Source organism: Halomonas garicola (assembly GCF_055382465.1).
In genome coordinates this window covers 2,592,972-2,649,299 of the sequence record NZ_AP043931.1, presented here as the reverse complement: position 1 = coordinate 2,649,299, position 56,328 = coordinate 2,592,972, and the positions used below count along the sequence as shown (strand labels likewise).

Annotated in this window: 52 protein-coding genes and 3 pseudogenes (2 of these 55 running past the window's edge); 28 read left to right on the top strand and 27 right to left on the bottom strand. The window is 58.4% G+C overall.

All coding sequences use genetic code 11. The features are described 5' to 3' along the window. The 3 genes from tmpA to ACZ46Y_RS12740 all read left to right on the top strand — a co-directional run. Window positions 1-388, top strand: partial view of a 2-trimethylaminoethylphosphonate dioxygenase gene (tmpA, locus tag ACZ46Y_RS12750; RefSeq protein ID WP_311957404.1) — the final stretch only. 764 nt of this gene lie to the left of the window's left edge; 388 of the gene's 1,152 nt are visible here — the last part of the coding sequence; the start codon falls outside the window, past its left edge; the stop codon is at window positions 386-388. Window positions 389-393: 5 nt separating this feature from the next. After that, entirely contained in the window at window positions 394-975 is a 582-nt protein-coding gene (locus ACZ46Y_RS12745; RefSeq protein WP_311957406.1) for an HD domain-containing protein, read from the top strand. A 92-nt stretch (window positions 976-1,067) separates the two neighbouring features. Beyond that, window positions 1,068-1,916, top strand: a complete 849-nt coding sequence (locus ACZ46Y_RS12740; RefSeq protein ID WP_311957408.1) for an EamA family transporter — start codon at window positions 1,068-1,070, stop codon at window positions 1,914-1,916. Window positions 1,917-2,108: 192 nt separating this feature from the next. Here the strand turns inward: ACZ46Y_RS12740 and paaX are convergent, their stop codons facing one another. Further along, entirely contained in the window at window positions 2,109-3,032 is a 924-nt protein-coding gene (gene paaX, locus ACZ46Y_RS12735; RefSeq protein WP_311957411.1) for a phenylacetic acid degradation operon negative regulatory protein PaaX, read from the bottom strand. A 243-nt stretch (window positions 3,033-3,275) separates the two neighbouring features. Here paaX and ACZ46Y_RS12730 point away from each other — a divergent pair. Next, window positions 3,276-4,843 (top strand): IS3 family transposase gene (locus tag ACZ46Y_RS12730; RefSeq protein WP_464380045.1). Its coding sequence is split into 2 segments (ribosomal slippage): window positions 3,276-3,741 and window positions 3,741-4,843, totalling 1,569 coding nucleotides; the frame shifts between segments, so codons are not numbered across the junction. Between the two features lie 183 nt (window positions 4,844-5,026). Here ACZ46Y_RS12730 and paaZ read toward each other — a convergent pair. From paaZ to paaF, 12 genes are all read right to left on the bottom strand, one after another. Continuing rightward, window positions 5,027-7,072, bottom strand: a complete 2,046-nt coding sequence (paaZ, locus tag ACZ46Y_RS12725) for a phenylacetic acid degradation bifunctional protein PaaZ (protein WP_311956740.1) — start codon at window positions 7,070-7,072, stop codon at window positions 5,027-5,029. Window positions 7,073-7,087: 15 nt separating this feature from the next. Continuing rightward, complete coding sequence (paaE, locus tag ACZ46Y_RS12720; RefSeq protein ID WP_311956737.1) at window positions 7,088-8,167, bottom strand: 1,2-phenylacetyl-CoA epoxidase subunit PaaE; 1,080 nt, start codon at window positions 8,165-8,167, stop codon at window positions 7,088-7,090. Window positions 8,168-8,180: 13 nt separating this feature from the next. Then, window positions 8,181-8,738 (bottom strand): 1,2-phenylacetyl-CoA epoxidase subunit PaaD, encoded by a 558-nt coding sequence (paaD, locus tag ACZ46Y_RS12715; RefSeq protein ID WP_311956735.1) that lies wholly within the window; start codon window positions 8,736-8,738, stop codon window positions 8,181-8,183. Between the two features lie 46 nt (window positions 8,739-8,784). Continuing rightward, window positions 8,785-9,549, bottom strand: coding sequence for a 1,2-phenylacetyl-CoA epoxidase subunit PaaC (gene paaC / locus ACZ46Y_RS12710; RefSeq protein ID WP_311956725.1), 765 nt, complete (start codon window positions 9,547-9,549; stop codon window positions 8,785-8,787). 11 nt (window positions 9,550-9,560) lie between these two features. Next, entirely contained in the window at window positions 9,561-9,842 is a 282-nt protein-coding gene (gene paaB / locus ACZ46Y_RS12705) for a 1,2-phenylacetyl-CoA epoxidase subunit PaaB (RefSeq protein ID WP_311946515.1), read from the bottom strand. Window positions 9,843-9,857: 15 nt separating this feature from the next. After that, on the bottom strand, window positions 9,858-10,847 hold the full coding sequence (paaA, locus tag ACZ46Y_RS12700; RefSeq protein WP_311956713.1) for a 1,2-phenylacetyl-CoA epoxidase subunit PaaA: 990 nt from the start codon (window positions 10,845-10,847) through the stop codon (window positions 9,858-9,860). A 261-nt stretch (window positions 10,848-11,108) separates the two neighbouring features. After that, a complete protein-coding gene (paaK, locus tag ACZ46Y_RS12695) occupies window positions 11,109-12,422 on the bottom strand; it encodes a phenylacetate--CoA ligase PaaK (RefSeq protein ID WP_311956700.1) in 1,314 nt (437 codons plus the stop codon). A 93-nt stretch (window positions 12,423-12,515) separates the two neighbouring features. Then, window positions 12,516-13,745, bottom strand: coding sequence for a 3-oxoadipyl-CoA thiolase (pcaF, locus tag ACZ46Y_RS12690; RefSeq protein ID WP_311956745.1), 1,230 nt, complete (start codon window positions 13,743-13,745; stop codon window positions 12,516-12,518). Window positions 13,746-13,759: 14 nt separating this feature from the next. Beyond that, a complete protein-coding gene (paaI, locus tag ACZ46Y_RS12685) occupies window positions 13,760-14,212 on the bottom strand; it encodes a hydroxyphenylacetyl-CoA thioesterase PaaI (protein ID WP_311956697.1) in 453 nt (150 codons plus the stop codon). Continuing rightward, window positions 14,209-15,729 carry a 3-hydroxyacyl-CoA dehydrogenase PaaH gene (paaH, locus tag ACZ46Y_RS12680; RefSeq protein ID WP_311956695.1) on the bottom strand — a complete coding sequence of 507 codons (1,521 nt, stop codon included), beginning with the start codon at window positions 15,727-15,729 and terminating at the stop codon, window positions 14,209-14,211. The genes paaI and paaH overlap by 4 nt, the downstream gene beginning before the upstream one ends. A gap of 2 nt (window positions 15,730-15,731) precedes the next feature. Next, complete coding sequence (gene paaG, locus ACZ46Y_RS12675; RefSeq protein WP_311956693.1) at window positions 15,732-16,523, bottom strand: 2-(1,2-epoxy-1,2-dihydrophenyl)acetyl-CoA isomerase PaaG; 792 nt, start codon at window positions 16,521-16,523, stop codon at window positions 15,732-15,734. Between the two features lie 63 nt (window positions 16,524-16,586). Continuing rightward, entirely contained in the window at window positions 16,587-17,360 is a 774-nt protein-coding gene (gene paaF, locus ACZ46Y_RS12670) for a 2,3-dehydroadipyl-CoA hydratase PaaF (RefSeq protein WP_311956744.1), read from the bottom strand. A gap of 363 nt (window positions 17,361-17,723) precedes the next feature. Between paaF and ACZ46Y_RS12665 the strand changes: the two genes are divergently transcribed. Then, window positions 17,724-18,314: a phenylacetic acid degradation protein PaaY gene (locus tag ACZ46Y_RS12665; protein WP_311956690.1), complete on the top strand. Its 591-nt coding sequence runs from the start codon at window positions 17,724-17,726 to the stop codon at window positions 18,312-18,314. A gap of 256 nt (window positions 18,315-18,570) precedes the next feature. Here ACZ46Y_RS12665 and ACZ46Y_RS12660 read toward each other — a convergent pair whose 3' ends face one another. Further along, the gene (locus tag ACZ46Y_RS12660; protein ID WP_376717594.1) at window positions 18,571-20,013 is read right to left on the bottom strand and encodes an NAD-dependent succinate-semialdehyde dehydrogenase; all 1,443 of its coding nucleotides are present in this window, start codon (window positions 20,011-20,013) and stop codon (window positions 18,571-18,573) included. 69 nt (window positions 20,014-20,082) lie between these two features. After that, a complete protein-coding gene (locus tag ACZ46Y_RS12655; RefSeq protein WP_311956687.1) occupies window positions 20,083-20,889 on the bottom strand; it encodes an IclR family transcriptional regulator in 807 nt (268 codons plus the stop codon). A 192-nt stretch (window positions 20,890-21,081) separates the two neighbouring features. Here ACZ46Y_RS12655 and xsc point away from each other — a divergent pair, with 192 nt between their 5' ends. From xsc to ACZ46Y_RS12640, 3 genes are all read left to right on the top strand, one after another. Next, window positions 21,082-22,902: a sulfoacetaldehyde acetyltransferase gene (gene xsc, locus ACZ46Y_RS12650; RefSeq protein WP_311956684.1), complete on the top strand. Its 1,821-nt coding sequence runs from the start codon at window positions 21,082-21,084 to the stop codon at window positions 22,900-22,902. A gap of 84 nt (window positions 22,903-22,986) precedes the next feature. Beyond that, the gene (pta, locus tag ACZ46Y_RS12645; protein WP_311956682.1) at window positions 22,987-24,009 is read left to right on the top strand and encodes a phosphate acetyltransferase; all 1,023 of its coding nucleotides are present in this window, start codon (window positions 22,987-22,989) and stop codon (window positions 24,007-24,009) included. A gap of 7 nt (window positions 24,010-24,016) precedes the next feature. Continuing rightward, entirely contained in the window at window positions 24,017-24,775 is a 759-nt protein-coding gene (locus ACZ46Y_RS12640) for a TSUP family transporter (RefSeq protein WP_311956680.1), read from the top strand. Window positions 24,776-24,794: 19 nt separating this feature from the next. Here ACZ46Y_RS12640 and ACZ46Y_RS12635 read toward each other — a convergent pair whose 3' ends face one another. Genes ACZ46Y_RS12635 through ACZ46Y_RS12620 form a run of 4 tightly spaced genes read right to left on the bottom strand, consistent with a single transcriptional unit; the run spans window position 24,795 to window position 28,246 of the window. Beyond that, window positions 24,795-25,133: a Lin0512 family protein gene (locus ACZ46Y_RS12635; protein ID WP_311956678.1), complete on the bottom strand. Its 339-nt coding sequence runs from the start codon at window positions 25,131-25,133 to the stop codon at window positions 24,795-24,797. Next, complete coding sequence (locus ACZ46Y_RS12630; protein WP_311956676.1) at window positions 25,126-25,479, bottom strand: Lin0512 family protein; 354 nt, start codon at window positions 25,477-25,479, stop codon at window positions 25,126-25,128. The genes ACZ46Y_RS12635 and ACZ46Y_RS12630 overlap by 8 nt, the downstream gene beginning before the upstream one ends. A 55-nt stretch (window positions 25,480-25,534) precedes the next feature. Further along, window positions 25,535-27,271 carry a cobaltochelatase CobT-related protein gene (locus ACZ46Y_RS12625; protein WP_311956674.1) on the bottom strand — a complete coding sequence of 579 codons (1,737 nt, stop codon included), beginning with the start codon at window positions 27,269-27,271 and terminating at the stop codon, window positions 25,535-25,537. A 6-nt stretch (window positions 27,272-27,277) separates the two neighbouring features. Beyond that, entirely contained in the window at window positions 27,278-28,246 is a 969-nt protein-coding gene (locus ACZ46Y_RS12620; RefSeq protein WP_311956672.1) for a MoxR family ATPase, read from the bottom strand. A gap of 328 nt (window positions 28,247-28,574) precedes the next feature. Here ACZ46Y_RS12620 and ACZ46Y_RS12615 point away from each other — a divergent pair, with 328 nt between their 5' ends. Then, window positions 28,575-28,958, top strand: a complete 384-nt coding sequence (locus ACZ46Y_RS12615) for a nuclear transport factor 2 family protein (protein WP_311956671.1) — start codon at window positions 28,575-28,577, stop codon at window positions 28,956-28,958. A gap of 60 nt (window positions 28,959-29,018) precedes the next feature. After that, a complete protein-coding gene (locus tag ACZ46Y_RS12610) occupies window positions 29,019-30,467 on the top strand; it encodes an NAD(P)/FAD-dependent oxidoreductase (RefSeq protein ID WP_311956668.1) in 1,449 nt (482 codons plus the stop codon). Between the two features lie 6 nt (window positions 30,468-30,473). Here ACZ46Y_RS12610 and pdxR read toward each other — a convergent pair whose 3' ends face one another. After that, window positions 30,474-31,943: a MocR-like pyridoxine biosynthesis transcription factor PdxR gene (gene pdxR, locus ACZ46Y_RS12605; protein ID WP_311956666.1), complete on the bottom strand. Its 1,470-nt coding sequence runs from the start codon at window positions 31,941-31,943 to the stop codon at window positions 30,474-30,476. Between the two features lie 271 nt (window positions 31,944-32,214). On the opposite strand from pdxR, the gene ACZ46Y_RS12600 reads away from it, so the two are divergent. The 4 genes from ACZ46Y_RS12600 (at window position 32,215) to ACZ46Y_RS12585 (ending at window position 36,307) form a co-directional block, all read left to right on the top strand. Beyond that, the gene (locus ACZ46Y_RS12600; protein ID WP_311956663.1) at window positions 32,215-33,228 is read left to right on the top strand and encodes a TRAP transporter substrate-binding protein; all 1,014 of its coding nucleotides are present in this window, start codon (window positions 32,215-32,217) and stop codon (window positions 33,226-33,228) included. Window positions 33,229-33,325: 97 nt separating this feature from the next. Continuing rightward, the gene (locus ACZ46Y_RS12595; protein ID WP_311956659.1) at window positions 33,326-33,889 is read left to right on the top strand and encodes a TRAP transporter small permease; all 564 of its coding nucleotides are present in this window, start codon (window positions 33,326-33,328) and stop codon (window positions 33,887-33,889) included. Window positions 33,890-33,891: 2 nt separating this feature from the next. After that, entirely contained in the window at window positions 33,892-35,229 is a 1,338-nt protein-coding gene (locus ACZ46Y_RS12590) for a TRAP transporter large permease (RefSeq protein WP_311956657.1), read from the top strand. A gap of 43 nt (window positions 35,230-35,272) precedes the next feature. Further along, a complete protein-coding gene (locus ACZ46Y_RS12585; protein ID WP_311956655.1) occupies window positions 35,273-36,307 on the top strand; it encodes a YeiH family protein in 1,035 nt (344 codons plus the stop codon). A 46-nt stretch (window positions 36,308-36,353) separates the two neighbouring features. Here the strand turns inward: ACZ46Y_RS12585 and ACZ46Y_RS12580 are convergent, their stop codons facing one another. Genes ACZ46Y_RS12580 through ACZ46Y_RS12570 form a run of 3 tightly spaced genes read right to left on the bottom strand, consistent with a single transcriptional unit; the run spans window position 36,354 to window position 38,781 of the window. Continuing rightward, complete coding sequence (locus ACZ46Y_RS12580; protein ID WP_311956651.1) at window positions 36,354-37,292, bottom strand: 5-oxoprolinase subunit C family protein; 939 nt, start codon at window positions 37,290-37,292, stop codon at window positions 36,354-36,356. Next, window positions 37,289-38,008, bottom strand: a complete 720-nt coding sequence (pxpB, locus tag ACZ46Y_RS12575) for a 5-oxoprolinase subunit PxpB (RefSeq protein ID WP_311956648.1) — start codon at window positions 38,006-38,008, stop codon at window positions 37,289-37,291. Before pxpB ends, ACZ46Y_RS12580 begins: the two co-directional genes overlap by 4 nt. After that, window positions 38,005-38,781 carry a 5-oxoprolinase subunit PxpA gene (locus ACZ46Y_RS12570; protein ID WP_311956642.1) on the bottom strand — a complete coding sequence of 259 codons (777 nt, stop codon included), beginning with the start codon at window positions 38,779-38,781 and terminating at the stop codon, window positions 38,005-38,007. Before ACZ46Y_RS12570 ends, pxpB begins: the two co-directional genes overlap by 4 nt. Before the next feature lie 196 nt (window positions 38,782-38,977). On the opposite strand from ACZ46Y_RS12570, the gene ACZ46Y_RS12565 reads away from it, so the two are divergent. From ACZ46Y_RS12565 to ACZ46Y_RS12555, 3 genes are all read left to right on the top strand, one after another. Then, window positions 38,978-39,979 (top strand): TRAP transporter substrate-binding protein, encoded by a 1,002-nt coding sequence (locus ACZ46Y_RS12565; protein WP_311956640.1) that lies wholly within the window; start codon window positions 38,978-38,980, stop codon window positions 39,977-39,979. Between the two features lie 105 nt (window positions 39,980-40,084). Next, a complete protein-coding gene (locus tag ACZ46Y_RS12560) occupies window positions 40,085-40,636 on the top strand; it encodes a TRAP transporter small permease (protein WP_311956637.1) in 552 nt (183 codons plus the stop codon). Window positions 40,637-40,646: 10 nt separating this feature from the next. Beyond that, complete coding sequence (locus tag ACZ46Y_RS12555; RefSeq protein WP_311956636.1) at window positions 40,647-41,945, top strand: TRAP transporter large permease; 1,299 nt, start codon at window positions 40,647-40,649, stop codon at window positions 41,943-41,945. 112 nt (window positions 41,946-42,057) lie between these two features. Here ACZ46Y_RS12555 and ACZ46Y_RS12550 read toward each other — a convergent pair whose 3' ends face one another. The 4 genes and pseudogenes from ACZ46Y_RS12550 to ACZ46Y_RS12535 form a co-directional block, all read right to left on the bottom strand. Beyond that, the gene (locus ACZ46Y_RS12550; protein ID WP_311956635.1) at window positions 42,058-42,963 is read right to left on the bottom strand and encodes a LysR family transcriptional regulator; all 906 of its coding nucleotides are present in this window, start codon (window positions 42,961-42,963) and stop codon (window positions 42,058-42,060) included. 45 nt (window positions 42,964-43,008) lie between these two features. Next, window positions 43,009-43,356 (bottom strand): annotated as a pseudogene (locus ACZ46Y_RS12545) (IS5 family transposase); the annotation flags it as partial. Window positions 43,357-43,365: 9 nt separating this feature from the next. Next, window positions 43,366-44,519: pseudogene (locus ACZ46Y_RS12540) on the bottom strand (transposase). A 79-nt stretch (window positions 44,520-44,598) separates the two neighbouring features. Beyond that, window positions 44,599-45,012 (bottom strand): annotated as a pseudogene (locus tag ACZ46Y_RS12535) (IS5 family transposase); the annotation flags it as partial. A 277-nt stretch (window positions 45,013-45,289) separates the two neighbouring features. Between ACZ46Y_RS12535 and cuyA the strand changes: the two are divergent. The 11 genes from cuyA to ACZ46Y_RS12480 form a co-directional block, all read left to right on the top strand. Continuing rightward, window positions 45,290-46,303, top strand: coding sequence for a D-cysteate sulfo-lyase (cuyA, locus tag ACZ46Y_RS12530; RefSeq protein WP_311957593.1), 1,014 nt, complete (start codon window positions 45,290-45,292; stop codon window positions 46,301-46,303). A 91-nt stretch (window positions 46,304-46,394) separates the two neighbouring features. Further along, the gene (gene hisD / locus ACZ46Y_RS12525) at window positions 46,395-47,711 is read left to right on the top strand and encodes a histidinol dehydrogenase (protein WP_460540686.1); all 1,317 of its coding nucleotides are present in this window, start codon (window positions 46,395-46,397) and stop codon (window positions 47,709-47,711) included. A 10-nt stretch (window positions 47,712-47,721) separates the two neighbouring features. Continuing rightward, window positions 47,722-48,930 (top strand): DegT/DnrJ/EryC1/StrS family aminotransferase, encoded by a 1,209-nt coding sequence (locus tag ACZ46Y_RS12520; RefSeq protein ID WP_311957595.1) that lies wholly within the window; start codon window positions 47,722-47,724, stop codon window positions 48,928-48,930. A gap of 31 nt (window positions 48,931-48,961) precedes the next feature. Then, window positions 48,962-49,945 carry a TRAP transporter substrate-binding protein gene (locus tag ACZ46Y_RS12515; protein WP_311957596.1) on the top strand — a complete coding sequence of 328 codons (984 nt, stop codon included), beginning with the start codon at window positions 48,962-48,964 and terminating at the stop codon, window positions 49,943-49,945. 79 nt (window positions 49,946-50,024) lie between these two features. Then, window positions 50,025-50,582, top strand: a complete 558-nt coding sequence (locus tag ACZ46Y_RS12510) for a TRAP transporter small permease (RefSeq protein ID WP_311957597.1) — start codon at window positions 50,025-50,027, stop codon at window positions 50,580-50,582. Between the two features lie 5 nt (window positions 50,583-50,587). Beyond that, window positions 50,588-51,868 carry a TRAP transporter large permease gene (locus ACZ46Y_RS12505; RefSeq protein ID WP_311957600.1) on the top strand — a complete coding sequence of 427 codons (1,281 nt, stop codon included), beginning with the start codon at window positions 50,588-50,590 and terminating at the stop codon, window positions 51,866-51,868. A 21-nt stretch (window positions 51,869-51,889) separates the two neighbouring features. Next, the gene (cuyB, locus tag ACZ46Y_RS12500) at window positions 51,890-52,630 is read left to right on the top strand and encodes a cysteate racemase (protein WP_311957602.1); all 741 of its coding nucleotides are present in this window, start codon (window positions 51,890-51,892) and stop codon (window positions 52,628-52,630) included. A gap of 89 nt (window positions 52,631-52,719) precedes the next feature. Further along, entirely contained in the window at window positions 52,720-52,986 is a 267-nt protein-coding gene (locus ACZ46Y_RS12495; RefSeq protein ID WP_311957604.1) for an OadG family protein, read from the top strand. Between the two features lie 79 nt (window positions 52,987-53,065). After that, on the top strand, window positions 53,066-54,883 hold the full coding sequence (gene oadA, locus ACZ46Y_RS12490) for a sodium-extruding oxaloacetate decarboxylase subunit alpha (RefSeq protein ID WP_311957605.1): 1,818 nt from the start codon (window positions 53,066-53,068) through the stop codon (window positions 54,881-54,883). Window positions 54,884-54,892: 9 nt separating this feature from the next. After that, the gene (locus tag ACZ46Y_RS12485; protein WP_311957606.1) at window positions 54,893-56,215 is read left to right on the top strand and encodes a sodium ion-translocating decarboxylase subunit beta; all 1,323 of its coding nucleotides are present in this window, start codon (window positions 54,893-54,895) and stop codon (window positions 56,213-56,215) included. A 67-nt stretch (window positions 56,216-56,282) separates the two neighbouring features. Further along, window positions 56,283-56,328, top strand: partial view of a universal stress protein gene (locus ACZ46Y_RS12480; RefSeq protein WP_311957608.1) — the beginning only. The gene runs 443 nt beyond the window's last position; the window shows 46 of its 489 coding nt (coding positions 1-46); it begins with the start codon at window positions 56,283-56,285; its stop codon lies beyond the right edge, outside the window.

Genomic DNA, 56,328 nt, shown 5'->3' with positions numbered 1-56,328 from the left:
GGCCGGATATCCCGCCTGCTATACCTATGCGGGAACGTCAGAAGTCTATCTAGCCTCAAAGCGCCCGATGATCGAGCTGGGGCCTGATAATGAGCTGAAGGCGGTACGCTTCAATAACCGTTCCATCGGGCCATTAACCGAAATCCCCTTCGACAAGATGGCGGCCTATTACGACGCCTACCGGCATCTGGCGGAAATCGTCGAGCGCGCCGAGCTGCAGGTTGCCTTTAAGCTTAAGCCCGGCGAGCTGTTTATCGTCGATAATACGCGCGTGCTGCACGGACGAGTCGCCTACGAGAGCTCAGGCTCCCGCTGGTTTCAGGGCTGCTACGCGGATACGGACAGCTTGCGCTCAAGGCTTGCTACGTTGAATCAGGAACTAGGGTAAACGCCATGAGCTTCGAATCACTTAACGCAAACAATATCGTTGAATTCATTGCCGATATTTTTTCCCGGCGTGGTGGAGACTCCTACCTGGGAGAAGACGTTACCATGTCGGAACATATGCTCCAGAGTGCTCTGCTGGCGGAACGAGCCAAGGCACCGGACACTCTGGTTGCTGCGGCTTTGTTACATGATATTGGCCATTACACCAGCGAGTTTCCCGAAGAGTCTCTGGAGCAAGGCCAGGATAACTACCATGAAACGTCCGGCGCTCGTGTACTGCGAGAATTTTTCCCGGAGTCGGTTATTCAACCGATAGAGCTGCACGTGGCGGCAAAGCGCTATCTCTGCGCGGTCAATGATGACTATTTCGCGCGCCTTTCAGCGGCATCTGTCAATTCGCTCAACGTTCAGGGCGGTCCTATGAGTCAGGCGGAAATCGCAGCGTTTGAGAAAAATACTTACTATAAAGATGCGCTGCGGCTGCGCGTATGGGACGATGAGGGAAAAGATGCCGATATGGAAACGCCCTCATTTAGCCACTATATGCCCCTGTTGAAAGGCATTGTTCAGGAACATGCCAGCAAGTAAGCTTGGTAGATGCGCCTGAGCGCTATAACGCAATAAGTCAGAAACGCTATTGCATCTCAAGGGACGCAGTAGCGTTTTTTTTGGAGGTTTCGATGGAGCCAACGGTTGCTGGCTTGGTACTGATGGCTGCTGTTATGCACGCAGGCTGGAATACTCTCGTTAAAGTGGGGGGAGAGCCCGCTATTCGGTTAGCTATTACCAATGGTTTTTCAGCGCTGGTGGTGCTTCCGCTGATCTTTTTTCTGGAGCTGCCTGCTCCGGAAAGCTGGCCCTATCTGCTGGCTTCCTTAGGCGTGCATATTTTTTATTACTCTTTTCTTTCCATGAGCTACCGTGCTGCCGATCTGTCTCTGATTTATCCTATTGCGCGCGGTGCTGCACCGCCTTTTGTGGCCATTGGCGCCTTTTTATTGGCAGGGGAAACGCTATCTTTTTTGGGTATCGCCAGCATCGGTATTATTTCCATGGCGATCTGTCTGTTGGCACTGCACCCTTCCATCTTGCGTACCAGCGGAAAAGCCGTTGTTTATGCCTTTGTGACCGCCTTATCTATAGCAACCTATACGGTCATCGATGGCACAGGCGCCAGGCTTTCAGATAATGCGCTAAGCTATGTTTCATGGCTATTTTTGATAGACGGAGTTGGCTTTCTGGCCGTTATATTTATCCTTAAAAGAGGTGCGCTGAAAACACAGTTAGTGGCAAACTGGAAGCAGGGTATAATGAGCGGCGTGTTGCATGTCGGATCCTACGGTTTGGTGGTATGGGCCATGGTGATGACGCCGATGACCTATGTGTCGGCGCTTCGTGAAACGAGCGTTATCATTGCTGCCCTGATTGGTGCGAAATTTTTAAAAGAGCCGTTTGGGGCCCGCCGAATCGTGTCGGCATGCCTTATTGTGTTAGGGATTGTACTGCTCCAGAAAAGCGGACTGTCTTGATGGCAAGCGGAAAATTCAAAGCTATGGCTTTTCTGTGTTATTGAGCGTCATCCATAAAAGATTGAGTCAACTGATCGCTTCGCCTGCCGGGCCTTGTTCGGGTGCCTTATTTTTAACGGATAATACCGGTAAAATTGGCCCGCAGTGCTTGTGTTCCTAATACAAGATATTGAGGGTTATGCGCCAACAAGCCTAGTTGAGGCCGCCGAAACGGCGATAGAAACCCCTATTTGGGCTAGGCAGTGGGCCAGAAGCATTTTCTAAAATACTGCTTAAGTGCTCATCGGAGCGCTCATAGATTGCCCGGTAAAGATTACGACAAAGCTGTTTGGCGCTACGGCCTTCCCAGTCGCCCGGCAAGAGTTCATCTGGCAGCAGGGGGTCGCGAAGCAGTATTTTGCGATATTCGTGTATTAGAAGTAGACGTGCTGTGGTGCAGTCCTGAAGGCTGAGGTTATCGTAAGTGGTTAGCTCATGCCATAGCGGACGGAATTTTTCCAAAAAATGCTTGTAGCGCAAGCCCAGTTCATCCAAATTCCAACTCTCTTTGACCTGTCGGCGTAGCGCTTTTGGGCTCCGCTGTTCTAGCGGCTCGGTTTGCATCACGATAGTATCGTCCAGCGCTCCCCACTCTTGTAGTAGTGGCATCAGCTCGTGGCGGGTAAAGCGGGGGTGTTCCATTACACCTGTTGCCATACTACCAAAGCTCAGCCATTTCAGCTCTTCACGAACCTTAGCTCGGGTTTCCGATTCCAGCTGGTTTAGGAAAACCAGGCACCAGCTGCCACTCCAGTCGTCGGTGCTCAACGCGTAAACATGCTCAAAAGCTTGCTGAAAGCGCCGCAGGCCAGTACCTGTCACACTATAATAGCTGCACCGGCCAACTTTCTCCGTTTGTAACCAGTCCTGCTGGACTAGCCGGTAGACAGATGTGCGGACAAGACGCTCATTGATTCTCATAGGGTGAAGCAATTTCATCAGGCTGCCTAGCCAGATATTGCCCCCTCTTGGATGGATGATGTCTCCATACGCGGTGATAATCAGAGATCCTGCCCGCAGTGGGCGCTTCTCCTGGAAGTCCTGGACCAAGCTCTCAAGCTGTTGTTTTGCCGACATGGTGCTTTATACCTTATCCCATTGATATTTTGTGGTGTCCCACTTTACTGAATAATGCAGCAAAGGGTATCAGAAGAAAGGCACACCATATTATGATATTGCGCTTCGTCAACGTCTAAGCGGTATGAATTGGTCAGTGGGCTTAAAATACCACTGTTTTCGCTACCCCCAGTGTCAGGATGAGTGTCGTACCCTCTGATACCCTGTTCTTATAAACCGACCAGGGGGCGAAAGGAGACACTCATGCCTCGTTACTCCGAGGAGCGCCGGCAAGCCGTCGTGACTAAGCTGCTGCCTCCCCACAACCTCTCCCCGCAGGTGATCGCGGAGCAGGAGGGGATCTCGCTGGGCACCGTCTACAAGTGGCGCAAGGAAGCCCGCGCCGAGGGGCGTTGCCTGCCGGATGCTCTGGGCAAGGGCGCCGATGGCTGGTCGTCCAAGGACAAGTTCAGCGCCGTGATCGAGACCGCCTCGATGAACGCCCAGGAAACTGCGGAATACTGCCGCCGCCGAGGGATTTATCCCGAGCAGCTGGAGCGGTGGCGCCACGACTGCGAGCAGGCCGCCAGCCTCTCCCACTCGGAACGCCAACGTGAGGCCGACGAGGCCAGGCAGCAGCGTAAGCGCATCAAAGTCCTGGAGAAGGAGCTCGCCCGCAAGAACGAGGCCCTGGCAGAAACCGCAGCGTTACTGGCCCTAAGAAAAAAGGCGAAGGCGATCTGGGGGGACGAGGACGCATGATCAGCACCCCAGATCGCCAACGCGCCATCGCGCTGATCGAAGAAGCCCGGGCCCAAGGGGCCCGCCTGGAGGCCGCCTGCCGCGAGTTGGGCATCACCGCCAGAACGTACCAGCGCTGGACGCGCGACGGCGAGCTGCGCGAGGACCAGCGCCCTTTGGTCGACCGGCCGGTGCCGGCTAACGCGCTGACACCGGCCGAAGAGCAGGAGATTCTCGACGTGTGCCACCGCCCCGAGTACGCGAGCTTGCCACCGGAGCAGATCGTGGTGCGCTTGTTCGATGAGGAGCAGCGCTATCTGGCGTCACCCTCGTCGTTCTACCGGGTGATGCGCAAGCACCGGGAGGTGGTGCACCGGGGCCGTGCCAAGCCACCTCAACGCCGCACCAAGCCCACGACCTACCAGGCCACTGCGCCGAATCAGGTGTGGTCGTGGGATTGCACGTGGCTGGGCGGTCCGATCAAGGGGCAGTACTACTACCTGGTGATGATGATCGACATCTTCAGCCGCAAGATCACCGGCTGGGAGGTATTCCTGGCCGAGTCGGCCCACAACTCCCGCAGCGTGCTGGAACGGGCGGTGCTGGCCGAGCAGATCATTGACAAGCCGCTGGTACTGCACGCGGACAATGGTAGCCCCTTCAAGGGCGCCACGTTGCTGGAGAAGCTGCATGAGCTCGGCATCACGCCGTCCTTCAGCCGGCCGCGGGTCAGCAACGACAACCCCTACTCGGAGGCACTGTTCCGGACCTGCAAGTACCGGCCCTGCTACCCCGTCGACGGGTTCGCCACGCTCGACGATGCCCGCGAGTGGGTGGCTGGCTTCGTGCAGTGGTACAACCACGAGCATCGCCACAGCGGGATCCGCCTGGTGACACCGGCACAACGACATGCTGGGGAGGATACCGAGGTGCTGGCCAAGCGCCATGCCATCAATCAGGCGGCCCGGGAGGCCAACCCCGCCCGTTGGAGCGGTAAGACGCGCAACTGGACGCCCATCGGTACCGTGTCGCTCAACCCCGAGCGGGAGCTTCAGGTCACCGTTGTCGAACCGGAAAAACAGGTAGCCTAAATGACCTCAGAGGCGACATATTCCTTGACAACTACCGGCTACCGGATGCTGGTCGATATTGTGGCGTATTGAAGGGAGGCTGGAGGGTGTGTGAGGCGAGGCGCCGACCCGGCACCCGGACCTAACCGTTAGATACAAAAAAACCGCCAGAGCCTACTGGCGGTTTTGTTGTGGCTAGTAAAATTATGCCGGTTTTTTAGCTACGAGTGTCAAAATATCATAGCTGGCAACTAGCTCGTCATCCTGGTTCGTTACCTGAACATCCCAGGCAACCACACCTTGCGGGTGACCATCCGGCGAGGTGCGTCCCTGATCAATCTTGCGCTTACAGGTTAGGCGAGCACGGATAGTATCACCCGGCGCGACCGGCTCGATGAAACGCAGCGTATCCAGGCCGTAATTCGCCAATACAGGGCCTTCGGCGGGATGAATAAACATGCCGGCGGCAGCAGACAAGACGAAGTAGCCATGAGCGATACGTTGGCCGAATTGGCTGTTACGGGCAGCGATTTCGTCGAAGTGCATGTAGAAGTGGTCGCCGGACAGGCAGCCGAAATTGACCAGGTCCGCTTCTGTCACAGTACGGCGATGGGTCAGCAGAGACTGATTGATCTGCAGGTCTTCGAAGTGGTAGCGGAACGGGTGAATGTCGCTTTCGGTAACTTGCGCCCCGCGCACATACTCGCCGCTAACGGCAGCTAGCATAGTGGGAGAGCCCTGAATGGCAGTGCGTTGCAGGTAATGATAGACAGCGCGAATACCACCCAGCTCTTCACCGCCGCCGGCGCGCCCTGGCCCACCGTGCTTGAGCATAGGCAGGGGAGAACCATGTCCGGTGGCCTCCTTGGAAGACTCCGCATCCAGCAGGTACAGACGACCATGGTAAGCCGCCAGTCTGGGCGCCAGAGTGGCGATAGTATTGGGGTCTCGCGTAGTGACTGTCGTTACCAGCGAGCCGCGACCTTTGGCTACCAGCTCTACTGCTTCGTCCAGTGTGTTATAGGGAATAATCGTGGCAACCGGGCCGAAGGCTTCAATATCGTGGGCGCCACAGCCGTTGTCTGGATTACGGCAAAGCAACAGGTGTGGCTCGATAAAGGCGCCCTTATCAGTTCCCTCGCCGGTAGGCTGGAAGCTACCATCGCCACCGAAAACCAGTTCACTGGTCTTGAGCAGCTCCTGAATATTGGTTTTTACGTCTTCCAGCTGATCGAGGGAAGCCAGAGCACCCATGCGGACCCCTTCAACGGAAGGGTCCCCCGTAGTGATTTTGGACAGACGCTCTCGTAGCTTATCGCTGACCGCATCAACCTGTTCGCGGGGCACCATTACACGCCGGATGGCGGTGCATTTCTGACCCGCTTTTGCGACCATTTCACGGCCCACTTCCCGCACAAATAAGTCAAACTCTTCGTGCTCGGGGGTAATATCGGGTGCTAGAACTGCACTGTTCAGAGAATCGGCTTCTGCATTAAACGGGATGGAGCGGTTGATAATGTTCGGATGGTTACGCAGCTTGCGAGCCGTAGTAGCAGAGCCGGTAAAGGTGACAACGTCCTGCTCTTCCAGATGATCAAGCAGATCGCCTGTGCTGCCGATAATCAGCTGCAGACTGCCTTCTGGCAGAGCACCGGATTCGTGCATGAGGCGTACCGCCAGTTCGGTCACGTAGCTGGTAGAAGTGGCCGGCTTCACAATGGAAGGCATGCCTGCCAAGAAGGTCGGCGCAAATTTCTCCAGCATGCCCCACACCGGAAAATTGTAGGCATTGATATGTACGGCCACACCGCCGCGGGGCACCATGATATGGGTACCCGCAAAGTGGTTATTTTTACCCAGAGGAACAACTGGCCCTTCATGTACAACGTTTCCCGACGGTAGGTCACGGCGGCCCATGCTGGAATAAGAGAATAGTGTGCCGAAGCCACCATCAACATCAATGCCGTTATCTGATTTGCTGGAGCCTGTGTGCATGGACTGAGCGTAAAGCTCTTTTTTGTGCTCCTGTAGATAAATAGCCATGGCCTTGAGAGCCAGGGCACGCTCTTGGAAATCCATTTCCATGAGGGTCTTGCCGCCTACTTTGCGGCCATAATCTACGGCCTTGGCAAAATCGAGAGTATCGTCGTGAGTATGGGCAACGATCTCTCCGTTGATGGCGCTAGGCAGCGCCTTGGCCTGTCCGGAACCGATCCATTCACCGGCAATAAAGCTCTTGAGAACTGACATTTAAAAACTCCAGAATTACATTTCGTCGTAGTCAAGAACGACCTTGTCGCTGACGGGGTAGCATTGGCACGACAGCACGTACCCTGCTTCCAATTCGTAATCTTCCAGGGCAAAGTTTTGGTCCATTTCCACTTCGCCTTCTAACACTTTAGCGCGGCAGGTCGAGCATACGCCGGCTTGGCAAGAAAAGGGCAGATCTGCCCCTTCGTCATTGCCGGCCTGAAGTATGCTTTTGGTATCGCGCACTAGATCAAACGTCAGGGATCGACCGTCTGACTTAACAGTGATCTCGCTGACGGCTTCGGGATCCACCCGGGTTTCTGCACGGTCTTCGCGGGCTCGAGGTACCCCCCCGGCCGGCGTGAATAGCTCGTAATGAACGTTATCCGGATCCATGCCGTGGCGAATAAGAGAATCACGCACGGTTTCTGTTAATAGTTGGGGGCCGCAAAGGAAAGCGGCTGTTAGCTGCTCGGCGTTGATCCAGCTTTTAAATAGCTGGTCGCATTTGTCGTTATCAATGCGACCGTTATACAGGTCGATATCCTGCTCTTCCCTGGTAAAGGTGTATACCAAGTTAAAGCGGGACATGTATTCATTCTTCAGATCTTGAAGCTGGTCGCGAAACATGGTGTTGCTGACGCTTCTGTTACCATATAGCAAAGTGACCGAGCTCTCGGGTTCGGTCTCCAACGTGGTTTTAATGATAGACAGAATCGGTGTGATGCCGCTACCGGCAGCAACTGCCAGATAGTTACCTTTGCGCTCTGGATCCAGGTCAATAGAAAAAGTGCCCTGCGGCGGCATTACTTCCAGAGTGGATCCGGGCTCTAACTGCTCACTAGCATAAGTGGAGAAGAGGCCACCAGGTACGCGCTTGATGGCAATGCGCAGCTCTTGATCATTCACGCTGCTGCAAATGGAGTAGGTGCGCCGCACCTCTTCGCCGTCTAGTTTCGTGCGTATGACAAGGTGCTGTCCCTGTTTATATTCGAACTTTTCTGCCAAATCTTCGGGCAGGTCGAAGCACAGAGAGACGGCGTTTTTTGTTTCCGGCCTGACCTCGTTAAGAGGTAGTGCGTAGAATTTATTCATGATCGTATCAACTCTATATGCACTTGAAATAATCGAAGGGCTCTAGGCAGTCGCTGCAGCGGTAAAGCGCCTTACAGGCCGTTGAGCCAAACTCACTAATGCGTTCAGTGTGGTCGCTGCCACATTGAGGGCAGGCGATGGTCTCTTCGGCGCCTAACAGGCTCATTTTGCTGGCGTTACCCTGTGGCGGTGCTATACCAAATGCTCGGAGCTTTTCCCGGCCTTCGGCAGTGATCCAGTCTGTGGTCCATGCCGGTGTCAGCACCTGGTTTAGCTGGGGGTCGCGGATTCCGGCTGCGCGCAGGGCTTCGACAATCAGCTCTTCGATCAGCTCAGTAGCAGGGCAGCCGGAGTAGGTGGGCGTTATATCCACACTTAAATGCTTACCATCCCAGCTCAGGCGTCGCACAATACCCAGCTCCACCACGCTGATAGCAGGCACTTCCGGATCCTTGACGTTATCCAGCAAGGCCCAGATGGCTTCCTCCGACAGAGACTCAGGGCGGGCGTTGGCCGGTACCTGATCACTGGCAATCAGTACGTCGACGGATGATGGTTCACGTTCATTCACCGGAAGTGCTCCCCTTGGCAGATGGATGTAGCCTTATCAGGCGGCTTTACCAGGTTGTGGCATCCGGGTAGGCACGAGGCAGAAACTGCATCTCGGCCAGAATGAAACCCAAATGCTCGGTATGAACGCCGTGTTTGCCACCCATGTACATCCAGGCATCTTCTTTGCCCGGTGTCAGAGTGGCCTGTGCTGCTACTTCATGCACCATGCCGAACCAGTCCTGCTTCAACTGTTCTGGGTCCGGGCCGATGCCCGCCTTGAACATGGCATGATCGGTATCATCCGGCGTTACTAGCTCACCTGTGAAACGCCATAGCAAGTCAAAGGCATGCTGAATACGGCGGTGGCTTTCTTCAGTGCCGTCACCCATCCGCCTGACCCATTCGGCAGAGCGGCGCAGATGGTAAGTAGCTTCCTTGATCGCCTTCGCCGCAACGTTGGCAATGCGCTCGTCGCTGGCATTGACCAGACTTTGTAGCGTGAAGTAGTGCCACACATCAAAGAAGAACTGGCGAGCGATAGTAACGGCATAATCTCCATTGGGCTGCTCGACCATCAGTAGATTGCGATAGTCGTGGGCATCCCTCAAAAAGGCTAGGTTATCCGCATCGCGTCCATTGTTGATAAGGTCGGCAGCGTATTCATACCAGTGGCGTGCCTGGCCGATCAGATCGAGAGCAACGTTGGTAGACGCCAGTTCTTCTTCCAGAGCGGGCGCTTTACCAACAAGCTCGCTCAAGCGCTGTCCCAGAATCATGTCGGAATCAGCCAAGCGAAGCAGATATTCCTGCAGGGCTTCTTGCTGTGTCATCGGGAGGCTCCTCACATGTGTCCGACTTCATCGGGCAGCTTGTAAAATGAAGCGTGCCGGTAAACCTTATCTTCAGACGGATCGAATAGTACCTCTTTTTCATCTGAAGCTGATGCTGTAATGATGGCCGACGGAACAACCCAGATACTTACCCCTTCATTACGACGGGTATAGAGTTCACGGGCGTTTTCCATGGCCATTTCATCATCAGCAGCGTGTACGCTGCCTACGTGTTTGTGGTTCAGGCCGTGCTTGCTGCGTACGAAAACCTCGTAAAGATGCCATTCAGCCATTGTGATCTCTCCTCTTTAAGCGGCTTTACGCTGTTGTTTTTTTGCGGCATAGGCAACGGCTGCGTCCCGCACCCAAGCACCTTCATCAATTGCGTTGCGGCGAGTGGCAAGACGTTCGTGATTGCAGGGGCCATTGCCCTTGAGAACGTCGTAGAATTCTTGCCAATTGATTTCGCCGAAGTCATAGTGACCTGTCTCTTCATTCCACTTGAGGTCGGGGTCCGGCGCAGTGCAGCCGAGAAACTCAAGCTGTGGAACGGTTTGGTCGATGAACATCTGCCGCAATTCGTCGTTACTCTTGCGCTTGATCTTCCATACCATGGACTGTTGTGAGTTAGGAGACTCATCATCGTGAGGACCGAACATCATCAATGACGGCCACCAGAGGCGATTAATCGCGTCCTGCACCATATCCTTCTGCTCCTGGGTGCCTTCACGCATCATGTCCAACAGTATTTGGTAGCCTTGGCGCTGGTGAAAACTTTCTTCCTTGCAGATGCGTACCATGGCACGGGAATAGGGACCGTAGGAGGTACGCTGCAGCACGACCTGGTTAACAATAGCAGCACCATCAACCAGCCAGCCGACGGCACCCATATCGGCCCAGTTCAGAGTCGGGTAGTTAAAAATAGTAGAGTACTTGGCCTTGCCGTCGTGCAGCTTCTGGATTTCTTCGTCGCGATCGGCACCCAGAGTTTCTACGGCGCTGTAGAGGTAGAGGCCATGACCGGCCTCGTCCTGGATCTTTGCCATTAGCTGAAGCTTACGCTTGAGGGTCGGCGCACGAGTGACCCAGTTCCCCTCCGGCAGCATGCCGACAATTTCTGAGTGGGCATGCTGAGACATCTGGCGGATCAGTGTCTTGCGATAGCCTTCGGGCATCCAGTTCTTGGCTTCAATTTTTATCTCGGCATCTATCTTTTCCTGGAAGCTCCTTTCTTCGGGAGACATTTCTTCCAGACTTTTGAGGCGCTTGGCGCCAGTATCAACCATCTGTGCGTACATGACTCTCTCCGAATATCATTTGCAAAATTCGCCGCTCGCCGTTGGCAACGCGTGCGACGATCCACAGGGCTAATTCCATATTATATGACACAGAACAAATTTCAAGTATGTTTTTTCTGTATCATTTCAGGGTTCAGTATTTTTCCACTTATGGGTAAGATATTGAAAATAAAGAAAGTTTTTGGTTGTGCCGGCAATTGGCTTTTTTGCTGAGAAAGGCAGTGGCCTAGGCAGGTCGAAGAGCCGGCTTAAGCGTAGCTGTCATCCCTTACGGCGATCGAAGACGCGTTTGGCCTTGCCTTCAGAGCGGCTGATGGTTCCTGCATCCTCCACTTTCACGCTAGTGCTAATACCGATGTAGGACTTGATGTGATGATTGAGCTCCTTGGCTGTTTGCTCTCGGGTGCCGGTGCCGGTGCCGTTGACATCTGACTTGAGCTCAGTTCGGATATCCACACAGTCCATGTTGCCCTTTTTGTAAACCACGATTTCATAGTGTGGGGCTAATGCGCGACACTTGAGTATCTGTTCTTCAATCTGGCTGGGGAATACGTTCACGCCACGGATAATCAGCATGTCATCGCTGCGACCGGTGATCTTGTCAATCCGGCGCATGGGGCGAGCGGTACCCGGCAGCAGGCGCGTCAAATCACGAGTTCGGTAGCGGAGCACCGGCATGGCTACCTTGGTTAAAGAGGTGAAAACCAGCTCACCGTATTCGCCGTCTGGGAGCACCTCACCGGTTTCGGGATTAATAATTTCCGGATAGAAATGATCTTCCCAGATCGTAGGACCGTCTTTGGTTTCCAGGCATTCCATACCGACCCCTGGCCCCATGACTTCTGATAAGCCATAAATATCCAGGGCCTGGATGTTGAGCCGTTCTTCAAGTTCGGCACGCATTTCGTTGGTCCAGGGTTCAGCACCGAAAATACCCAGGCGCAGCGGCAGGTCTCTGGGATCCATGCCCTGTCGATCCAGCTCGTCTGCAATGTTCAGCATATAGGAGGGCGTTACCATGATGATATCCGGCTCAAAATCATTGATCAGCTGAACCTGCTTCTCTGTCTGCCCGCCGGACATGGGAATAACGCTACAGCCAAGGCGTTCGGCGCCGTAGTGAGCCCCTAAGCCGCCTGTGAAAAGGCCATAGCCGTAGGCAACATGGATTTTATCGCCTGCACTGCCGCCGGCCGCTCGGATGGAGCGGGCCACTATGTCAGCCCAGGTTTCAATATCACCTTTGGTGTAACCGACGACGGTTGGCTTACCGGTGGTACCGCTGGACGCATGTACTCGAACCACTTTTTTCATGGGCACCGCAAACATGCCGAAAGGATAGTTGTCCCGCAGGCTATCCTTTGTCGTAAACGGTACTTTGGCGAGATCTTCCAGACTGTTGATATCCATGGGCTTAAGGCCAATTTCATCGAATGCCTGGCGATAGTGCGGCACGTTGGTGTAGGCGTGCCAGACACTCCAGCGCAAGCGCTGGAGCTGTTCGTGGCGAAGCTCGTCCACGCTGGCAGTTTCCATTCGATCCAGTTTTCCGAGCTTGTGCATGGGGAGATTCATGGCTGTGTCCTGCTTTGTTTTTGTTGCCCCGGCGAATTGTTTCCCGGGCCGTATAAGTTTAAGGATTGGGCCCGGGTGCCCGGGCCTGTTCAGTTATGTTGCGTGATCGACACGCTCAATAATTAGCGCTATACCTTGCCCCACACCGATACACATAGTGCACAAGGCGTAACGGGCGCTCTGGCTCTGTTCATGACGGCATTCCAGCGCGTTGAGTGCGGTAGTGACTAGGCGGGCCCCGCTCATACCCAGAGGGTGACCCAGGGCGATAGCGCCGCCGTTCGGATTAACATGTTCAGCGTCGTCCGGCAGACCCAAATCGCGAAGCACCGCCAATGACTGAGCAGCAAACGCTTCGTTCAGCTCGATGACGTCCATGTCAGCCAGGTCCAGGCCGGATGTTTTCAATACTTTACGAGTAGCCGGCGCAGGCCCCATGCCCATGATGCGCGGCTCAACCCCAGCCGTGGCCATCGCGACAACTCGTGCCCGGGGCTTCAGGTTGTGTTCTTTCAGCGCATCGCCGCTTGCCAGCAATAGGGCGCAGGCGCCATCGTTAACACCAGAGGCATTACCGGCTGTTACGCTACCGTCGTCCCGGAAAGGAGTCCCGAGGCTAGCTAGCTTTTCCAGGCTTGTTTCACGCGGATGTTCGTCGGTATCCACTGTGAGCGGATCCTGTTTACGCCGGGGCACACTGACCGGAACAATTTCCCGATCAAAGTAACCTGCTTCCCTGGCTGCGGCCGTGCGCTGTTGGCTTCTTAGGGCAAAGGCATCCTGATCTTCGCGCGAGATATTGTAGTCAGCGGCGACGTTTTCGGCCGTTTCCGGCATGGAATGAATGCCGTACTGCTTTTCCAATATCGGATTGACGAAGCGCCAGCCTATCGTGGTATCGAATATTTCGGCTTTGCGACTAAAGGCCGTTTCGGCCTTACCCATCACGAACGGTGCCCGGGACATGGATTCCACGCCGCCGGCCAGCATCAGCTTGGCTTCTCCCGTGCGCAGTGCGCGGGAGGCAGTGCCAATGGCGTCCATGCCGGAGCCGCACAGACGGTTAATAGTGCTACCCGGAACATTTACCGGGAGCCCGGCAAGCAGTAACGACATGCGGGCCACATCGCGGTTGTCTTCACCGGCCTGGTTGGCGCAGCCATAAAGCACGTCATCCACGCTGGCCCAATCCAGCTGTTGATAACGGTCTTTCAAGGCCTTCATGGGAACAGCGCCCAGATCATCCGCTCTCACGGAGGCCAGGACTCCCCCATAGCGGCCCACGGGGGTTCTGACGGTGTCTACGATATAGGCATCTTTCAGGCTATTGTTGTGACTCATTCGACGGTCTCCGACTGTATAACGTTGCCGCGTACCTGGTAGGACTTGCCGCGAAACAAGGCAATGACATGGTCGTTCTGGTTTGTGATCGTAATGTCGTAGATACCCATACGGTTGCCACGGGACTGCTCGATGGCGCTGGCCGTCAACACGTCACCTTTTTGGGCCCCCTTCATGTATTCGATAGAACAGCCCGAGGCCACCGTGGCCTTGTCATAGCTGTTGCAGGCAAAGGCAAATGCCGAATCGGCAAGCGTAAACAGATAGCCGCCGTGACATGAACCATGTCCCTGAATCATGGTATCGGTGATAGCCATGGATACTGTGGCTTCACCTGGAGATACTCGGGTAATCGTTATGCCAAGATTCTGGCTGGCAAGGTCTCTTGCATACATGGATGCCGCGCAGTCCTGAGCCAGCTGTTGCGCGTCGTCATACGCTTGGCTCATGAATAAAACCCCTTTTCGGCGAATCGGTTCTTGCGCAACAGCAACGACGGCCTGTAGCGGTCTTCGCCGTAGCTTTGCTGCATATTGGTCAGTACGGTATGCACCAGGCTGAATCCGAGATTGTCGCTCCAGCGCAGCGGGCCTTCCGGATAGTTCAGACCTGCTTTCATGGCCAGGTCGATATCATCCAGAGATGCCACGCCGTGCAGATAGGCATCTGCAGCCTCGTTGGCGAGCATGGCCACAGTGCGCATGATCACTACCCCCGGACGATCGGCTATGTGACTAACCGCGATGTCGGCCTTTTGCAGAAGGGCGCAGGCATCATTGATAGCCCGAGGGGAGGCTTGTTCAGCAGCGGTAATGGCTAACCGGTTGGCTTGGGTATAGTCGAACGCCAAATCCAGCAGGATCAGATTATTACAGGCGTCTTCAGCGGCACGTTCGGTTGCCATGCGGCCGTCGGTTAACGCGAGTACCGCTGCTCCAAATAGCAGGCGGCCAGGCCCGTCTCGCTCGACAACCTCGCAACCATGATTGCGCAGCCGCGCCACTAGGGGAGCAAGTGGACCGGCACTACCTTCCACGATTAGCGTGTCTTCTTCAGTGTGGGCGGTCTCAGCCGTAGCCAGCTGCGGCTTTTGCGCGTCTTCAGTGTAGTGGTAAAACCCTTGACCACTCTTGCGTCCTAGGCGCCCTGCGTCTACCAGGTCTTTCTGAACCAGGGAGGGGAGGAAGCGAGTGTCCTGATAGTAGGCATTGAAAACCGATGTGGTTACCGCATAGTTAACGTCGTGGCCAATCAGGTCCGTCAGCTCGAACGGCCCCATGCGAAAGCCACCGGCTTCGCGTATGAGCGCATCCAGTGTGGCACTATCGGTGGCCTGCTCGTACAGCAGGCGCAAACTTTCTGCATAGAAAGGGCGAGCGACTCGGTTAACAATGAAGCCCGGTGTTGATGTTGCGATAACAGGCTTCTTGCCCCATTGGATAGCGGTGGCGTAAACACATTGGGCAACGTCTTCGCTGGTGGCTAGGCCTTTGACGACCTCGACCAATGCCATTAGGGGAGCAGGGTTGAAAAAGTGCATCCCAACGAGACGCTCCGGATGCTCCATACTGGCACCTAGTGCCGTCACGGAGAGAGACGAAGTGTTGGTTGCAAGAATTGCCTGTTTGGTACAAATGGCTTCAAGTTCGGCAAAGAGTTTCTGCTTGGCCTCGATATCTTCGATGATGGCTTCAATAACCAGGCCGGCACTGGCCAGTTCGTCGAAATCGCTAATCGGGATGATGCGTTCGAGCAGCGAGTCCAGGCTAGATTGCTTTAGCTTCCCCTTATCGACTCGGCGTTGCAACTGCTTGGCAACGTTCTGTCGACCCGCTTCGGCAGCCCCTGTTCGTTGATCCAGCAGGTATACGCGATGCCCGGACTGGGCAGCAACCTGGGCGATCCCAGAACCCATGGCTCCGGCACCAATCACGGCTATCGGCGTATCTGTTACTAGTGCCTGCATGATTATTTCCCCTTGAAGTCCGGCGTGCGTTTTTCCATGAAAGCTGCCACGCCTTCACGATAATCCTCGGTGCGTCCGGCCAGCCGCTGCAGGTCTCGTTCGACCAGAATTTGATCGTCAAAGCTGTTATTAGCACTTTCGTGCAGCGCCCTTTTGATCATGGCCAAGCCTTTGGTTGGCTGAGACGCGAAATGACGAGCGAGGCTCCAGGCCTCTTCCTCTAGATCTTCGTCTTCCACGCATTGCCAGATCATGCCCCATTGCTCGGCTTTTTCTGCACTTAGCTTGTCACCCAATAGGGCTAGGCCCTTGGCCCGGGCCAGGCCTACTGTGCGGGGGAGTATCCAGGTGCCGCCCGAGTCGGGAATCAGGCCAACTTTGCAAAATGCCTGGATAAAGCTGGCTGAGCGTGCTGCGAGCGTAATATCGCAGGCCAGCGCAATATTGGCGCCGGCCCCGGCGGCAATGCCATTAACAGCGCAGATAACGGGCATAGGCAGGTTGCGGATGGTCTGCAGCAGCGGGTTGTAATAGTTCTCGATGGAAAAACCTAGATCCGGCGCTTCCTCGCCTGGCTTCACATTACGATCCGACAGGTCCTGTCCAGCACAGAAGCCACGGCCGTTGCCGGTAAGGAGAACCACACGCACCGTTTGGTCTTTGCGGATGGTTTTCATGGCAGAGCGCATCTGCTCATGCATTTCAACGTTGAAACTGTTGAGGCTCTTCGGCCGGTTCAGGGTAATCTTGGCAATGCCCTGATCAATATCGAGAAGCACACTCTGCTCAGTCATGGAGCTATCCTTATAGGTCACAGGAATCCCGGGGGCCGGATTGAGGAGATCGATACTCTGGCTTTAGCGCCCGGAAAATGTCGGTTTGCGCTTGTTCTGGAAAGCCTCAAGACCCTCTCGGCGGTCATCAGTAGCGGCCAGAATGGTGAAGGCATGACGCTCAAAGCGAAGGCCGGCGGCGAGATCCATGTCTTCAGCGCGCTGTATTGCTTCGCGAGCCAGCTCCACGGCAATCGGCCCCTTGGAGGCGATGGTGCGCGCAATAGCAAGAGCGCGTTCGACGGTTAACTCCGGCTGGCAAACCTCGCTGACTAAGCCTGCGTCCAGCGCGCGCTGAGCGCTGATGGGCTCGCCGGTGAGCACCATTTGCATGGCCAGCGACTGGCCGACAGCACGTACCAGACGCTGGGTGCCGCCCGAGCCGGGCATGATTCCGAGATTGATTTCTGGCTGGCCGAAGCGGGCCTTATTGCCGGCAATCAGGATATCGCCGCACATGGCCAGCTCGCAGCCGCCGCCGAGGCAGAAGCCGTTGATGGCCGTGATGAGGGGTTTTGTGAAACGGCGGATACGTGCCCAGTGCTCAATACGCGGATCGTTGAGCATGCCGACCAGGTCGCGGGCTGCCATTTCGGTGATATCAGCCCCGGCGGCAAAGGCACGCTCGCTGCCGGTAATGACAATGGCCCGGGTTTCTGGATCAGCTTCAGCGGCATCCAGCTCATCGCTGAGGGAAGCAAGTAGCGCTGTATTCAAGGCATTGAGAGCGTCAGGACGATTAAGCGTTAACAGGCGAACGCCCTGAGCCGGCCCTTCCGAGAGCAGTATCTGTGGCATGAGAGGTTCCGGGATTGCGTTATTGGGTTTTTCAGCATGGTCTGATAGCGGACACGGAAGCCGAGGTATGTTGTCGTTGAGCTTTCCGGGTGACCGGGCCATGTACCTAAGAAGAGAATATCGGGAAAAATTGATACAGGTCAATTTTCACAGGTGTTTTTTCTGTATCGGATTCCTGTTGTACATGCGGCGTTTTTTAATTGGCTGATTTTGTTGTTATTTTTAGAATATTGTCCTTTAGTATGAGGGAAAATTCGCTACTCATGGCGTAATTTGCGGAAGTTAAATATCGACGAATTTTGTTTTTGATACAGGAATGTGTCGCAAGGTATTGAATATTGAGGCAAAAATAGGAGTGCGTATATGCCCTGTTATCGAATCGATGGCGTCACGCCTGTGGTACACCCTTCTGCTTATGTGCACCCAACAGCCGTGCTGATTGGCGATGTGCAGGTAGGGGCTGAGTGCTATATTGGGCCCTGTGCATCGCTGCGCGGTGATTTTGGTCGTATCGTGATGGAGTCGGGTGCCAACCTTCAGGATACCTGCGTAGTGCACGCCTTCCCCGGGCGCGACGCAGTGATAAAAAGTAACGGCCATATTGGCCACGGTGCCGTATTACACGGTTGCGTGATTGAGTCTGATGCCATGGTAGGAATGAATGCTGTGGTTATGGACGAGGCGGTGATTGCTGAGCGTTCCATTGTCGGCGCTGCCGCTTTTGTCAAAAGCGGCTTCGGCTGCGAGCCCGCTTCACTGATTCTAGGAGCCCCGGCTATCGTTCATCGCCAGCTAAGCGATAAAGAGGTGGGCTGGAAACAGAGCGGTACCCGGGAGTACCAAGCGTTAACGCAACGCTGCCGGGAAAGTATGCAGGAATGTATGCCGCTGGCGGAACTTGACGCTGACCGTCCAGCGTTGCAGGTGGGTAGGCACAGGCTGAAAGACCCGTAATTGGCAGGCGGATATAGCGGCACTTGAGCTTAAATTGAGATCGCTTGCGATTAGCCTTGGCCGGCCCCGCGCCGGCCACTTTGTTGCCAGCGCGCATAGCCCGCGCCACTCACTGCGCGCGTTGAGGAGAGGAAGGGCTCAGCGTTGTGACGGTCAGCAGAATCAGCCCGATGCCGACAAGCTGAATCGAGGTCAGGCTTTCGTTTAGCACTATGAACCCGAACAGCGTGCTTAGCCCGGCACGGGCTTTCTTGTGTTAGAGGCTGCCGATACACACGTATTTGAGCTCTGTGAATTCTTCCAGGCCGTAGCGGGAGCCTTCCCGACCCAGGCCGGATTCCTTGACGCCGCCGAACGGGGCCAGCTCGGTAGAAAGGTGCCCTTCGTTGACGGCCACCATGCCGTATTCCAGGCTCTCTGAGACGTGCCAGATGCGCCGGTAATCCCGAGCGTAGAAATAGGCTGCCAAGCCAAACTCGGTGGCATTGGCCAGCGCAACGGCCTCTTCTTCAGTGGTAAAGCGGAACACCGGCGCCAGCGGGCCAAAGGTTTCTTCCCGGGCGACGCGCATGTCCGGGGTCGCATCCGCAATAACCGTCGGCTCGAAGAAGGTGCCGCCCAGGGCGTGAGGCTTGCCGCCGCAGACCAGGCGGCCGCCTTTATCCAGGGCGTCGCCGATATGCGTCTGGACCTTTTCCACGGCCGCCTGGTTGATCAGGGGCCCCTGAACCACGTCATCTTCCATGCCGTTGCCCACCTTGAGCTCCTTGACCCGGGCGGAAAGCTTCTCAAGGAAGGTTTCATAGACGCTATCCTGCACCAGAAAACGGTTGGTGCATACGCAGGTCTGGCCGGTATTACGGTACTTGGAGAGCAGGGCTCCCTCTACCGCGGCGTCAATATCTGCATCGTCAAAAACGATAAAGGGGGCGTTGCCGCCGAGCTCCATCGAGGCTTTCTTGACGGTATCGGCGCACTGGGCAAGGAGCTTTTTGCCCACTGGAGTCGAGCCAGTGAAAGAGATTTTGCGGACTCGCGCATCGGTACTCAGAACTTCACCGACTTCAGCCCCTGTGGAGGCGGTAATGACGTTGAGCACGCCGGCAGGCAACCCGGCCTCTTCCGCCAGTTTGGCAAGGGCCAGTGCCGTCAGCGGAGTCGCCTCTGCCGGCTTGATGACGACGCTGCAGCCGGCTGCCAGCGCCGGCGCACACTTGCGGGTAATCATCGCCAGGGGGAAGTTCCAGGGAGTAATGGCCGTGACGACGCCGACGGGCTCGCGAAATACCAGGATGCGTTTGTCTGCCCCGTGGCCGGGAAGGGTCTCTCCGGCGATTCGCTTGGCTTCTTCGGCAAAATACTCGACAAAGCTTGCGCCGTAGGCGACCTCCCCGCGCGACTCGGCTAGCGGCTTGCCCTGCTCCAGCGTCATGATCTGCGCCAGCTCTTCCTGGTGCGCCATGATGCCCTCAAACCAGCGGCGTAGCAGCGCCGCGCGCTCCTTGGCCGCTTTTTTACGCCAGCCGGTAAACGCCTGGTCAGCGGCGGCAATCGCTTCCCGGGCGTCTTCAGCCCCCATATCGGGCACTTGGGCAAGCGCTTCGCCGTTGGCCGGGTTGGTCACGGCGAAGTGGCGCGCGCTGTCATGCCATTGGCCGTTGATATACGCCTTGGTCATCAATAGTCGTGTGTGGGACATGGTGTTTCCTTATGACGTGTAGCAGGCAAAAATAAGCCGTCCGTCAAGCCTCGCGGTGTGGCTCGGGTATCAGGCTTGATCGGCCGGGGAGACGCCTTCCTGGCAGAGATCGGCAATGGCGTCCGCAGCGCGCCTGAGGGCCGGCAGGCAGGCGAGTGCCTGGTCGTGATTAAAGCGCATGATTGGCCCCTGGACAGCAACCCCGATATTGGAAACGCCCTGAGGGTTTGATGCGAGTACGGCTATGCACAAAAGGCCGGGTAAAAACTCTTCGTTATCAAAGGAGTAGCCGCGCTGCTTAACATGCTGAATTTCTTCTTCCAGCGCTTGCTGATCGGTGAGCGTATTCGCCGTGAAGCGCTCAAGCGGCAGGTTGCATAGAAGACGGCGCCGCTGTGCCGGTGTCATTTGCGCCAGGAAAAGTTTGCCGCTGGCGGAGCAGTGGACGGGGACGCGCGACCCTGGCTGCAAATAAAAGCGCAGCGGTGCCGAGGTTTCCACGCGATCCAGATAGAGAACTTCCCCGTGCGACAGGGCGGTAATGTTGCAGCTTTCGCCGATTTCCTCGGCCAGCGAGCTCAAGATGGCATGGCGCGCGCCGCGCAGCGTGTCGTTCAACAGCAGGTTTTCCGCCAGCTGCTGCAGGCGCCTGCCGTGGCTGTAGTGGCGTCCATCAGCTTCGCGCTGCAGCATTCCCGAGCTTTCCAGCTGCTGCAGCATCCGGTGCAGAGTCGGCTTGGGCATATTGGTTTCCTCAACCATGCTCTGCAACGTAAAGAATTGATCTTTCTCTGATATTACCTCAAGCAGCGTTAGCAGCCGTTGCGCCGGGGTATCGCCTTCCAGGCGGCTCGCCTCAGATTTTGTGGTGCTCATAGCAGATTCCTCTTATATGGCAAAAGTATGTTCCATTCCGGAAAATAAATCAATTTGAATAAAATTACGGAATTCATGTTGACGTTGCGCTGCGTAACGTCTAGATTTCAAGTCATTCCGTTTTCCGGAATTAAACATACAATAAAATGAATTTTTCAGGCGAAAGCCTCGGTACTGATCCGGAGATGATTCATGAGCACGCAGAACCCCACAGATAACCGCCAGGTTGTTGAAGGCAAGCAGAAGATGACGCCTTCCGAGGCGTTCGTTGAGACGCTGGTGGCCAACGGCGTTACCGATATTTTTGGCATCATGGGCTCGGCCTTCATGGACGCCATGGATATTTTTGCGCCCGCCGGCATCCGCCTGATCCCGGTAGTGCACGAGCAGGGCTCGGCGCACATGGCCGATGGCTATGCCCGGGTATCCGGCCGCCACGGCGTGTTGATCGGCCAAAACGGCCCCGGCGTGTCCAACAGCGTTACCGGCATTGCCGCGGCATACTGGGCGCACAGCCCGGTAGTGGCCATTACGCCGGAAACCGGCACCATGGGTATCGGGCTGGGCGGTTTCCAGGAATGTAACCAGCTGCCGATGTTTCAGGAGTTCGTCAAGTATCAGGGGCATGTGACGCATCCGGCGCGCATGGCCGAATACACGGGCCGCTGCTTTGAGCGGGCCATGACGGAAATCGGGCCTACCCAGCTCAATATTCCCCGCGACTACTTTTACGGTGAGATTGAAGCCGAGATTCCCCGGCCGCTGGAGCTCGACCGCGGTCCCGGCGGGCCCAAGAGCCTGGACGAAGCCGCCGAGCTTCTCGCCGAGGCGCGTTTCCCGGTCATCGTTTCCGGTGGCGGTGTGGTGATGGCGGACGGCGTCGATGCCTGTAAGGCGCTTGCTGAGCGGCTGGGCGCACCCGTCGTCAACAGCTATCAGCATAATGACTCTTTCCCGGCCAGCCATCCGCAGTGGTGTGGTCCTCTTGGCTACCAGGGGTCAAAAGCCGGCATGAAGCTGATCGCCGACGCTGACGTTGTCGTTGCTCTGGGTACCCGTCTTGGGCCTTTCGGCACGCTGCCCCAGCACGGCATGGATTACTGGCCGAAGAATGCCAAGATCATCCAGGTCGATGCCGATCACAAGATGCTTGGTTTGGTGAAGAAAATTGCCGTAGGCATTTGCGGCGATGCTCGGGAAGCGGCCGACGCGCTTACCGAGCGCCTGCAAGAGCGCAACCTGGTCTGTGACTCAAGCCGCGACGAGCGCGCTGAGCGTATTGCCAGCGAGAAGGCGGCCTGGGAAAAAGAGCTGGACGAGTGGTCTCACGAAGACGACCCCTACAGCCTTGACGCCATTGATGAGGCCAAGGGTGAAAAGCCCTTCTCCGGCGGTGCTTACCTGCACCCGCGGCAAGTGCTGCGGGAGCTGGAAAAGGCCATGCCGGAAGACAAGATGGTGTCGACCGACATCGGCAATATCAACGCGGTGGCCCACAGCTACCTGCGCTTTGATAAGCCCCGTAGCTTCTTTGCGCCGATGAGCTTTGGCAACTGCGGGTACGCCCTGCCGACCATCATCGGTGCCAAGGCCGCAGCTCCCGAGCGCCCGGCGATTGCCTATGCCGGCGACGGCGCCTGGGCCATGAGCATGACGGAAATTATGACGTCAGTACGTCACGATATTCCGGTCACCGCCGTGGTATTCCACAACCGCCAGTGGGGCGCCGAGAAGAAGAACCAGGTGGAGTTCTATAACCATCGCTTTGTCGCCGGCGAGCTGGATAACCAGAGCTTCGCGGAGATGGGACGCTCCATGGGTGCCGAAGGCATTACCGTTGACCGCCTGGAAGACGTGGGTCCGGCCCTGAAGAAAGCCGTCGACATGCAGATGAACGAAGGTAAAACCACCGTCATCGAGATCATGTGTACACGCGAGCTGGGCGACCCCTTCCGTCGTGACGCGCTGAAAAAGCCGGTGCGTCTGCTCGAGAAGTACCAGGATTACGTATAAGGCCTGAGCGCTATTATGTCTTTACCCCCGGCCTGGCCGGGGGTTTTACGTTCTACCGCCCTGTTAGCGGTATAGGCAGGTACCATGAAAGCGTTAAATCAAATACTGGATAATGCTCGGCACGACCCCAAACGCATTGTGCTGTGTGAAGGCGAGGACGAGCGCGTACTGCGCGCGGCAGCAAAGGCCGCTGAGGCAGGCATTGCCCGGGTCATACTCGTAGGCGCTGAAAAGGCCGTTGCCGCGGCTGCCCGGGACCATGGCGTTGACGTTTCGACGTTTGAGGTAGTGGATCCCGCTACCTCACCGCTGACGGAAAGCCTGGCGCAGGCCCTGCACGCGCTGCGCGAGAAAAAGGGCATGACCCGCGAGCAGGCCGAGTCCAGCGTGCGTGACCCCTTGTGCTTTGCGCATATGCTGGTGCGCGAAGGCCATGCTGACGGCTCCGTTGCCGGCGCGGTCAACACGACGGCCGACGTGGTGCGCAACGCCATTCAGACGCTGGGCCTGGCGCCGGGGAGTTCGCTTGTATCCAGCTTCTTTCTGATGATGCTGTGTCAGCCGTTTCACCGTCTCAAGGGCGGGCTGATCTTTGCAGACTGCGGGTTGATGGTTGATCCTGACGCCGAGCAGCTCTCTCAGATCGCGCTTGCTGCAGCCGACAGTGCAGAAACGCTGCTGGATGAAGAGCCCCGAGTGGCGATGCTGTCCTTTTCCACCAGCGGCAGCGCCCAGCACGAACATGTGGATCGCGTGCGTGACGCTGCCCAAGCGGTACAGCAGCAGCGCCCGGAGTTGGCCATTGATGAAGACGTGCAGCTGGACGCTGCGATTGTGCCCGACATTGCCGAGAAAAAACTGCCGGACTCTCGCGTCAAGGGCCGCGCCAACGTCCTGGTATTTCCCAATCTGAACGCTGGCAACATCGGCTATAAAATGGCGGAGCGTATAGGCGGCGCTGACGCGATCGGCCCGCTGCTGCAGGGGCTGAACAAGCCGGCCAACGATCTGTCGCGCGGCTGTAGCGTCGACGATATTTACCACGTCATTGCCGTGACGTCGGTCCAGGCTCAGGCGAGCGAAAAGTGCGCCGGCGCTAAAGGCTGAATCGTCGATGGCAATCGTTGCTGAGGTGCCGTGGCTGTTTCTGCTCATTGCCGGCCTGGGCGGCTATTTGCAAACGGTGACGGGCTTTGGCCTGGGCATGATCGTCATGGGCCTGGCCGGGGGCCTGGAAGTCGCCTCGGTGGCCACGGTTGCCGCGGTGATCAGCTTGATGCTGCTCATCAACTGCGTGGTGGCGCTCCCCGGGCGCTTGCAGCATATTTACTGGCCCTCGGTGTGGGCGGTGATGCTGGGCGTTGTGCCAAGTATTCTGGTCGGGGTGGCGATGCTGCACTACCTAAGCGATGAAGCCTCGTCAGTACTCAGGGTCGTGCTTGGCGGGGTCATTCTTTACGGCGCCGCCGGTCTGCTGTTGAAGCCGGCTCACCAGGCGCATATCGCCAGTCCTGCCAGCTTCACCCTTTTTGGCGGCTTCTCCGGCTTTCTCGGTGGGCTTTTGGGTATAGCCGGGCCGCCGCTGATTTATCACTATTATCGCCAGCCGCTTCCCCCCGCACGTATTCGTCACACCTTGATTTTACTCTTTGCCGTCACGGCGGGTATACGCACGCTGTTTATCGCCGTTCAGGGGCAGCTAAGCCTTGATATCCTGGCGCTCGTCGGCTGGTCCTTTCCGGCCGTGGTGGCGGCAACCTGGGTTGGCCGGCGCTGGCCACCGCCGCTCTCGGCACTGGCGATGCGGCGGCTGGTGTTTGTCATGCTGATGATAATCGGCGTGTCATTGATGGCGGCCGGCCTCTTGTCTTGAAGCGGCCGGGCCGCCCTGGCTAAACGGCGAGAAATACGGCCACTGCCGCGGCAGCAACAAGGCGGGAGGGGCTGCCGTCCGGCCCCTGAACATCGAGGCCGCCGTGGCGCACCGTGACGCTCACCTGCCCGGCTGTCAGCTCGGCGATAATGGCTTGCTCGTCTATGCTGTCCGGCTTTGGTACGCCGATCGTCACTTCGACCCGCGTCTGGCGTTCATCGAGCTCAAGCGATTGAAAAAGGGCCAGCGAAGAGTGGCTCAGGGCATCGTTGACGGCGTGGCGGGCGGCTTGGGTGTAGCCTTCGTGAACGTCGGCATGGCCGCTACCCATGGCCAGGATAAGTCGCTTTTCAGCCATTATCGGACTCCATTGCCAGAGAGACGGTAAGGACAGCGTTGGCAATGACGCTGGCGCCGCTGCCGTCGGGTTTGGGAACCTCGAGCCCGCCCCGGGTCAGCGTAATACGGGGTTTGCCGTAGGGGAAAACCTCCGGCAGAACCCGGGAATCCACTTCTTCCGGGCAGGGAACGCCAAGCTGCACGTCGATCTCCATCGCCTCGCGGGGGAAGTCAAAGGCTTCGGCCACGTTGAGGGAGTTGTGCCACAGCGCATCGCGGATGGCCCGGACGCAGGCCTCGGTATAGTCACGGCTGCGGATGGAGGTACCCGTGCCGAACTGGTGTATCAGAGGGGTGTTGGCCATTTGCCACTCCTGTAAAAGCCGCTTTCATTTAGCAGGTGACGGCTCTGGTCAACCGCTATGAGCGGTGTATGCGCTGAGCGATCAGCTGCACGATTTCGTCAAACAAGTGATTATCCAGCGCTTGTGACATGTCGGTCGCCAGGCTGTGGCGGTAGAACGGGCTTAAGTCCAGACCGACACCCAAGCCCAGAATATCGATCTCGCCCTGGCGCTCCTGCCGGGCGAGGACGGTTTTCAGATGGTTATCCAGGTAGTAGGCGTCGTTGGTCAGGTTGGTGGCGGTGTCCGAAGGGCTACCGTCGGAGATCACGATAAGGATCTTGCGCTGCTCTTCGCGCGCCAGCAGGCGCGAGCAGGCCCAGTCCACGGCTTCACCGTCCACGCCTTCACGAAACAGGTTGCCTTTCAGCATTGCCGCGATGTCGCGGCGAGACCGGCGCCAGCCGCGATCGGCTTCCTTGAAGACCAGATGGCAGACTTCATTGAGCCTTCCGGGGGCGGGAGGGCGGCCCTGGCGCATCCACTCCTGATAAGGCTTGCCGCCGTTCCAGGCGTTGGTGGTAAAGCCCAGCAGCTCGCTGCGCCCGCCCGCAATGTCCAGCGCGCGGATCAGACAGTCGGCCAGCATGGCGACGGATTCGCTTTGGTGGCGCATGGAGCCGGAGCAGTCGACCAGCAGCGTTACCATGCAGTCGGCAACCGGGCGCTGGCGATCCTGATAGAACAGGCGCCGTTCCGTAGGCGAGCTCACCAGCTGCGCCAAGCGCCGGCCGTCGATGCGGCCTTCTTCCTCGCCGTATTGCCAGCCATCGTACTGCGGCGTGGCCAGAATGGCCGCCAGCTGGCGCGCCAGTCGCGGTACGTTAATGCCCTGTTCGGCAATGCCGGTATCCAGCCGCTGGCGAAACTCTTCAAGCTGCGCCTTGCGTACCAAATCCGATGCGACAACTTCGCGGTCATAGGCGGTGGTATACACCGTATAACCCTGCCGGCTTTCGCCCAGTGCCTTGCTGGTGCCGCTGCGGGCGCTGGCAAAGCGCTCGTCGTCGCCTTCCTGGTCAAAGTCCAGCAGCAGGGCAAAGTTTTGCTGAGCATCGTCGTCATCATCCTGGCGCTCGTGATTACTGCCGTCTTCGCCTTCCTGCCAGGATTCCAGCGTCTCATCGACCAGCTTGGCCACGGCCTGCGCGTGGGGAATGAAGGCTACCTGGTCGTGGCGGTGGTGACGCAGGCCGGCCAGCGCCAAGCCCATGGACGAGGCCAGGGAGAACCGCGTGCTCTCGATAAGGTCTTCGGTTTCTTCGAGCACCTGACGCGCGTTCAGCCGAGACCAGCTCATCTGGGCAATCGTATAGATGAGAAGGCCGCTGCTACTTTCGGTTTGCCCCGAACGATGGAACTCCAAAGACCAGCGGCTAAAGCGCTGCTCCAGGTTGGCGGTCATGCCCGGCAAATGTGCCGGCACCTGGGTTTCTACCCGCAGCTGCTCCAGCAGTTCGAACACCAGCCGGGCTACGGGTTTTTCCGGGCAGCTCTTCCGGTGCAGCTCGGCATCGCTGTAAAGCAGCCGCAGGGCCATGCCGTCCGCCGCGGCGCGGCAGTCAGCAAACGGCGCTACCGCGGTATCGATCCGGTGGTGGGGGGCGTACATGGGAAGTCGGTGCTCGCCCTGGTACAGCTGCTTGCCCCGAAAATGCAGATCCGACCGGCCGCTGAGCGCGCGGATGGCGGCGGCGCAAAGCGCTTCTACCTGCTGCTGGCGGCGGGCTTGCTGCTGGACGTTGCTGCTCATGTCGCGTTACTCCATGAATCGGGCTTCATCCAGCTCCTGGCCAAAGCAGCGCTGGTAGTATTCAGCGACCGTCTGGCGTTCGGTAGCGTCGCACTTGTTCAAAAAGGACAGCCGGAAGGCCAGTGCCGGGTCGCGGAAAATCTCGCAGTTCTCCGCCCAGGTAATGACGGTGCGTGGCGACATCAGCGTCGAGATATCGCCGGCGGCAAAGCCTTTGCGCGTCAGATTAGCCACGCTCACCATGGCGGCAACGAGCTCGTGGCCCTGGGCGGTATCTTTGCTGGGTACGCGCGACAGGACAATGGCGGCCTCTTCCTCCGCGCTCAGGTAATCCAGCTTGGCGACGATGTTCCAGCGATCGATCTGGGCGTGGTTCAGCACCTGGGCGCCCTGATAGAGGCCGGACATGTTGCCAAGCCCTACGGTGTTGGCGGTGGAGAACAGGCGGAAGTACGGATGGGGATGGATGACCCGGTTCTGGTCCAGCAGCGAAAAATGGCCGTCGCGCTCGAGGATGCGTTGAATCACGAACATGACATCGGGGCGGCCGGCGTCGTATTCATCAAAAATAAGCGCCACGGGGCGCTGCAGTGACCAGGGCACGATACCTTCCTGGAACTCCGTCACCTGAACGCCGTTCCTGACCACAATGGCATCCTTGCCTACCAGGTCCAGGCGGCTGATGTGGCCGTCCAGGTTGACCCGCATGCACGGCCAGTTCAGGCGTGCCGCAATTTGTTCGATGTGGGTCGATTTGCCGGTGCCGTGTAGCCCCTGAACCATGACGCGGCGGTTGCGGGTAAAGCCGGCGAGAATAGCCAGGGTAACATCCGGATTGAAGCGGTAGGCTTCGTCAACCTCGGGCACGTAGTCGTTTTGCTGGCTGAAGGCAGGCACCTGCAGATCGCTGTCGATGCCGAACAGTTCGCGCACCGAGCGCAAGGTATCAGGCTTCATGCTGGCTAAATCTGTCATGTCTGTCTCCTTGGGGGCACCAGGTGCAGGGCAGTGGCGTGTGGCCCTTCAAGCCGTATGTCGATTCTGAGTTCAGCCTAGCTTACTTGGAAATATATAAAAAGTGGAATGATAAGTTTCGTTTTAAGATACAGGGGCGTTTTTTTGGACATTCGGTGGGCGGTCGGAAAAGCGCTTCTGGCCCAAATAAAGACCGGTAACTGGCGCTAATGCGTATAAAAATCGAGGAGTAGACTGGCTTTTAAACGCCTTGCCTCTGGCGTGACAGCCGCGTGATAACCGCGATAGTGACAACAACGACAACGTTTTTTTGCAAATGGAGTTTACGATGAGCCAGCCAACCGTTGCTTTCCTCCAGGCTTTCAGTGAAGCCCTCAACAACCATGACATCGATGCGGTCATGGAAATGATGACCGAGGACTGCGTGTTCAACGCCGTGGCCGGCCCCGAGCTGCAGGGCAAAAGCTTTGTCGGGCAGCAGGAAGTGCGCCAGGGCCTGGAAAACGCGTGGAAAACGGCGCCGGACGCCTGCTGGGTCGATGGCGAGCACCACGTTAGTGGCGACAAGGGGTTTTCCGAAACTACCTACAAGGGAACCACTGAAGACGGCGCGCGTACTGAAGCACGCATGATCGACGTTTTTACTTTCCGCGATGGCAAAATTGCCGTCAAGAACGCATTCCGCAAAAACCGTCCTCCGGTTAATGCCTGAGTTTTCCGCGCTGGAACTGTCCGTTCCAGGACAAGGCCGCCCGATCGCGAGGAACCCGCTATGCAAACTGCAGAACAGCACGATAAAGCCGAAAACACCGTAGGGCAGCAAAGCACCGCGCCGTCACGGCCTTACGATCCCATGTACGACCCGCTGAAGAACCCGACGCCCGGCACCGGGCGTGACTATGCGCCCACCTACTGGATCGACACGGCGGGCGAGCCGCCGGCGGATGACGGCCCCATACAGGGGGATACCGACGCCGATGTGGTGATTGTGGGGTCGGGCTTTACCGGGCTGACCGCGGCTATCTTTCTGGCGCAGAACTATGGCATCAAGGCCACGGTGCTGGAAGCCAACCGCACCAGCTGGGGGTGTTCTACTCGTAACGGCGGGCAGGCCCAGTGCGCCATGGGGCGCCTGTCGCGCTCGGAGTGGATCGAGCGTTACGGTCTGGATGCCGCCCATCGGCTGCACGATGAGTGCCTGGCGGGCATGGCCACGTTCAAGGAGCTGATCAAGGACATCGACTGCGAGCCGCAGCCCGGCGGGCACCTCTATATTGCCCATCGCAAGCGGCAGATGCCGGAATTGGAAAAAGAAGCCCGGCTGCTGCGCGATACGTTCAATTACGACGCGCAGATCCTGGACGCCGATACCGTCAAGAATGAATGGCTGGGTGACCAGGAAACGGTGGGGGCGATGCACGAGCCCGAAGGCATCGGCATTCATGCCGGCAAGCTGGCCTTTGGCTATCATCGCAAGGCGCGCGCGCTGGGCGTCAAGATTCATCCCTCAAGCCCGGTGCAAAGCTGGGAAACCCGCGGCGGCGTGCATTACCTGAAAACGCCCGGTGGAACCGTGAAGGCCGGCGCCGTCGGCATGGCGACGGGGGGGTATACCTCGCAAAGCCTGCATCCGCAGCTGAAAAATCGCTTGATGCCGATCTTGTCCAACTCGATTGTGACGCGGGTGCTTACCGACGAAGAGATACAGGCCAGCCATCTGCATACGCGCCAGGTGATTACCGACGCCCGGATACTGCGCCACTACTATCGTCTGCTGCCGGACAATCGGCTGCAGATTGGCAGCCGTAGCGCCGTTACCGGGAAAGAGGCGCCCAACAAGAAATATGAAGATATGCTCATTGGCGATATGCATCGCAAATTTCCCCATCTGCAGGGCGCCCGGATCGACTATTCCTGGTGGGGATGGGTCGACGTCAGCCATGACCTGATGCCGCGTATTTTCCAGCCGGACCCGACAAGAACGGTCTATTACGCGCTGGGTTACGGCGGTAACGGCGTGATGTACTCCGCCCAGGCAGGGCGGCGCCTGGCGCAGCTGATCGCCGGTGACGGCGAAGGGCTGGACATGCCGATCTTCACCTCAAAGCTGCCGTACCCCAATGTCAGGGAGATGGTGGAATCCCAGGCATTTGCGCCGTTTCGCCGTATCGGGCAGCGCTTTTTGTATCACTGGTACAACTTCAAGGATGAGCGTAAATAAGCCGGCTCAGCGGCGATCGTTCATGGCCTCCGGCAGCAAGTCAGCCAGGCGCTTTAGACCTGGCTCTATCTTGTCTTCGTGGATAGCCGAAAAGCCCAGCCGCAAATGCGCGTTGCACGAACGATCGAAGTAATGAATATCGCCGCATTCGATCAGAATACTTTGCCTTCTGGCCAGCACCTGCCATTTGCGGAAGTCCAGCTCTTGGGGCGCTCGCAGCCAAAAGCTGGTGCCGCCCATGGTTGACGAGGTATGAAAGTCCGGTAAATGCGTGGCTAGCGCCTCGTTCATGCGCTGCCAGCGGCGCTGAAACGTGCGGTGGATCTGGCGTAGCAGCACATCGTGATAGCCCCGCTCCAGAAACAGCGCCAGGGTCCGCTGGTTGTTGGTAGGCGGATGGCGCAGCATCAGGCGGCGGATGGCGCGAGCCTCACGAATCAGCGTCGGGTGCGCCACCATGTAGCCCAGGCGCAGCCCCGGCGACAGCGTTTTCGACAGGCTGCCCAGATAAATCACCCGCTGGTGGCGGTCCAGGCTTTTGAGCGCCGGGGTCGGGTTGCTTTGATAGTTGGTCTCGCTGTCGTAGTCGTCTTCGACGACCAAAAAGTTGTTCATTTCCGCCAGGTCAAGCAGATGTCGGCGCCGCGGAAGCGGCATGGTAACGGCAGTAGGGCACTGGTGGCTGGGCGTTACATAGACAAGGTCGCACTGGCCAAGCGAGTCATCCGGGCGCATGCCTTGGGCATCGACCGGCAGCAGCTGGATGTCGTCGGTCAAAAGCCGGGCGATGTTATACATATCGACATAGCCCGGGTTTTCCATGCCCAGGCGACGGCCGGGCTTGAGCAATAGCTGAGCCACGGTCCAGAGCGCTTGCTGAGTGCCCATCGTAATGAGTATTTCTTCCGGCTTGGCCCAGACCCCGCGCCGGGGCAGAAGCCGAGTGCGCACTTGTTCAATGAGCAAGGGGTCATCCTCAGTGAAATGATCCACCGACCAGCGGTTGATAGCCGGCACGCTCACGGAATCGCGGCTGCATTCGCGCCAATGCTGGGTAGGGAACAGCGCCGGGTCTATCTGGCCGTAGACAAAGGGATACGCGTAGCGGTGCCAGTCAACCGGCTTGCGGATGGCTTTTTGCCGCGAAGGGCGTGCCGTCAGCAGGCGCTCCCAGGGCATGGGGTCGGCATCGATATCGTTGAGGCGCACCGGGCGTTCGGCGCGGCCCTCCAGCACGTCCGTATTGACGAAGTAGCCGCTGCGGCTTCTGGCGATGAGGTAGCCGTCATCCAGCAGCTGCTCGTAGGCCAGCACGACGGTATTGCGCGCAACGTTTAGCTGCTCGGCCAGCTTACGGCTGGAGGGTAGCGCCTTATCAACCGGAATCTGGCCGTCGAGAATGGCGTTGGCAACCTGCTCGCGCAGCTGATTTTGCAGGCTTTCTGGCCGTGCCGGGTCTAGATGAAAAAGCAACATGGCGTTAGACCCCTTTGCTTGCCAGATGAAACAAGGATAACGCGCCATTATGGCACGCGGTAATGACTGACAAGATGCGACTAAAGTCGAGTTAGTGGCGTGGCAGCTCCTTGCTGGCACCAAACAAGACGACCAGCTGGCACTATGGGACGGCGCCAGGAGTGCGTAAAAGAAGACGGGTCAGCATGTATATGTTTCTGATGCCGCCGTTGGGCAGACTATTGCTGCCCGACGGCAGCCATCAAAATAAAAACAAGGACTGGAGGACATTATGCCTACCCCAAAATTGACACTTTCTGTTGCTATTTCTACCGCTTGCCTCGCGCTTAGCACCGGCGCGGCAGCGGAAACCTGGAAAATGGCGATCGGCGATGCTGCCGGTGGCACCCAGTATGAGCTGGGCAAGAACTTTGCCGAGCAGATCGAAAAGCGCTCTGACGGCGAGATTACGGTCGACCTGTTTCCCAATGGCCAGCTTGGCAGCGAGCAGGACACGCTGAATAACGCCAGTATGGGGATGCTGGATTTATCGATCATCGCGATCAATAACATCACCCCCTTTTCGCCTACGGTGGGCGTATTGACGCTGCCCTACGTGATCCAGGGGGCCGAAGATGCCAAGACCCTGACCCAGGGTGAAGTAGGAGATGAGCTGACCGAAAACACCATTCGCGATGCCGGCGTTCGTATTCTGGGCTGGGCCTATTCCGGCTGCCGCCGCCTGAGTAACTCCGAGCGGCCCGTTTCCTCGCCGGAGGACCTGGATGGGCTGGTTATCAGGGTACCGAAGAACGAAATCATGATGGCCTCTTATCAGGCATGGGGGGTCAACCCTAACCCGATGGCCTGGTCGGAAACCTTCACCGCGCTGCAGCAGGGTGTCGTCGATGGTCAGGACAACCCCTATATCACCATTGATGCCATGAAGTTCTATGAGGTTCAGGACTACATCACCGATAGCTGCTACGTCTTCTCCCTTGAGCCGCTGGTGATGGGCGAAGGGGCTTACCAGGCGCTGAGTGAAGAAAACAAGAAGCTTGTTCAGGAGGCCGGAGAGGCGGCAACTCAGCACAGCTACGACTACCTGCAAGAGACAGAAGGCGAAATCAAGACGCGCCTGGTGGAAGAGGAAGGTATCGAAATTATCGAACCTGATAACAACGAAGAAGAATGGATTTCTCAGGCAACCAGCATATGGCCGGATTTCTACGACAGCATCGGCGGTAAGGACAAGCTGGATAACGTACTGGAGATCCTGGAGCGCGAACCGGCCCCCGAGAAGTAAGCCTTCATTCAGGATTTTAGCCACTCACATGCCCGGGCTTTTCGGATGAAAAAGCCCGGTGCTACTTTCTCGAGTGTTTTGTCAGGTGGTAGCTGATATGAAAAAGAAGCTGCTTTATCTTATAGATAATATAGAAGGGTATCTTTGCCAGTTTCTGTTGGTAGGGTTTGTGGTACTCCTGTTCGTGCAAATTGTCATGCGGAACGTATTCAGCTACTCGATACCCTGGGGCGACGAGCTGGCAACGTATGCCTTTGTCTGGTTTGCCTATCTGGGCGCGGCCTATGGTACAAAGCTTTCCGCCCATAACCGTATTACTTTTCAATTCAAGATGTTCCCTCAGTGGGTGGCAACGTTTTGCGAGTTGCTTACAGATATTATATGGATCGGGTTTAATATCTTCTTCATATACTTGAGCTATGACTTTGTCTTCAATCGGATGAATCTTTTCTGGACCTCGCAGACCATGGGTGTCCCGATGAAATATTTTTATTTCATACTGCCTATTGCCTTTATCGCGATGACCATAAGGGTGGTGCAGAAAAATTACCTTAAGTTTTTTAAAAAAAAGAATGCTCCAGTCGCTGAGGAGAAAGAGTTCGACAGCATAGACAAAACAGAGCGGGAAGAGCCGCGACTTAAAGAAAACGGGGGAGAATAAGAATGACGACGCTTGTCTATGTCCTGTTCGGCGTATTTTTCCTGCTGCTGGTGCTGGGCGCCCCTATTGCTATCTCGCTGGGCGTTGCCGCATTAGCCACGTATCTGACCCTGGGCGAGAACCCGCTGGCCTTTGTGCAAATGGCCTTTACCTCGGTGGGGGCTTTTCCGCTGATGGCGCTGCCGGCCTTTATTCTTGCAGGCGCGCTGATGGAAGTTTCCGGCATATCCAAGCGGCTGGTAGACATAGCCGAGGCGTTTGCCGGGCCCGTCTCCGGCGGTTTGGCGGCGGCGACGGTGTTTGCCTGCATGTTTTTTGGCGCTATTTCCGGATCCGGCCCGGCAACGACGGCCGCCGTGGGCATGCTTATGATTCCGGCGATGTCGAACCGCGGCTATGACCGCGGCTACGCCTCTGCGGTGACCGCCTCAACGGGTGGCCTGGGCGTGGTGATTCCGCCTTCTATCCCCATGGTGATCTTCGGTATTTCGGGTATGGGCCTGCAGCCGCCCTCCGAGGCCATTGCCGAGCACGGCACTTTCCAGACGCTGTCCATTCCCAAGCTGTTTATTGCCGGCATCATCCCCGGCATGGTCATCGCCGGCTTCATCCTGGTGGTCAACTACTTTATTTCACGCAAGCGTGGCTACTGCGGACTGAGCGAGCACTGGTCCATGGCGGATATCCGCACCACCCTGCGCAGGGGTATTTGGTCCATGCTGGCCCCCATTATTATTCTGGGCGGTATTTATAGCGGCCTTTTCACACCGACGGAATCCGCCGTTGTGGCGATCTTTTATACGCTGGTGGTGGGGATTTTCCTGCATAAGGAGCTGGAATTAAAGCCGGCGCTGAAAACCCTGGAGACCACCACCTGGATTACCGGCCGGGTTCTTCTTATCCTGTTTACCGCGACGGTCTTCGGCCGCCTTCTCGTTGAGAATCAGGTGCCGTCTTATATTGCCGAAATCATGCTGGCCGTCACGGATAACCTCTATCTGATCTGGGCCATGATTATCGGCTTTCTGCTGTTTGTGGGCATGTTCATGGAAACTCTGGCAGCCATCATGATCCTGACGCCGGTGCTGTTGCCGATCATGTATATGCTGGGGATGGATCCGGTGCACGTCGGCATTGTGGTGGTGTGTTCGTTGGCTATTGGCTTTCAGACGCCGCCGCTCGGGGAAAACCTCTTTGTTGCCTCGGGTATCGGGGGCTGCTCGGTAGAGGAAATTTCCCTCAAGGCGCTGCCCTTTGCGGCGGCCTCGATTACGGCCATTTTCGTTATTGCCTACTTCCCGCAGCTATCCTTATGGCTACCTCGTGTTTTGGGTTATTAAGGTGATTCCCAGCGCAAGCTGATTTTTCAGGAGTGATGAAAACATGTCGAGTCTCGAGCAATCGCGTCTGTCGTTGCCCAACCTGTTTGCCAGGGGCCAGCAGGTTATGCCCGGGGTGATTATTTGCGTCACTATTGCACTGGCTACGACTTTTATTGCCGATAACTACGGCGGCCCCACGCTGCTCTATGCCTTGCTATTCGGCATGACGCTGCATTTTCTTTCGGAAGAAGGGCGCTGCCTGGCGGGTATCGAGTTTTCGGCACGCACGATACTGCGCCTGGGGGTGGCCTTGCTCGGGGTGCGCATCACGCTTGAGCAGGTGGCCGAACTGGGCCTCGGTCCGCTGGTGACGGTGATTGGCGGCGTCACGCTGACGATTGCCATCGGCGCGCTGCTGGCTCGCGTGCTGGGGCTTGAGCGTGATATGGGGCTGCTGACCGGGGGCTCGGTAGCGATTTGCGGGGCCTCTGCGGCGCTGGCGCTATCCGCCGTTATGCCGCGTCACGAGACCCACGAGCGCAATACCATCATGACCGTCGCCGGGGTGACTACTCTGTCCACCATGGCAATGATTGTTTACCCGCTGCTGGTCTCTGTGCTGAATCTGGGCGACAGCGATGCCGGCATCCTGCTGGGGGGAACCATCCATGACGTCGCGCAGGTGGTGGGGGCGGGTTACATGATTTCCGAAGGAACCGGCGACATTTCTACCTTCGTCAAGCTGATGCGCGTGGCAATGCTGGTGCCGGCGGTCATGGTCTTCATGTTTATTTTCCGCCATAGCCGGCAGGAAGAAGGCGGCAGAAAAATGCCGCTTCTGCCCAGCTTCCTGGTGGCATTTGTCGTCATTGTGCTGATCAATAGCATGGGCTGGATACCCACGATGGCGACCGACGCGATTACCGACCTTTCGCGCTGGTGTTTGGTCACGGCCATTGCTGCGCTGGGTATCAAAACGTCTTTCCAGAAGCTGGCCGTGGTGGGCTGGAAGCCAGTTATTCTGATGATGGCGGAAACGCTCTTCCTGCTGCTGTTTGTCATGGCCTGTATTTATTTTGGCCTGGCCGGCATGTAAGAAAGCTGGCGCTGGTGGCTTTGGCCAGCCCCACCCCGATGAAAATTTAACGCAAGGTATTGATAAAGCGGCGATAGTCGGCCAGCGCGGCCTCGGCCGGCACGGGCTTCAGGATGACGGCGTCCCCCGGCATACACTGCGCCAGGCGGGCGCAGGCCAGGAGCGTGAGCGCTCCCAGGCGCGGGTAGCCGCCGATGGTCTGGCGGTCGTTGAGCAGGGCAATGGGCTGGCCGTCCGGCGGTACCTGGACGGCGCCTAGCCCGAGCCCTTCCGAAATCATTCGGTCAAGGCGGCAGCGCAGCGCCGGGCCGCACAGGCGAACGCCCATGCGGTCAGCCCGATCGTCAACGTGCCAGGGCTGGTTGAACGCCGCGTACAGGCTCGCGCCGTCGAATTCGGCAATCTGCGCGCCCGGCATCAGCGCCAGCTCGGGCGTCGCGCGATAATCCGGCCGTGCGTCATCCGGGGCATGCTGTTCGTCTGCACGCCGGGAGGCGGCCTTGCTCACCATCAGAACGTCGCCTTCCGCCAGCGGGCTGCCGTTGCCGTCGTGGCCGCCCAACCCCTCGCGGGCCACGCAGGCCACGCTGCCCAGCACCGGCGCTGCCTGAAAACCGCCGGCGACGGCCAGGTAGGCGCGCAGGCCGCTGGCAGGCTGCTGGAAGCGCAGCACCTGGCCGCGCCGTAGGGTGATGCTCTGCCACAGCGGCAGCGGGGCATCGTCCAGGGTAGCGTTGAGGTCGGCGCCGCAGACGGCGAGGCGTATATCGCGCTCGGCTTCCAGCACCAGGCCGCCAAACGTGACTTCCAGGACCGCCGCGCCCCAGGCGTTGCCCGCCAGGCGGTTGGCCCAAGCCCAGGCATGAATGTCCGCCGGGCCGCCCTGGGTGACGCCCAGCCGGCGCACGCCGAAGCGACCTGCGTCCTGGAGCAGGGCCAGGGGGCCGGCACGCCGCACGCGCAGCCCGGGTTTGTGATGGCTCATGGGGCCTCCTTCATGGCGGTGGTGTCGCCCCCGAGGCGCGCAAACTCCTCCCGGGAGACCGGGACAAAACGCACTTGGTCGCCGACCCGCAGCAGGCTAAAGCCGTCGCGCTTGCGGTCAAACAGTACCGCCGCGGTCCGGCCGATAAGGTTCCAGCCACCCGGGGACGCCATGGGGTAGGCCGCCGTCTGCCGCCCGGTGATCCCGACGCTGCCCGCCGGCACGCGCTGGCGCGGGGTTGGCAAGCGGGGCACTGCCAGGCGCTCATCCACGCTGCCCATAAACGCAAAGCCGGGGGCAAAGCCCAGCGCGTATACCTGATAGGTCACGCCTGCATGGCATTCCACCACCTCGTCCCGGCTTATGCCGGCGTGCGCTGCCAGGCGCTCAAGCTCGGGGCCGACGCCGGGGGCGTACCAGGTGGGCAGCTCGCGCACCTCGGCGTGTCCGCGCTGCTCATCCGGCGCCAGCGAGGCGAGTACCGTGCGCAGCTGCCGGCGCGCCTCGACCGGGGTCAGCCGGTCGATGTCAAAAACCACCAGCAGCGTGGTGTAGGAGGGCACCAGGTCCACCAGGGCATCGCCAAAGGTCGCTTCGCAGTCGCGCACCAGCGCCAGCATCCAGGGCATGTTGGCTTCGTCAATGGTGTCGAACAGCCGCACCAGCCAGCCATCCATGCCGGCAGACTCCAGGCGCGGTAGCGTCACCGTTTTCATGGCTTCGCCCCCTGGGCCTGAACCACCTCGCGAATCGCCTTGATCGCGGCGATGGATTCAGGGTTGTCGCCGTGTACGCACAGCGTATCCGCATTGAGCCTGAGGTCGCGGCCGTCGCTGGCGGTGAGCGGCTCGCCCCGGGCTATGCGTCGGGCCTGCTCCACAATCTGGTCGACATCGCGGTGCACGGCTCCGGGTTCCCGGCGCGACAGCAAGCGGCCTTCCCCGTCGTAGGCGCGGTCGGCAAAGGCCTCAAACCAGACGGAGACGCCGTGCCGCTCTGCCAGGCGCTGTACCGGTGCGGTCTCCCGCGTCGCCATAGCCATCAGCGGCAGGGCGGCATCGTAGGCGGCCAGCGCACGCATCACCGCTTCCAGCTTGGCGCTGTCTTGCATCATGTCGTTGTACAGGGCGCCGTGGGGTTTGACATAGCCAAGCGTCATGCCCTCGGCGCGACACACCCCGGCGAGCGCCCCTACCTGATACAGCACCAGGTTCTTGATTTCGGCCGGCGTGCAGGCCATGGAGCGGCGACCAAACCCTACCAGGTCGGGATAGGCCGGGTGCGCTCCCACCGTTACGCCGTGCTCCCGGGCCAGGCGCACGGTCTGGCGCATGGTGTCCGGGTCCGAGGCATGAAACCCGCAGGCCACGTTGGCCAGATCCACATGGGGCATCACGTCCCGGTCGCACCCCATGACCCAGGGGCCAAAACTTTCGCCCATGTCGGCATTGAGCCGTAAGGCCGGTGGGGGTGTTGGCTGTGAGGTCATGGATCCTCCCGATGACGTTTGGCTGACAAGTTACCAAGATGTTGGCGTGACAGGATAGGTGTTTGAGTGTTGGTACCGTTGACACTGTATCGTGGGACGGCCTGGCCTTCACGCTACCCCAATTCTATGCTCCTCTGGTACGGGGTCGTTGAAGTGGCCTCGCTGAATAATAAATGCCTTGTGGAGAACATCGACCATGCCGCTACGCAACGTATTGCCTCGCCTGGCTTTTGCCGGCGCTATTGGCTTAAGCCTGTCTATCCTGAGCGTGAGCGCTCAGGCGGCAACCGAATGGGACATGCCCACGCCCTACGGCGATCGCACCTTCCATACGGAGAATATCCGCGAATTTACCGAGGACGTTCGCCAGGCCACCGACGGCGAGCTGGATATCAAGGTGCACTCCAACGGCTCACTGATTGGCCATGCCGAGATCAAAAACTCCGTGCGCCGGGGCATTGTGCCCATCGGCGAGGTGATCATGTCGCGGCTGGCGAATGAAAACCCCATTTTTGAAGTGGATTCGGTGCCCTATCTGGCGGCGGGCTACGAGGAGGCGCGCGCACTCTGGGAAGCGTCTCGGGACATCATCGACGAGGAGCTTGCCAAGCAGAACCTGCGCCTGCTGTTCGCCGTCCCCTGGCCGCCTCAGGGGATCTATACCCAGGACGAGGTGACCGGGCCCGACGACCTGCAAAACCTCAACATGCGCGCCTATAACAATGCCAGCGAGCGGCTGGCGCAGCTTGCCGGCGCGGTGCCTACCCAGGTCGAAGTGCCGGATATCCCCACCGCCTTCAGCACCGGGCGGGTGGGGGCCATGATTACCTCTCCGGCGACCGGGGCGGATACCAAGGCGTGGGATTACCTGAGCCATTTCAACCACGCCCAGCTGTGGCTGCCCAAAAACATGATCATTGTAAGCGATCGTGCCTTTTCTCAGCTTGATGAAGGCACCCGGCAAGCCGTTCTCGATGCCGCCGCCGAGGCAGAAGAGCGCGGCTGGGAAATGAGCCGTGAAGAAACTCAAGAAGCGCTGGGCGTGCTGAAGGACAACGGGATTACCGTTACCACGCCAACGCCCGAGCTTGAGGACAAGCTTCAGGAAATCGGCGATACCATGACCGATGAATGGGTCGAGCGCGCCGGCGATCAGGGTCAGCAAATCCTCGATGCCTATCGCGGTCAGCAGGATTAATCCATCGGGCGCGGCGGCTCTTGGGTTGCCGTCGCTACCCGGGTGCCGAGCCTCTCCCGCCTTCCAGGCGCGACCCTGAAGGCGGCCACCAAAGGATAGGTGACCATGAACTATCGGCTACGCTCGCTCTATCACCTGGGCGGCTACTTGTCAGCCACCTGCCTGGTGCTGATATGCGGCCTGATCACCCTGCAGATTCTCGGCCGCCTTGGCGATATTTTGGCGACGGCGGTGGGGGCCGGCCGCATTGGCCTGACCATTCCCGGGCTTGCTCAGATATGCGGTTTCCTGCTGGTCGGGGCCACCTTTTTCGGCCTGGCTTATACGTTTATCCATCACGCGCACATTCGGGTCACGCTGCTGATCGGCCAGCTGCCGCCCCGCTACCGGGTGTTTGTCGAGGTCGCCTGTCTGAGCGTGGCACTGGCGCTGTGTCTGTACCTCGCCTTTTATCTCTATCAGCTGCTCGCCGACAGCGTCGCCTACGGCGAAACGTCCTACGGCCTGCTGAGCATTCCCCTGTGGCTGCCGCAGTCGGCCATGCTGGCCGGCGTCGTGCTGTTTTGCCTGGCGCTTGCCGAAACATGGTGGCAAACCCTGGCCATCGCCGTTCGCCGCCCGGGTAGCTTCATCCCCGGCGATACCGACCAGACCTGACGAGGCGCCCATGCTGATCCTGACTCTGACCCTGTTCGTCACGCTTTTGGTGCTGCTGGGCAGCGGCGTCTGGGTGGCTTTCTCGCTGCTGGGGCTTGGCTGGGTTGCGCTGAGCCAGTTCACCAGCATTCCTACCGGCGACGTCATGGCGTCGGACCTCTGGGGGGCCAGCTACAGCTGGGAGTTGACGGCGCTGCCGATGTTCATCTGGATGGGCGAGATTCTGTTTCGCTCGCGGCTGGCCAACGACATGTTTACCGGTCTTTCTCCCTGGATGCAGCGTATTCCGGGGCGGCTTTTGCATACCAACGTGGTGGGCTGCGGGCTGTTTGCCGCGGTGTCCGGCTCCTCGGCGGCGACCTGTGCCACCATGGGGAGAATGACGCTTCCCGAGCTGACCCGGCGCGGCTACGACGAGCAGCTGGTGATTGGCACCTTGGCCGGCTCTGCGACGCTGGGTCTGCTGATTCCGCCCTCTATCATCCTGATCGTTTACGGCGTTGCCACCGACCAGTCCATCGCCCGGCTGTTCATGGCCGGTATTCTGCCAGGGGTGCTGCTCAGCGGGCTGTTTGCCGCCTATCTAATGGTCTGGGCATGGCGCTATCCGGAGAAGATTCCCGCCGCCGAGGCCGCGCTGCCCTGGCGCGAACGCCTGCGTCATTCGCGGCGGCTCATTCCGCTGCTGGCGCTGATTCTTGGGGTCATCGGCTCGATTTATGCCGGACTGGCTTCCCCCACGGAGGCCGCGGCCGTCGGCGTGGTGCTCTCCCTGCTGCTGGCCAGGGTGCAGGGCAGCATGGACCGCCACGTCTTTCACGACGCCCTGATGGGGGCGGTACGCACCTCGTGCATGATTGCGTTTATCCTCGCGGGAGCCTCGGTTCTCACCGCCGCCATGGGCTTTACCGGCTTGCCCAGCGATCTGGCGGCGTGGATCGGCACGCTGGGGCTTTCTCCGGTGATGCTGCTGGCCGCGCTGACGGTGCTGTTTATTCTGCTGGGCTGCTTTCTGGACGGCATCTCCGTGGTCGTGCTGACCACCTCCATTTTGCTGCCCATGGTCGAGACCGCCGGCATTGATCTGATCTGGTTCGGTATCTATTTGGTCATCGTGGTGGAGATGTCACAAATTACCCCGCCCATCGGTTTTAACCTTTTCGTGCTCCAGGGCATGACCGGGCGCAATATTCTGAGTATCGCCCGGGCCGCGTTGCCGTTCTTCTTTTTGATGATGCTCGGCGTCGTTTTGATCGGGCTGTTTCCGGCGATCGTCACCTTTCTACCCTCTGCCATGGGGAACCGCTGAGGGGTATCTTCAATGCCCTATCTTACCGCGTACTCTCCGCGCCGCTTACCGTAAAGCTCCGCTCTTTTTGCCGCTGGGCTGGCGCCCGGCCACAAGCGGCAAAGGCAAGGGGTTACAGGATAGGGGGGCGTTCGTTAAGCAGCTGCCATAGCTGATTAACGTTAGTGTCGTTGTCCTCGGGGTGGGTGTAGCAGGCCACTACCAGCTTCGGCCCCCCGAGCTCTTCCAGCAAAGAGACGAGCTTCCCGGCCGCCAGGTCTTCTTCAATCAGGCCATGCGGAAGCCAGCCAACGCCGAGCCCGGCCAGTGAGAGCTCACGAATGCCTATGGTGAAGGCCGTTTCGCAGACCAGTTCGATTTCATAGCGACGCTGCAGGTTTAGCAGGTAGGGCGTTGCCAGGATTTTGCCCAAAAAGCTGTTGGAATCGTAACCGATAAGCGGGAGGCGGAGTTCAGTTTCCAGGTCGTATATCGGTCGGCCCAGGCGGTCTGCCGCGCATACGGGTATCAGCTGTTCGGTGCCCAAAGTGACGCGCGCGATATCGTCCTGCGATAAAAACAGCGGCGAATCCGCCACCTCGTTACACAGCAGCAGGTCCGCTTCGCCGCGTTGGAAATCGCGGATGCAGTCAATGCGGTCGGCTGTCCTGACCTGTAATCGCGCTTCAGGGGCCCGGTTGCGAAAGTAACGCAAAAGCTGTGGCAAGTAGCTGACGGTCAGGGTGTGCTGGGTGGTCAGGATGGCGCGCGGGCCGCGCTCCACGTCGGCGCGTATGCGGCTGCGCATGGCGTAGAGCCCGGCGAGCCAGTTGCGCATCGGCACCTCGTACGCCTGTGCATGGGCGGTAAGCGATAGCTGAGATGAAGTGCGATCGATCAGTTCGACGCCGAGCCACTCTTCCAGCTGACGAATACGGCGCGAGAAGGCCGGCTGCGTCACGTAGCGCCTTTCAGCGGCCTGGGAGAAGGTCCCTGCCTCGATCAGCGCAAAGTAATCTTCTAGCCACTCCGTTTTCATATAAATTGTCCTAAATAATCAACGGCATTAGGGCCTGTTGACGTTTCACATTGGTAGCCATAAAAAGCCGCATGCCAAGGCCACCATGCTTTCGTAATTTCGTTTGAGCTTATCGTAGCGCGTCGCAATGGCGCGATACGGTTTCAATCGAGCAAAGGCATTCTCAACCAGATGCCGGTAGCGATATAACCCTCTGTCCAGATTGGCATTTCCTTTTTTCGAGTTACGCCTGCGTGGAATGACGGCAGCCATTCCTTTGGCTTCGACCTGCTCACGGATACGTTCACTGTCATAGCCTTTGTCAGCCACCAGCGCGTCACCTGCCGGCAAACCGTCAATCAATGCCTGGGCTTCCGTGCTGTCGTGCACTTCACCCCCGGTTATTCTGGGCTCTTCGACGTTTCATGTGGATTGGGCCTGATTCAGCATGCTCCCGACCGGGCTGCCAATCAGGTAGATCATGGTGATGAAGGTGCTTTCGTTGCGGTACCCGCGAGCACGTGAGCGGGCGGCCTGAAACAGACTGTTCATCCCTTCCAGTCGTGCGTTGGTCAGGGACGACGTCCAGCGCCGGATGACTCGCTCGGCATGCCGTTCCAGGGTGTTCAGTGCCTTCCTGACCGGGGCCAGCAAGGCCTTGTCTGCGATCGCCTCCCGGGCGAAATTGAGGAAGTGGGTGATCCGCCAGCGGGCCCCGCGAGGCGTGGGCGCCTGCTGAATCCAGCGCAGCTTCTCCTTGATGAGCCAGGCGTCGGCCGTGGCGCTTTCGTCGGCCAGCAATTCCTGCAACGCGGCGATCTGGTGGGACGTCAGGTTGTCGGATTCCGCGTTGCGCAGGATGGCCCAGCGCAGGTGCTTGGGGTGGGGCTGTTCGCGCCGCTCACGCTTTCTGACCTCATCCAGCGCCCGCGTGAAGGTCTGCACGATATGAAACCAGTCGACGGTGACCTCGGCGTGGGGTAACTGCTCTTCCACGCCCTTGAGGAAGGCCGGCGACATGTCGCAGACCACCTCCAGCACCTTGCCGGGAGCGCCCTGATGCGCGGCCAGGAAGTCGCTGAAGGCCTCGATCGTGGCCTTGCCCCGGCCTTGACCGCGGATAAATCGAGTTGCTCGAGCATGCGGCCGACATAGTGATGCACGATGCGCCACAGGCGCTTGTCGGTGATCTCGATCAGGCGGGCAGCGGCCAGCACCGGCATCTCCCGGACCAGGGCCATGGCGGCCTGCTCGAACAGCAGGGTGAAGTCGCTGCCCGGCCGCGCCCAGGGCACCTCGATGCGCTTGACGCCATGCTCGGGGCACTGGGTGCGAGGCACGCGGGCGTGCAGGTAACAGTGATGCTGGAAGAAGTTCAGGTGGCGCCAGGTCTTGTCGGCAAAGTCGTGGGCCGGGCAGGCCTTACCGCACTCCGGGCAGGGGTAGAGGCTACCTCGTTCGGCTTCAACATGAAGCTCCAGCCGGTGAGGTGACACGGTAGTATCCAGGTGCTGGTCCTTGAGAATCCAGGGCGCTTCAAGACCCAGGCCAAGGGTTAGAATCTGAGTGCCGTCCATGTCCTACCTCCTGTCATCGTGGAGGTCATATCCTGGCCTAGCTCAGGGGGTGAATTCCACACCCGACGTCGAAGAGCCTTATTCTGAAGGCGATCGGCAACCCATAAGCATCCACGGCCAAGTGGATCTTGCTGGTATTGCCTGCACGACTTTTGCCAATGGCTTCTGCGTCTTCCGTGGCAGCTCCAGTGCTGTCTTGGTGAGCCTTGACGTAGGAGCCATCAATGAACAGCCACTCAACATCAGGATCTTCCACCAGAGAGCTGAAAATCCTCATCAGCTTTCCACTCGCTGACCAGGCGTTGAAACGCTTGTAGACCGTGTTCCAAAGGCCAAACACCTCTGGTAGGTCTCGCCACGGGCAGCCAGTGCGCATCCGATAAAGGATGCCTTCCACCGTGGTACGCAAGTCGGCCTTGTCATAAATACCTTGTTGAAGCAGGATAAGTTTCAGCTTCGACCAGTGTTCATCCGTGAGCATTTGTCGGGGCATGGCAGGCTTGCAGTTTGTTGGCGTAGGAACCTTTATTCTGCGAGCTTGCCCCTATCCTGCCAATACCCCTGCCATGAAACGTCAACAGACCCTAGTGTTTTTTGCTGGCTATGCAAAAAAATAACCGATCGTGAGTATCTTGGCATTGGTAAGCAACAAGACGTGGGGGCTAGCGTTGAGGGCAGACCGATCGGTTGTGAAACGTAGTATTCCGTTATTTAGCCGATGGTTGCGATGAGAGCACGTTATGCACAAAACCACCCGCCTGGAGGCCCGTATGCATCTTTCCCGTTTTCCCCGTGTTCGGCTTGGCCATCTGCCGACACCGCTAGAGCCCATGGATAATCTGAGCCGCCTGCTGGGCGGGCCGCGCCTGTGGATCAAGCGCGACGACTGCACCGGCTTGTCTACGGGCGGCAACAAGACGCGCAAGCTTGAGTTTCTGATGGCCGATGCCCTGGAGCAGAATGCCGACACCATCATCACTCAGGGGGCTACCCAGTCAAACCACGCCCGCCAGACCGTAGCCGCGGCCTGCAAGCTGGGAATGGACTGCCATATTCTACTCGAAGATCGTACCGGTAGTGAGGCTCCCGACTACAACTACAACGGTAACGTCCTCCTCGACCAGCTGCACGGTGCTACCGTCAGCAAGCGTCCGGGGGGTGCCGACATGGCGGCCGAGATGGAAAAGCTGGCCGAGCAGCTGAAGAGCGAAGGCAAAAAGCCCTACATCATTCCCGGCGGCGGCTCCAATGAAATTGGCGCGCTCGGCTACGTGAATGCAGCACTTGAGCTGCTGACGCAGGCGAACGACATGGGTCTGCAAATCGATCACCTGGTACACGCGACCGGCAGCGCCGGCACACAGGCCGGGCTTGTGACAGGCCTTGAGGCCTGCAATGCGGGCATTCCGGTACTGGGTGTCGGCGTGCGCGCGCCCAAGGATAAGCAAGAAGCCAACGTCTTTGCCCTGGCGCAGAAGACGGAAACCAAGCTGGGGCTGTCCGGCGTGGTCAACCGCGACAAGGTCATTGCCAATTGCGACTACGTTGGTGACGGCTACGGTGTTCCCACCGACAGCATGGTGGAGGCGGTGTCGCTGCTGGCGCGCCACGAAGGCATCCTGCTCGATCCGGTGTATTCCGGCAAAGGGATGGCCGGGCTGATCGATCTGATTCGCCAGGGGCACTTCAAGGAAGGTGAAGACGTGGTCTTCCTCCACACCGGCGGCAGCGTTGCCCTGTTTGGCTATACCAACGCCTTTGGGCTTCCTGACTACCAGGCCTAACGCGCAGGCCTAAGCCGGGCCGCTGAGCGGCTAAGTGTCTTTGGGCAACTTCAACGATCCTTTGAACTTTAGCTCCATTTCGGAGAAGACAATGACAATTCAGTATCTTAAGTCGGCGGAGGGAGGGGAAGAAGCCGCCTCCGAAGATCAGCGCACCACTGCCTCAGTGCAGAAAATGCTGGAGGATATCCGTGAGCGCGGTGAGCCCGCAGTCCGTGAGTATGCTGAAAAGTTTGACGGCTGGACCTCCGATTTCACGCTCAGCGACGCGAAGCGTAAGCAGCTTATCGATAGCGTGCCCCGGTCGGTGAAAGACGATATCGATTTTGCCCATCGCCAGATTCGGCGCTTCGCCGAAGCGCAGCGCGACAGTCTCACCCCATTTGAGATCGAGACCGAGCCCGGCGTTCGCCTTGGACAGCGGATACTGCCCGTCAACTGTGCCGGGTGTTACATCCCCGGGGGGCGTTTTGCCCATGCGGCATCGGCGCTGATGAGCGTCGCCACCGCCAAGGCGGCAGGCGTCCCCCACGTGGTCGCCTGCTCACCGCCGCGCGGTGACAGCATTAACCCGGCTGTTGCCTACGCGCTTGATGTGGCCGGTGCTGACGTGATCCTCGAAATGGGCGGCGTTCACGCCATGGCCACTATGGCCTTTGGCCTCTTCGACGGCCGCGAGGCAGATATTCTCGTTGGCCCGGGCAACGCTTATGTCGCCGAAGCCAAGCGGCTGCTGTTTGGTCAGGTGGGAATCGACGTGTTCGCCGGCCCCACCGAGTCGGCCATCATCGCCGATGATCAAGCCGACCCCATGACCATTGCCGTTGACCTGGTTTCTCAGGCCGAGCACGGAACGAATTCTCCGGTGTGGCTATTTACCACCAGCAAAGCGGTAGGGGAAAAAGTCATTGAGCTGGTACCCAAGGTTGCCGATGACATGCCCAACGCTGATGTCGTCCATGCAGCCTGGCGTGATCACGGTGAAGTCATCGTGGGCGACAGCCGCGAGGAAATCGTTGAGATCAGCGATCGCTACGCGTGCGAGCATCTCCAGGTCTTGTGCGAGGACCTTGACTGGTGGAAGGAGAGCCTCTCCAACTACGGTTCGCTGTTTTTGGGCGAAGGCAGCACGGTCACCCACGGCGACAAGTGCTCCGGCACCAACCATATTCTTCCTACCAAACGGGCTGGCCGCTATTCCGGCGGACTGAACGTGCACAAGTTCATGAAGGTGCTTACGACCCAGCAGCTGAGCGAAGAAGCCAACCGTACGTTTAGCGCGGTCGGCTCACGTATTTCGCGGGTTGAAGGTATGGAAGGGCATGCGCGGGCCTGCGACTGGCGTCTGACCAAATACTTCCCGGACGAGGACTGGCAGTTTCCGGTCCACCGTCAACAGCGCTATTGAGGTACGCCATATGCGCCGTTTCTCGAAATCTTTCACCCAGCAAGAACCGCTTTCCGACGCCTCGATTGACGCGGCGGTGGCGGTCATGCGCACCGGACGCCTGCACCGTTATAACCTGCTAGAAGGCGAGAAGGGGGAGACTGCACTGCTTGAGCAAGAGTTTGCTGACACGCTTGGCGTGCCCTTCGCGCTGGCCTGTGCCTCAGGCGGCTATGCGCTGCAGCTGGCGCTGCGTGCCTGCGGACTCCAGCACGGTGACGCCGTGCTGTGTAATGCCTTTACCCTCTCACCCGTGCCGGGCAGTATTCATGCCGCAGGCGGTCAAGCCGTTCTGGTCGACATCCTGGACGATACCACCATTGATCCGGATGACCTTGATGCGGCGGCGCGGGAAACCGGAGCGCGTTTCTTCATGTTGTCGCATATGCGCGGTCATATCGCCGACATGGATGCCGTCATGGCGGTATGTGAGGCCCACGGCATTACCCTGATTGAGGACTGTGCCCATACGTTGGGAGCCAACTTCGCCGGTAAGCCAAGCGGCACCTTCGGCAAGGTGGGCTGTTACAGCACGCAAACCTATAAGCACCTGAATTCGGGTGAAGGGGGGCTTCTTAGCTCGGACGATCCCGAAGTGATGCGTCGAGCGGTGGTGCTCTCCGGTTCCTACATGTTCTACGAGCGCCATTTGGCAGCGCCCGAAGCGGATGGATATGGCGAAGCCCGGCACGTGACGCCCAACATGAGCGGGCGGATGGATGACCTTCGAGCAGCCGTTCTGCGGCCGCAGCTGGCCGAGCTTGAAACGCGCAAGGCGCGCTGGAATGCGCTCTATCACCGCATGGATGCCGGCTTGTCCAGTATGGCGCGTTTTGAGCGCGTTCCCCGCCATGAAAAGGAAGACTTTGTCGGCAGTTCGATCCAGTTTCGCCTGCCGTCGCTCTCCCGTGAGGAGATTGCCGGTTTCGTCGCTGGCTGTGCCGAGCGCGGCATTCCGGTCAAGTGGTTTGGCCAGTCGCAGCCGGAAGACTATACCAGCCGCTATGATAGCTGGGGGTATCTCCCCGCGACTCGGCCACTGCCCAACGCCGATCGCATCTTGGCCTCCCTCTGCGATCTCCGTCTACCGTTGACTTTTGACGCTAAGGACTGCGACGACATTGTCCAGCTGATGGGCGATGCTATGGATGAAGTCACCCGCAAATCCAACACTGTGTAACACCAACCGCTTACCGACTGGAGTGATAACAATGTACAAGAAAACATTATTAACGACTGTCATCTTTTCCATCCTGAGCGTTCAGGCCGCCCAGGCTGAAACGTTCAAACTCGGCATGGGAGATCCCATGGACTCCGACCAGGGGGCGTTGGCGCAGCGCTTTAAACAAATGGTCGAAGAGCTCTCCGATGGTGAAATGCAGATAGAGCTGTTTCCTGGCGGTCAGCTTGGCGCTGAGACAGAAATGATCCAGGGAACTCGCATCGGCAAGCTGGATTTTGCCCTGGTAGGCGTGGGGAATCTAACGCCCTACGCATCGCGTCTGGGCGCCTTGACCATGCCCTATGCCATCCGCAGCCATGCGGATGCGGTTGAGGCGACTACCGGCCCGCTGGCCGACCGCTGGAACGATATTGCCGAGGAAGATGCCGGAGTACACATTGTCAGCTGGCTATACTCAGGCTTTCGCTACCTGACTAACTCTAAGCGTCCGGTGACCACTCTTGAGGACCTTGACGGTCTTAAGGTGAGGCTTCCCCAGAACGAACAGATGGTCGCTACCTATGATGCTTGGGGCGCTAATCCCATCAGCATGTCCTGGCCCGAAGTCTTCACCGGGCTGCAGCAGGGCGTTATCGATGGGCAAGACAACCCCTATATCGTCAACAATACAATGAAGTTCTATGAGGTGCAGGACTACCTTACCGAAGTGCATTATCAATACTCGCTACAGCCCATTGTGATGGGGGTTAGAACCTACCAGAAGCTGTCGGATGAAGAGCGCGCGATTATTGATCGGGCAGGTCTTGAATCGCAGCTATATGCGCTTCAGTTCCAGCTGACTGAGGCTCCCAAGGCACGTGCCAACATGGAAGAAGAGGGCGTCGAGGTGTCGACCCTGGAAGACGAAGACAAATGGATTGAGATTGCCAAGGAAGAGGTCTGGCCAGAGTTTTATGACGATGTCGGCGGTAAGGAAGCCTTCGATGAAATGCAAAAAGCTTTGGGCCGCTGAGTGAAATAGGGTGTGGCCGGGCAGTATATGCTGCCCGGCCTGGCTATGATCACTTACCCCATGAGGGGAGGATGCTCTCGTGTTATCAAAACTCAATTATATAGAAGACTACGCCTGCCGTGCCCTGCTTGCCGTGTTCGTCATCCTGCTCTTTGTCCAGGTAGTGATGAGGATGGTTCTTGGCATCGGTATGTCATGGATCGAAGAGCTGGCACGCTATTCTTTTGTTTGGTTTGTGTTTTTAGGCGCTACTCATGCGGCTCACCTGAGTGCGCATAACCGGCTGCAGGTGCATATCAACCTATTGCCCAAAAACATGGCCAAGGGGCTTTTGCTATTCGTAGACCTTATTTGGGTGGGGTTTTGTCTGGTGCTCGCTTACAAGAGTCTTGACCTTATCGGTCTGCTGCTTGAGTTTCCCTATAAGTCTCCGGCATTGGGCTGGTCCCTGGCTTACGTTTACTTTATTTTTCCGATTGCTTTTGTTCTGATGGCGTTCCGTGTTTTGCAGGTTCAGTATCTCAAGTTGGTGAAAGGTATTGAGCCGGGTGATGTAGAGAAGGAGGAAACCGACAAGATTACTGAGGACGAGTCCTACCAGAAAAAGAACGCTGACTCGAACACGGACAAGGGGTAAGAACAATGGCCGCAACAGTCCTTTTTTCATTTTTTGGGGTGCTGCTGCTTCTTGGCGCACCGATAGTGGTAGCCCTGGGTGTGGCTTCCATGGCGGTCTATGTGGTCAACGGACAAGATATAAGTTCGTTGATAGAGCTGGCGTTTTCCGCTATCAATTCGTTTCCCCTCATGGCGCTTCCATCGTTCATCCTTGCCGGTGCCTTGATGGGTGATGCGGGTATTGCCCGGCGCTTGATATATATCGCTGAGGAGCTAGCCGGGCCGGCGGCCGGCGGCCTTGGCGCGGCTACCGTCATCGCCTGCATGTTTTTTGGCGCTATTTCCGGATCCGGGCCGGCGACCACGGCCGCGGTGGGGATGCTGGTGATTCCAGCGATGATTGAGCGAGGTTACGGCAAGAGCTACCCTGCTGCGCTGACCGCAACGGCCGGGGGGCTGGGCGTTGTGATTCCTCCCAGTATGCCGTTGATCATCTATGGCGTAACGGCCAACGAGTCGATCTCTGCGATGTTTATGGCGGGGGTGATTCCCGGAGTGCTCCTCGGTGTAGGGCTGGTGACGGCCAACTATATCGCCGCCAAGCGCAACGGCTATCAGACAGAAGGGCACAGCTACGATGTCAAGCGTGTCGCCAAGGCTCTGAAAGACGGTATTTGGTCATTAATGGCGCCGGTAGTAATTCTTGGCGGCATTTATTCTGGCTTGTTTACACCAACCGAAGCCGCCGTAGTCTCCATTTTTTATGCCTTGTTTGTGGGTATCTTTATTCACAAAGAGTCATCTTTGCGCGGGCTTAATGAGGCCTTTCAAAGCACCACCTGGCTTACCGGACGCGTGCTTATCATTATGTTTACCGCCACCGCTTTCGGTCGCATACTGGTCGAGCATCAGATACCGGCGATGATTGCTCAGGGTATTCTCTATGTTACCGATAGCCTTTGGTTAATATGGGTGCTGGTGATTGGCTTTTTGTTAATAGTCGGCATGTTTATCGAGATTCTGGCGACGATCATGATTGTCACTCCGGTGCTTTTGCCCGTCATGGTCGAGCTGGGCGTTGATCCTGTTCATTTTGGCATCGTGTTGGTAGTGAGTTTGGGTATCGGCTTCTCCACGCCGCCGCTAGGCGAAAATATGTTTATTAGCTCAAGCATTGCCAATGTGTCGATCGAGCGGATTTCCGTGCGGGCCCTGCCCCTGGTTGGCTCTATGGTGGTGATTGATCTGGTGTTGGCATTTTTCCCCGAACTATCGCTGATGCTGCCTCGCATCATGGGCTTTTAATAGAGAGGTAATAGGCAAGCCATGAACAAGACCGCGAACCGTAACGATACCGAAGCGCAACATCCTGACCGCCACACGACGGTCGGAGTGCTGGGCGGCATGGGCCCCGACGCAACCTTGACGTTTATGCAGCGCGTGATTGATGCCACGCCGGCCGAAGATGATATCGAGCATGTGCATATGCTGGTCGATAACAATCCCAAGGTGCCCTCGCGGATCAAGGCGCTGATTGAGGGGACCGGGGAGAGCCCCGGGCCGACCATTGCCGCGATGGCTCGTCGCCTGGAGCAAGCCGGCACGGACTTTCTGGTAATGCCGTGCAATACCGCCCATTACTACTGGCAGGATGCCCAGGAGGCGGTGGATATCCCCGTCTGGCATATTGTGGCGATGACGCTGGACGAGGTCGTGCGCCAGGCGCCGGGGGCCAAAGTGGGTATGCTTTGCTCGCCGGCGCTGCGTAAAATCGGCCTTTACGAAAACTTTATCGAAGAGCGCGGCCTGTCGCTTTTGTACCCCGAAGACGAAGCGCCGGTGCTCGAGGTAATCCGTGCCGTCAAGCGCGGCCAGGGCCATCATGACGAAACGCTTGCCGCTTTCACCAGGGCCGCCGACGAGCTGCAACATCGTGGTGCCGACGTGCTGGTGCTGGCGTGCACGGAGCTCTCCGTGATCCGCGATGGCTTGACCACTCAGATCCCCGTTGTGGACAGCGTTCAGGTACTGGCTGAGGGAGTGGCAGCGGCAGCTGAAGGACGCTGAGGCCGTTGGTATGGAGCTTTTGGATAGCGCGCTCGCGCTAAGGTGCTATTTACCCTTGAGTCAATCGCGTTTGGAGGAAGCCAGTCTCTATGCAGGATGCCCAGCTAGTCAGTGAAAGTCTCGCGCTCATGCGAGTTGGCATGGGGTTCGTGGTGGTGTTTCTGACCGTGCTGGTCATGATCACGACCCTGATGTCCTGGTCCATTAGGCGCCTGTTCCCCGAGCCGCCCCCCGGCTCAACCGCACCGGCGCATCCACAAGCGATTGCCGAACAGGCGCGTCCCCATGAAGACAAGCAGTTAATCGCCGTGCTCAGTGCGGCGGTGCATCGCTATCGCCAGAATCACCCGCGCTGACATTGATAGCGCTTACCTGACGCTCCCATGCTCACAACGACTGCTCACAACGATGGCTCATAACGACAAGGAAACGACAATGAGTGAGACGAAACGCCCGCTAGGTATCACCGACGTCGTCCTGCGCGATGCCCACCAGTCGCTGCTCGCTACGCGCATGCGCCTAGACGATATGCTGCCCATCGCGGAGAAGCTTGATCAGGTGGGGTTCTGGTCGTTGGAATCCTGGGGCGGCGCCACCTTTGATGCCTGTATCCGCTATCTGGGCGAGGATCCGTGGGAGCGCATCCGGGCGCTGAAGGAAGTCATGCCCAACACCCCGCAGCAAATGCTGCTGCGGGGGCAGAACTTGCTTGGCTACCGTCACTATGCCGATGACGTGGTAGACCGCTTTGTCGAGCGGGCCAGGATCAACGGCATTGACGTATTTCGTGTCTTTGACGCGATGAACGACCCGCGCAATCTGGAGCGCGCCATTGGCGCCGTCAAAGCCAACGACGGCCACGCCCAGGGGACACTGTCTTATACCCAAAGCCCGGTGCACACTCTGGAAAGCTGGGTGGAGCTTGCCCAAACCATTGCCGCCATGGGCGCCGACTCGCTGGCGATCAAGGATATGGCCGGCCTGCTCAGGCCCTACGAAGCCTATGAACTGGTCACTCGGCTCAAGGCCACTCTGGATATCCCCGTCCAGCTGCACTGTCACGCGACCACCGGCCTATCGACTGCCACCATTCTCAAGGCCATAGAAGCCGGCATCGACAATGTCGATAGCGCCATTTCCTCGATGTCGATGACCTATGGCCATAGTCCTACCGAGTCAGTCGTGGCGATGCTCGAAGGCACTGACCGGGATACCGGGCTGGATCTTGAGCAGCTTGAGGATATCGCTGCCTATTTCCGCGAGGTGCGTAAAAAGTACGCGGCATTTGAAGGTTCGCTCAAGGGCGTCAACTCGCGCATTCTTGTCGCCCAGGTGCCCGGCGGCATGCTGACCAACATGGAAAACCAGCTCAAGGAGCAGGGTGCAGGCGACAAGCTGGATGAGGTCATGGCCGAAATTCCGCGCGTGCGGGACGACCTGGGGCTGATTCCGCTGGTTACCCCCACGTCCCAGATCGTCGGTACCCAGGCGCTGATGAACGTGATGATGGACGAGCGCTATGGGTCCATTTCGAGGGAGGTTCAGGCCTTGCTCAAGGGAGAATACGGCGCCGCCCCCGCGCCCTTTAATAAAGCACTCCAGGAGCGTGTTCTGGAGGGCGGCAAACCGATCACGCAGCGCCCCGCTGACCGTCTGTCGCCCGAGATGCAGCGGCTCGCCGAGGAGCTGGACGAGACGGCTAAACAGGAGAAGGTGCGCCTGGCCGAGGGCGAACGCCATATTGACGACGTCCTGACCTATGCGCTGTTCCCGCAAATCGGGCTGAAGTTTCTGCAAAACCGCGATACTCCCGAAGCGTTTGAAGCCGTACCGGGCAAGGCGACAGCGCCCGAGGCCCCGCAAGAGGGCGCCGGGAAAGCCGATAGCAAGGCTACGCCTGCCGGCCCCGAGACCTACACGATTAACGTCAACGGCACCTCTTATGTAGTTGAGGTGGTCGAGGGCGGCGATATCACCCAGGTGCAACAGCAAGCCCCGGCTTTGCCTGCTGAAAACGAAGCGCCACCGCCGGCGGCTCCCAGCGGAGTCAGCATCAATGCGCCGCTGGCCGGCAATATTTTCCAGATTAACGTCAAGCCCGGCGAGAGCGTTGCCGAGGACGAAGTGGTGCTTATTCTTGAAGCCATGAAAATGGAAACCGAAGTGCGCGCGCCCCAGAGCGGAACGGTTTCCGAGGTTAAGGTAGCGGAAGGCGATAGCGTATCCGTGGGCGACGCACTGATCGTGCTTTAAGGACACCTCATGGAAAAGATACTGACACTCTGGTACGGCTCCGGGCTATATAACCTGAGTCTTGGCCAGGCCGTGATGTTGTGTATTGGTCTGCTGCTGCTGTGGCTTGCCATTGCCAAGAAGTTTGAACCCCTGCTGCTGGTGCCGATCGGGTTTGGCGGTATCCTGGCAAATATTCCCGAAGCCGGGCTCGCGCTGTCGGCCGCCGAGCAGGCCGTCCATCAGGGACGCCCCGAACTGCTACAGCAAATGGCCGATGCCCTGCGGGTTGCGCTGCCGGCGGGTGGCGATCTGGAAACCTGGCGCCATGCGCTGGGGGAGGCGCTTAACGGCGATACGTCGCCGACACTCGTACGCTCCGCCAATGATATGGCCATGGATTCGGGCTACGCCCACGGGATGCTGTATCAGTTCTACCGCGTGGCTATCGCGTCGGGTATCGCCCCGCTGGTGATCTTCATGGGCGTGGGGTCGATGACCGATTTCGGGCCGCTGCTGGCCAACCCGCGTACGCTGTTTCTGGGGGCGGCGGCGCAGTTCGGTATCTTTGCCACCCTGCTCGGTGCGGTGCTTCTGACGGTCATGGGGTGGATGGACTTCAGCCTTGATCAGGCGGCGGCCATCGGCATAATCGGCGGCGCCGACGGCCCAACCTCGATCTATGTGTCGAGTATTCTGGCGCCGGAGCTGCTGGGTGCGATCGCCGTCGCTTCGTATTCGTACATGGCGCTGGTACCGCTGATCCAGCCGCCGATCATGCGCGCTCTGACGTCGCAAAAAGAGCGTGCCATTGCCATGACCCAGCTGCGTCCGGTTTCGGCGCTCGAGAAGATCGTTTTTCCGTTGGCGCTACTGATTCTGGTCGTGCTGTTTCTGCCCGATGCGGCCCCCCTGCTGGGGATGTTCTGCTTTGGCAACTTGATGCGCGAATGCGGCGTGGTCGAGCGGCTATCGACTACGTCACAGAACGCGCTGATTAATATCGTGACCATCTTTCTCGGGCTTTCGGTGGGCTCCAAGCTGATGGCCGACCGCTTTCTGGCGGTAGAAACCCTCGGCATTCTCTGCCTGGGCATTGTGGCTTTTGCGATAGGCACCGCTTGCGGGGTGTTGATGGCCAAGCTGCTCAACGCGGTCAGCAAAAACCCGATCAACCCGCTGATCGGCTCTGCCGGCGTATCCGCCGTGCCAATGGCAGCGCGGGTCTCCAACAAGGTGGGGCTGGAGGCTAACCCGCATAACTTCTTGCTGATGCACGCCATGGGTCCCAACGTGGCCGGTGTTATCGGGTCTGCCGTTGCCGCGGGTGTTATGATCAAATATTTAGGGTAAAGCAAGGCAATGCTTTGAGCGTTGTTGGCACCAGAGCATTCGCCGCCCGACAAGCCAAGGAGACAGTATGACCCAAGAGAAAAAGCGGATCCTGTGCAGCGTCGGCATGCGCG

Excerpts from the sequence above, each read along its gene's own strand:
- ACZ46Y_RS12745 (WP_311957406.1), top strand. The coding sequence starts at position 394 with ATGAGCTTCGAATCACTTAACGCAAACAATATCGTTGAATTCATTGCC.
- ACZ46Y_RS12505 (WP_311957600.1), top strand. The coding sequence starts at position 50,588 with ATGGCCGCAACAGTCCTTTTTTCATTTTTTGGGGTGCTGCTGCTTCTT.
- ACZ46Y_RS12620 (WP_311956672.1), bottom strand. The coding sequence starts at position 28,246 with ATGACAGATTTAGCCAGCATGAAGCCTGATACCTTGCGCTCGGTGCGC.
- ACZ46Y_RS12520 (WP_311957595.1), top strand. The coding sequence starts at position 47,722 with ATGCGCCGTTTCTCGAAATCTTTCACCCAGCAAGAACCGCTTTCCGAC.
- xsc (WP_311956684.1), top strand. The coding sequence starts at position 21,082 with ATGAGCACGCAGAACCCCACAGATAACCGCCAGGTTGTTGAAGGCAAG.
- ACZ46Y_RS12495 (WP_311957604.1), top strand. The coding sequence starts at position 52,720 with ATGCAGGATGCCCAGCTAGTCAGTGAAAGTCTCGCGCTCATGCGAGTT.
- paaE (WP_311956737.1), bottom strand. The coding sequence starts at position 8,167 with ATGAATAAATTCTACGCACTACCTCTTAACGAGGTCAGGCCGGAAACA.
- pxpB (WP_311956648.1), bottom strand. The coding sequence starts at position 38,008 with ATGAAAACGGTGACGCTACCGCGCCTGGAGTCTGCCGGCATGGATGGC.
- cuyB (WP_311957602.1), top strand. The coding sequence starts at position 51,890 with ATGAACAAGACCGCGAACCGTAACGATACCGAAGCGCAACATCCTGAC.
- paaK (WP_311956700.1), bottom strand. The coding sequence starts at position 12,422 with ATGAATCTCCCCATGCACAAGCTCGGAAAACTGGATCGAATGGAAACT.
- paaF (WP_311956744.1), bottom strand. The coding sequence starts at position 17,360 with ATGCCACAGATACTGCTCTCGGAAGGGCCGGCTCAGGGCGTTCGCCTG.
- paaZ (WP_311956740.1), bottom strand. The coding sequence starts at position 7,072 with ATGTCAGTTCTCAAGAGCTTTATTGCCGGTGAATGGATCGGTTCCGGA.
- cuyA (WP_311957593.1), top strand. The coding sequence starts at position 45,290 with ATGCATCTTTCCCGTTTTCCCCGTGTTCGGCTTGGCCATCTGCCGACA.
- paaC (WP_311956725.1), bottom strand. The coding sequence starts at position 9,549 with ATGACACAGCAAGAAGCCCTGCAGGAATATCTGCTTCGCTTGGCTGAT.
- ACZ46Y_RS12570 (WP_311956642.1), bottom strand. The coding sequence starts at position 38,781 with ATGACCTCACAGCCAACACCCCCACCGGCCTTACGGCTCAATGCCGAC.
- ACZ46Y_RS12550 (WP_311956635.1), bottom strand. The coding sequence starts at position 42,963 with ATGAAAACGGAGTGGCTAGAAGATTACTTTGCGCTGATCGAGGCAGGG.
- hisD (WP_460540686.1), top strand. The coding sequence starts at position 46,395 with ATGACAATTCAGTATCTTAAGTCGGCGGAGGGAGGGGAAGAAGCCGCC.
- paaI (WP_311956697.1), bottom strand. The coding sequence starts at position 14,212 with ATGAGCCAAGCGTATGACGACGCGCAACAGCTGGCTCAGGACTGCGCG.
- ACZ46Y_RS12555 (WP_311956636.1), top strand. The coding sequence starts at position 40,647 with ATGCTGATCCTGACTCTGACCCTGTTCGTCACGCTTTTGGTGCTGCTG.
- ACZ46Y_RS12660 (WP_376717594.1), bottom strand. The coding sequence starts at position 20,013 with ATGTCCCACACACGACTATTGATGACCAAGGCGTATATCAACGGCCAA.
- oadA (WP_311957605.1), top strand. The coding sequence starts at position 53,066 with ATGAGTGAGACGAAACGCCCGCTAGGTATCACCGACGTCGTCCTGCGC.
- ACZ46Y_RS12640 (WP_311956680.1), top strand. The coding sequence starts at position 24,017 with ATGGCAATCGTTGCTGAGGTGCCGTGGCTGTTTCTGCTCATTGCCGGC.
- pta (WP_311956682.1), top strand. The coding sequence starts at position 22,987 with ATGAAAGCGTTAAATCAAATACTGGATAATGCTCGGCACGACCCCAAA.
- ACZ46Y_RS12625 (WP_311956674.1), bottom strand. The coding sequence starts at position 27,271 with ATGAGCAGCAACGTCCAGCAGCAAGCCCGCCGCCAGCAGCAGGTAGAA.
- ACZ46Y_RS12630 (WP_311956676.1), bottom strand. The coding sequence starts at position 25,479 with ATGGCCAACACCCCTCTGATACACCAGTTCGGCACGGGTACCTCCATC.
- ACZ46Y_RS12485 (WP_311957606.1), top strand. The coding sequence starts at position 54,893 with ATGGAAAAGATACTGACACTCTGGTACGGCTCCGGGCTATATAACCTG.
- ACZ46Y_RS12580 (WP_311956651.1), bottom strand. The coding sequence starts at position 37,292 with ATGAGCCATCACAAACCCGGGCTGCGCGTGCGGCGTGCCGGCCCCCTG.
- ACZ46Y_RS12515 (WP_311957596.1), top strand. The coding sequence starts at position 48,962 with ATGTACAAGAAAACATTATTAACGACTGTCATCTTTTCCATCCTGAGC.
- paaG (WP_311956693.1), bottom strand. The coding sequence starts at position 16,523 with ATGACTGAGCAGAGTGTGCTTCTCGATATTGATCAGGGCATTGCCAAG.
- ACZ46Y_RS12600 (WP_311956663.1), top strand. The coding sequence starts at position 32,215 with ATGCCTACCCCAAAATTGACACTTTCTGTTGCTATTTCTACCGCTTGC.
- paaB (WP_311946515.1), bottom strand. The coding sequence starts at position 9,842 with ATGGCTGAATGGCATCTTTACGAGGTTTTCGTACGCAGCAAGCACGGC.
- ACZ46Y_RS12565 (WP_311956640.1), top strand. The coding sequence starts at position 38,978 with ATGCCGCTACGCAACGTATTGCCTCGCCTGGCTTTTGCCGGCGCTATT.
- paaX (WP_311957411.1), bottom strand. The coding sequence starts at position 3,032 with ATGTCGGCAAAACAACAGCTTGAGAGCTTGGTCCAGGACTTCCAGGAG.
- ACZ46Y_RS12610 (WP_311956668.1), top strand. The coding sequence starts at position 29,019 with ATGCAAACTGCAGAACAGCACGATAAAGCCGAAAACACCGTAGGGCAG.
- ACZ46Y_RS12665 (WP_311956690.1), top strand. The coding sequence starts at position 17,724 with ATGCCCTGTTATCGAATCGATGGCGTCACGCCTGTGGTACACCCTTCT.
- ACZ46Y_RS12655 (WP_311956687.1), bottom strand. The coding sequence starts at position 20,889 with ATGAGCACCACAAAATCTGAGGCGAGCCGCCTGGAAGGCGATACCCCG.
- ACZ46Y_RS12635 (WP_311956678.1), bottom strand. The coding sequence starts at position 25,133 with ATGGCTGAAAAGCGACTTATCCTGGCCATGGGTAGCGGCCATGCCGAC.
- ACZ46Y_RS12595 (WP_311956659.1), top strand. The coding sequence starts at position 33,326 with ATGAAAAAGAAGCTGCTTTATCTTATAGATAATATAGAAGGGTATCTT.
- ACZ46Y_RS12615 (WP_311956671.1), top strand. The coding sequence starts at position 28,575 with ATGAGCCAGCCAACCGTTGCTTTCCTCCAGGCTTTCAGTGAAGCCCTC.
- paaA (WP_311956713.1), bottom strand. The coding sequence starts at position 10,847 with ATGTACGCACAGATGGTTGATACTGGCGCCAAGCGCCTCAAAAGTCTG.
- ACZ46Y_RS12740 (WP_311957408.1), top strand. The coding sequence starts at position 1,068 with ATGGAGCCAACGGTTGCTGGCTTGGTACTGATGGCTGCTGTTATGCAC.
- ACZ46Y_RS12560 (WP_311956637.1), top strand. The coding sequence starts at position 40,085 with ATGAACTATCGGCTACGCTCGCTCTATCACCTGGGCGGCTACTTGTCA.
- ACZ46Y_RS12585 (WP_311956655.1), top strand. The coding sequence starts at position 35,273 with ATGTCGAGTCTCGAGCAATCGCGTCTGTCGTTGCCCAACCTGTTTGCC.
- pdxR (WP_311956666.1), bottom strand. The coding sequence starts at position 31,943 with ATGTTGCTTTTTCATCTAGACCCGGCACGGCCAGAAAGCCTGCAAAAT.
- paaH (WP_311956695.1), bottom strand. The coding sequence starts at position 15,729 with ATGCAGGCACTAGTAACAGATACGCCGATAGCCGTGATTGGTGCCGGA.
- ACZ46Y_RS12590 (WP_311956657.1), top strand. The coding sequence starts at position 33,892 with ATGACGACGCTTGTCTATGTCCTGTTCGGCGTATTTTTCCTGCTGCTG.